55 protein-coding genes, 1 tRNA gene and 2 pseudogenes (2 of these 58 only partly in view) are annotated in these 56095 nt (G+C 59.8%); 29 read left to right on the forward strand and 29 right to left on the reverse strand.

Translation table 11 applies throughout. From position 1 onward, the window contains the following. Together ACFJIU_RS03145 and ACFJIU_RS03150 are read left to right on the forward strand one after the other, a co-directional pair. On the forward strand, window positions 1–1863 hold the 3' portion of the coding sequence (locus ACFJIU_RS03145; protein WP_379067415.1) for a hydantoinase B/oxoprolinase family protein. It extends 33 nt beyond the left edge of the window; 1863 of the gene's 1896 nt are visible here — the last part of the coding sequence; its start codon lies off the left edge, out of view; the stop codon is at window positions 1861–1863. Between the two features lie 19 nt (window positions 1864–1882). Continuing rightward, a complete protein-coding gene (locus ACFJIU_RS03150) occupies window positions 1883–2419 on the forward strand; it encodes an SRPBCC family protein (protein ID WP_379067416.1) in 537 nt (178 codons plus the stop codon). A 61-nt stretch (window positions 2420–2480) separates the two neighbouring features. On the opposite strand, the gene ACFJIU_RS03155 is transcribed toward ACFJIU_RS03150, so the two are convergent. Next, entirely contained in the window at window positions 2481–4016 is a 1536-nt protein-coding gene (locus ACFJIU_RS03155; RefSeq protein WP_379067418.1) for a malonyl-CoA synthase, read from the reverse strand. A 49-nt stretch (window positions 4017–4065) separates the two neighbouring features. Continuing rightward, on the reverse strand, window positions 4066–5385 hold the full coding sequence (locus tag ACFJIU_RS03160; RefSeq protein WP_379067420.1) for a malonyl-CoA decarboxylase: 1320 nt from the start codon (window positions 5383–5385) through the stop codon (window positions 4066–4068). 138 nt (window positions 5386–5523) lie between these two features. On the opposite strand from ACFJIU_RS03160, the gene ACFJIU_RS03165 reads away from it, so the two are divergent. Continuing rightward, on the forward strand, window positions 5524–6321 hold the full coding sequence (locus tag ACFJIU_RS03165; RefSeq protein WP_379067421.1) for a creatininase family protein: 798 nt from the start codon (window positions 5524–5526) through the stop codon (window positions 6319–6321). Between the two features lie 3 nt (window positions 6322–6324). Here ACFJIU_RS03165 and ACFJIU_RS03170 read toward each other — a convergent pair whose 3' ends face one another. Beyond that, window positions 6325–7167 (reverse strand): IclR family transcriptional regulator, encoded by an 843-nt coding sequence (locus ACFJIU_RS03170; RefSeq protein WP_379067423.1) that lies wholly within the window; start codon window positions 7165–7167, stop codon window positions 6325–6327. Window positions 7168–7273: 106 nt separating this feature from the next. Here ACFJIU_RS03170 and ACFJIU_RS03175 point away from each other — a divergent pair, with 106 nt between their 5' ends. From ACFJIU_RS03175 to ACFJIU_RS03225, 11 genes are all read left to right on the forward strand, one after another. Continuing rightward, window positions 7274–8683: an amidase gene (locus ACFJIU_RS03175; RefSeq protein ID WP_379067425.1), complete on the forward strand. Its 1410-nt coding sequence runs from the start codon at window positions 7274–7276 to the stop codon at window positions 8681–8683. A 29-nt stretch (window positions 8684–8712) separates the two neighbouring features. Next, window positions 8713–9606, forward strand: coding sequence for a DMT family transporter (locus ACFJIU_RS03180; protein ID WP_379067427.1), 894 nt, complete (start codon window positions 8713–8715; stop codon window positions 9604–9606). A 195-nt stretch (window positions 9607–9801) separates the two neighbouring features. Next, a complete protein-coding gene (locus tag ACFJIU_RS03185; protein ID WP_379067429.1) occupies window positions 9802–10653 on the forward strand; it encodes an FAD binding domain-containing protein in 852 nt (283 codons plus the stop codon). Between the two features lie 8 nt (window positions 10654–10661). Continuing rightward, the gene (locus tag ACFJIU_RS03190) at window positions 10662–11183 is read left to right on the forward strand and encodes a (2Fe-2S)-binding protein (protein WP_379067431.1); all 522 of its coding nucleotides are present in this window, start codon (window positions 10662–10664) and stop codon (window positions 11181–11183) included. Then, window positions 11111–13585 carry an aerobic carbon-monoxide dehydrogenase large subunit gene (gene cutA, locus ACFJIU_RS03195; RefSeq protein ID WP_379067433.1) on the forward strand — a complete coding sequence of 825 codons (2475 nt, stop codon included), beginning with the start codon at window positions 11111–11113 and terminating at the stop codon, window positions 13583–13585. The genes ACFJIU_RS03190 and cutA overlap by 73 nt, the downstream gene beginning before the upstream one ends. A gap of 237 nt (window positions 13586–13822) precedes the next feature. Continuing rightward, a complete protein-coding gene (locus ACFJIU_RS03200; protein WP_379067434.1) occupies window positions 13823–14911 on the forward strand; it encodes a BMP family ABC transporter substrate-binding protein in 1089 nt (362 codons plus the stop codon). 38 nt (window positions 14912–14949) lie between these two features. Then, window positions 14950–16437 carry an ABC transporter ATP-binding protein gene (locus tag ACFJIU_RS03205; RefSeq protein WP_379067436.1) on the forward strand — a complete coding sequence of 496 codons (1488 nt, stop codon included), beginning with the start codon at window positions 14950–14952 and terminating at the stop codon, window positions 16435–16437. Between the two features lie 22 nt (window positions 16438–16459). Beyond that, a complete protein-coding gene (locus tag ACFJIU_RS03210) occupies window positions 16460–17551 on the forward strand; it encodes an ABC transporter permease (RefSeq protein WP_379067438.1) in 1092 nt (363 codons plus the stop codon). Window positions 17552–17555: 4 nt separating this feature from the next. Then, window positions 17556–18485, forward strand: coding sequence for an ABC transporter permease (locus ACFJIU_RS03215; RefSeq protein ID WP_379067440.1), 930 nt, complete (start codon window positions 17556–17558; stop codon window positions 18483–18485). A 47-nt stretch (window positions 18486–18532) separates the two neighbouring features. Further along, complete coding sequence (locus ACFJIU_RS03220; RefSeq protein WP_379067442.1) at window positions 18533–18853, forward strand: DUF3592 domain-containing protein; 321 nt, start codon at window positions 18533–18535, stop codon at window positions 18851–18853. A 302-nt stretch (window positions 18854–19155) separates the two neighbouring features. Further along, entirely contained in the window at window positions 19156–19893 is a 738-nt protein-coding gene (locus tag ACFJIU_RS03225; RefSeq protein WP_379067444.1) for a helix-turn-helix domain-containing protein, read from the forward strand. Between the two features lie 104 nt (window positions 19894–19997). On the opposite strand, the gene ACFJIU_RS03230 is transcribed toward ACFJIU_RS03225, so the two are convergent. The 6 genes from ACFJIU_RS03230 to ACFJIU_RS03255 all read right to left on the reverse strand — a co-directional run bounded on the left by ACFJIU_RS03230 (window position 19998) and on the right by ACFJIU_RS03255 (window position 26609). Then, on the reverse strand, window positions 19998–20729 hold the full coding sequence (locus ACFJIU_RS03230) for a FadR/GntR family transcriptional regulator (protein ID WP_379067446.1): 732 nt from the start codon (window positions 20727–20729) through the stop codon (window positions 19998–20000). 31 nt (window positions 20730–20760) lie between these two features. Continuing rightward, window positions 20761–21669 (reverse strand): dihydrodipicolinate synthase family protein, encoded by a 909-nt coding sequence (locus tag ACFJIU_RS03235; RefSeq protein ID WP_379067448.1) that lies wholly within the window; start codon window positions 21667–21669, stop codon window positions 20761–20763. Between the two features lie 8 nt (window positions 21670–21677). Continuing rightward, complete coding sequence (gene araD, locus ACFJIU_RS03240) at window positions 21678–23390, reverse strand: L-arabinonate dehydratase (RefSeq protein ID WP_379067450.1); 1713 nt, start codon at window positions 23388–23390, stop codon at window positions 21678–21680. Window positions 23391–23427: 37 nt separating this feature from the next. After that, window positions 23428–24234 carry a carbohydrate ABC transporter permease gene (locus tag ACFJIU_RS03245; RefSeq protein WP_379067452.1) on the reverse strand — a complete coding sequence of 269 codons (807 nt, stop codon included), beginning with the start codon at window positions 24232–24234 and terminating at the stop codon, window positions 23428–23430. A 14-nt stretch (window positions 24235–24248) separates the two neighbouring features. Further along, window positions 24249–25127: a carbohydrate ABC transporter permease gene (locus ACFJIU_RS03250; RefSeq protein ID WP_379067454.1), complete on the reverse strand. Its 879-nt coding sequence runs from the start codon at window positions 25125–25127 to the stop codon at window positions 24249–24251. Between the two features lie 84 nt (window positions 25128–25211). After that, the gene (locus ACFJIU_RS03255) at window positions 25212–26609 is read right to left on the reverse strand and encodes an extracellular solute-binding protein (RefSeq protein WP_379067456.1); all 1398 of its coding nucleotides are present in this window, start codon (window positions 26607–26609) and stop codon (window positions 25212–25214) included. 110 nt (window positions 26610–26719) lie between these two features. On the opposite strand from ACFJIU_RS03255, the gene ACFJIU_RS03260 reads away from it, so the two are divergent. Together ACFJIU_RS03260 and ACFJIU_RS03265 are read left to right on the forward strand one after the other, a co-directional pair. Continuing rightward, window positions 26720–27781, forward strand: a complete 1062-nt coding sequence (locus ACFJIU_RS03260) for an ABC transporter ATP-binding protein (protein ID WP_379067458.1) — start codon at window positions 26720–26722, stop codon at window positions 27779–27781. Window positions 27782–27784: 3 nt separating this feature from the next. Further along, window positions 27785–29404: a GMC family oxidoreductase gene (locus ACFJIU_RS03265; RefSeq protein WP_379067460.1), complete on the forward strand. Its 1620-nt coding sequence runs from the start codon at window positions 27785–27787 to the stop codon at window positions 29402–29404. Between the two features lie 25 nt (window positions 29405–29429). Here ACFJIU_RS03265 and dgoD read toward each other — a convergent pair whose 3' ends face one another. Next, window positions 29430–30578 carry a galactonate dehydratase gene (dgoD, locus tag ACFJIU_RS03270; protein ID WP_379067462.1) on the reverse strand — a complete coding sequence of 383 codons (1149 nt, stop codon included), beginning with the start codon at window positions 30576–30578 and terminating at the stop codon, window positions 29430–29432. 15 nt (window positions 30579–30593) lie between these two features. Next, window positions 30594–31343, reverse strand: coding sequence for a FadR/GntR family transcriptional regulator (locus ACFJIU_RS03275; RefSeq protein WP_379072943.1), 750 nt, complete (start codon window positions 31341–31343; stop codon window positions 30594–30596). Window positions 31344–31529: 186 nt separating this feature from the next. On the opposite strand from ACFJIU_RS03275, the gene ACFJIU_RS03280 reads away from it, so the two are divergent. From ACFJIU_RS03280 to ACFJIU_RS03295, 4 genes are all read left to right on the forward strand, one after another. After that, window positions 31530–32522 (forward strand): arabinose ABC transporter substrate-binding protein, encoded by a 993-nt coding sequence (locus ACFJIU_RS03280; RefSeq protein WP_379067464.1) that lies wholly within the window; start codon window positions 31530–31532, stop codon window positions 32520–32522. Between the two features lie 62 nt (window positions 32523–32584). Then, complete coding sequence (araG, locus tag ACFJIU_RS03285) at window positions 32585–34096, forward strand: L-arabinose ABC transporter ATP-binding protein AraG (RefSeq protein ID WP_379067466.1); 1512 nt, start codon at window positions 32585–32587, stop codon at window positions 34094–34096. An 11-nt stretch (window positions 34097–34107) separates the two neighbouring features. Beyond that, the gene (gene araH / locus ACFJIU_RS03290) at window positions 34108–35058 is read left to right on the forward strand and encodes an L-arabinose ABC transporter permease AraH (RefSeq protein ID WP_379067468.1); all 951 of its coding nucleotides are present in this window, start codon (window positions 34108–34110) and stop codon (window positions 35056–35058) included. 86 nt (window positions 35059–35144) lie between these two features. Next, window positions 35145–35927, forward strand: a complete 783-nt coding sequence (locus tag ACFJIU_RS03295) for an SDR family oxidoreductase (RefSeq protein ID WP_379067470.1) — start codon at window positions 35145–35147, stop codon at window positions 35925–35927. A 5-nt stretch (window positions 35928–35932) separates the two neighbouring features. Here ACFJIU_RS03295 and ACFJIU_RS03300 read toward each other — a convergent pair. Beyond that, window positions 35933–36096: pseudogene (locus ACFJIU_RS03300) on the reverse strand (Rrf2 family transcriptional regulator); the annotation flags it as partial. A 101-nt stretch (window positions 36097–36197) separates the two neighbouring features. Further along, window positions 36198–36274, reverse strand: a tRNA-Met gene (locus ACFJIU_RS03305). Between the two features lie 385 nt (window positions 36275–36659). On the opposite strand from ACFJIU_RS03305, the gene ACFJIU_RS03310 reads away from it, so the two are divergent. Further along, the gene (locus tag ACFJIU_RS03310; RefSeq protein WP_379067472.1) at window positions 36660–37625 is read left to right on the forward strand and encodes a Gfo/Idh/MocA family protein; all 966 of its coding nucleotides are present in this window, start codon (window positions 36660–36662) and stop codon (window positions 37623–37625) included. A gap of 63 nt (window positions 37626–37688) precedes the next feature. On the opposite strand, the gene mnmA is transcribed toward ACFJIU_RS03310, so the two are convergent. Further along, window positions 37689–38879 carry a tRNA 2-thiouridine(34) synthase MnmA gene (gene mnmA / locus ACFJIU_RS03315; protein ID WP_379072944.1) on the reverse strand — a complete coding sequence of 397 codons (1191 nt, stop codon included), beginning with the start codon at window positions 38877–38879 and terminating at the stop codon, window positions 37689–37691. Between the two features lie 325 nt (window positions 38880–39204). Between mnmA and ACFJIU_RS03320 the strand changes: the two genes are divergently transcribed. After that, on the forward strand, window positions 39205–39480 hold the full coding sequence (locus tag ACFJIU_RS03320) for a DUF1153 domain-containing protein (RefSeq protein WP_013529904.1): 276 nt from the start codon (window positions 39205–39207) through the stop codon (window positions 39478–39480). A gap of 62 nt (window positions 39481–39542) precedes the next feature. On the opposite strand, the gene ACFJIU_RS03325 is transcribed toward ACFJIU_RS03320, so the two are convergent. Further along, on the reverse strand, window positions 39543–40469 hold the full coding sequence (locus ACFJIU_RS03325; protein ID WP_379067474.1) for an NADP-dependent oxidoreductase: 927 nt from the start codon (window positions 40467–40469) through the stop codon (window positions 39543–39545). Between the two features lie 86 nt (window positions 40470–40555). Here ACFJIU_RS03325 and ACFJIU_RS03330 point away from each other — a divergent pair, with 86 nt between their 5' ends. Next, window positions 40556–40954 carry a winged helix-turn-helix transcriptional regulator gene (locus tag ACFJIU_RS03330; protein WP_379067475.1) on the forward strand — a complete coding sequence of 133 codons (399 nt, stop codon included), beginning with the start codon at window positions 40556–40558 and terminating at the stop codon, window positions 40952–40954. Window positions 40955–41016: 62 nt separating this feature from the next. Here ACFJIU_RS03330 and ACFJIU_RS03335 read toward each other — a convergent pair whose 3' ends face one another. Next, window positions 41017–41394, reverse strand: a complete 378-nt coding sequence (locus ACFJIU_RS03335) for a flagellar export protein FliJ (RefSeq protein ID WP_129413727.1) — start codon at window positions 41392–41394, stop codon at window positions 41017–41019. A 442-nt stretch (window positions 41395–41836) separates the two neighbouring features. Between ACFJIU_RS03335 and ctrA the strand changes: the two genes are divergently transcribed. Further along, a complete protein-coding gene (gene ctrA / locus ACFJIU_RS03340; protein WP_054311454.1) occupies window positions 41837–42532 on the forward strand; it encodes a response regulator transcription factor CtrA in 696 nt (231 codons plus the stop codon). 6 nt (window positions 42533–42538) lie between these two features. On the opposite strand, the gene ACFJIU_RS03345 is transcribed toward ctrA, so the two are convergent. Next, window positions 42539–42982 (reverse strand): PleD family two-component system response regulator, encoded by a 444-nt coding sequence (locus ACFJIU_RS03345; RefSeq protein WP_379067478.1) that lies wholly within the window; start codon window positions 42980–42982, stop codon window positions 42539–42541. A gap of 175 nt (window positions 42983–43157) precedes the next feature. Next, window positions 43158–43787 (reverse strand): histidine phosphotransferase ChpT, encoded by a 630-nt coding sequence (chpT, locus tag ACFJIU_RS03350; protein WP_379067480.1) that lies wholly within the window; start codon window positions 43785–43787, stop codon window positions 43158–43160. Between the two features lie 319 nt (window positions 43788–44106). Here chpT and ACFJIU_RS03355 point away from each other — a divergent pair, with 319 nt between their 5' ends. The 3 genes from ACFJIU_RS03355 to ACFJIU_RS03365 all read left to right on the forward strand — a co-directional run bounded on the left by ACFJIU_RS03355 (window position 44107) and on the right by ACFJIU_RS03365 (window position 46071). Continuing rightward, window positions 44107–44688, forward strand: a complete 582-nt coding sequence (locus ACFJIU_RS03355; RefSeq protein ID WP_379067482.1) for a DUF1134 domain-containing protein — start codon at window positions 44107–44109, stop codon at window positions 44686–44688. A gap of 145 nt (window positions 44689–44833) precedes the next feature. Beyond that, window positions 44834–45370, forward strand: coding sequence for a hypothetical protein (locus ACFJIU_RS03360; protein WP_379067484.1), 537 nt, complete (start codon window positions 44834–44836; stop codon window positions 45368–45370). Further along, window positions 45340–46071, forward strand: a complete 732-nt coding sequence (locus ACFJIU_RS03365) for a hypothetical protein (RefSeq protein ID WP_379067486.1) — start codon at window positions 45340–45342, stop codon at window positions 46069–46071. The genes ACFJIU_RS03360 and ACFJIU_RS03365 overlap by 31 nt, the downstream gene beginning before the upstream one ends. 46 nt (window positions 46072–46117) lie before the next feature. Here ACFJIU_RS03365 and ACFJIU_RS03370 read toward each other — a convergent pair whose 3' ends face one another. The 6 genes from ACFJIU_RS03370 to ACFJIU_RS03395 form a co-directional block, all read right to left on the reverse strand. Then, window positions 46118–46921, reverse strand: coding sequence for a TrmH family RNA methyltransferase (locus ACFJIU_RS03370; protein WP_379067488.1), 804 nt, complete (start codon window positions 46919–46921; stop codon window positions 46118–46120). Between the two features lie 185 nt (window positions 46922–47106). Beyond that, window positions 47107–47445, reverse strand: coding sequence for an ArsR/SmtB family transcription factor (locus ACFJIU_RS03375; protein ID WP_379072945.1), 339 nt, complete (start codon window positions 47443–47445; stop codon window positions 47107–47109). Window positions 47446–47583: 138 nt separating this feature from the next. Then, on the reverse strand, window positions 47584–48381 hold the full coding sequence (locus ACFJIU_RS03380) for a HugZ family protein (protein WP_379067490.1): 798 nt from the start codon (window positions 48379–48381) through the stop codon (window positions 47584–47586). A gap of 24 nt (window positions 48382–48405) precedes the next feature. Next, on the reverse strand, window positions 48406–49578 hold the full coding sequence (locus tag ACFJIU_RS03385) for a CaiB/BaiF CoA transferase family protein (RefSeq protein ID WP_379067492.1): 1173 nt from the start codon (window positions 49576–49578) through the stop codon (window positions 48406–48408). 3 nt (window positions 49579–49581) lie between these two features. Continuing rightward, the gene (locus ACFJIU_RS03390; RefSeq protein ID WP_379067494.1) at window positions 49582–50343 is read right to left on the reverse strand and encodes a 3-hydroxyacyl-CoA dehydrogenase; all 762 of its coding nucleotides are present in this window, start codon (window positions 50341–50343) and stop codon (window positions 49582–49584) included. Between the two features lie 87 nt (window positions 50344–50430). Continuing rightward, window positions 50431–50955 (reverse strand): GNAT family N-acetyltransferase, encoded by a 525-nt coding sequence (locus ACFJIU_RS03395; protein WP_379067496.1) that lies wholly within the window; start codon window positions 50953–50955, stop codon window positions 50431–50433. A 271-nt stretch (window positions 50956–51226) separates the two neighbouring features. On the opposite strand from ACFJIU_RS03395, the gene ACFJIU_RS03400 reads away from it, so the two are divergent. Then, window positions 51227–52216 (forward strand): glutathione S-transferase family protein, encoded by a 990-nt coding sequence (locus ACFJIU_RS03400; RefSeq protein WP_379067498.1) that lies wholly within the window; start codon window positions 51227–51229, stop codon window positions 52214–52216. A 1-nt stretch (window position 52217) separates the two neighbouring features. Here ACFJIU_RS03400 and ACFJIU_RS03405 read toward each other — a convergent pair whose 3' ends face one another. Next, on the reverse strand, window positions 52218–52718 hold the full coding sequence (locus ACFJIU_RS03405) for an NUDIX domain-containing protein (protein WP_379067500.1): 501 nt from the start codon (window positions 52716–52718) through the stop codon (window positions 52218–52220). Window positions 52719–52770: 52 nt separating this feature from the next. Here ACFJIU_RS03405 and ACFJIU_RS03410 point away from each other — a divergent pair, with 52 nt between their 5' ends. Next, the gene (locus tag ACFJIU_RS03410; protein ID WP_379067502.1) at window positions 52771–53691 is read left to right on the forward strand and encodes a metallophosphoesterase family protein; all 921 of its coding nucleotides are present in this window, start codon (window positions 52771–52773) and stop codon (window positions 53689–53691) included. Here ACFJIU_RS03410 and ACFJIU_RS03415 read toward each other — a convergent pair. The 4 genes and pseudogenes from ACFJIU_RS03415 to ACFJIU_RS03430 form a co-directional block, all read right to left on the reverse strand. After that, a pseudogene (locus ACFJIU_RS03415) lies at window positions 53681–54299 on the reverse strand (hypothetical protein). The gene ACFJIU_RS03410 and the pseudogene ACFJIU_RS03415 sit on opposite strands and share 11 nt — an antisense overlap. A 111-nt stretch (window positions 54300–54410) precedes the next feature. Then, window positions 54411–55196: an alpha/beta fold hydrolase gene (locus ACFJIU_RS03420; protein WP_379067504.1), complete on the reverse strand. Its 786-nt coding sequence runs from the start codon at window positions 55194–55196 to the stop codon at window positions 54411–54413. Further along, window positions 55196–56089 carry a tetratricopeptide repeat protein gene (locus ACFJIU_RS03425; RefSeq protein ID WP_379067506.1) on the reverse strand — a complete coding sequence of 298 codons (894 nt, stop codon included), beginning with the start codon at window positions 56087–56089 and terminating at the stop codon, window positions 55196–55198. Before ACFJIU_RS03425 ends, ACFJIU_RS03420 begins: the two co-directional genes overlap by 1 nt. Beyond that, on the reverse strand, window positions 56016–56095 hold the final stretch of the coding sequence (locus ACFJIU_RS03430; protein WP_379067508.1) for a tetratricopeptide repeat protein. The gene runs 1963 nt beyond the window's last position; 80 of the gene's 2043 nt are visible here — the last part of the coding sequence; the start codon falls outside the window, past its right edge — the gene reads right to left on this strand; the stop codon is at window positions 56016–56018. The genes ACFJIU_RS03425 and ACFJIU_RS03430 overlap by 74 nt, the downstream gene beginning before the upstream one ends.

A 56095-nucleotide genomic window follows, 5' to 3' on the forward strand; every position in this document is an offset into this window, starting at 1 on the left:
CCGATCGAACTTGAAGTGATCCACGGCACGATCCGGGCCGCCGAACTGGAAATCGAAGCGGCTGTCGAGCGAACCGCACGCTCGCCAATGATCCGAGACCAGCACGACTACCGCGTTGCTTTGTTCGATGCAAAGGGGCGCAAGCTCACCGGTCGTTCCTATTCGGCAATCGTGGAGCCGGTGTTCGAATATTTCGGGGCGGACAACATTTTCCCGGGCGATGTCTTCTTCTGGAATGATCCGTACAATTCCTGCGGCGGTATCGGTCACGTGCCGGACCTGTGCACCACGGTCCCGATCTTCCAGGGCGAGCGGCTGATCGGCTTCAGCCAGGTATTCGGACATCACGACGATATCGGCGGTTCGGTGCCTGGCAGTCTTCCGGTCCATGCCACGGATAGCTGGATGGAAGGAGTGCTCATTCCTCCGATCAAGCTTTACGAGCGCGGCAAGCTAAACGAAGCGGCATTCAAGATCATTGTTCGCAACTCGCGCCTTTCGGAGCATCTTGCCGGTGACCTCGATGCCGAGATCGGTGCCGCGAAGCTGGGATCCAGGCGCATCATCGCCTTGGCGGATCGTTATGGCGTTGACACCCTGGAAGCTGCCTTCGATCAGATCTTGTTGAACACTGCGGAGATTTTCCGCCGCGAGATCCTGCCGCGCATCAAGGATGGCGAGTATCATTTCGAAGATTACATCGAGGCGGATGGTGTCGACGCGCAACGGCTCCACGCCCTCCGTGTCAAGATGATCAAGACGCCCGAGAAGATCGTTCTCGATTTCAACGGCACGGACCCAGAGGCCAATGGGCCCATCAACTGGTCGCTTGACGAGATGGAAGGCCGTTACTTTCGCAAATGGCTCGCGCCCACCTTGCGGTCGCTGGCGGCTTCGCCGGAGCGTGCTGCCGAGATCGATTCCAACGAAGGCGTGCTTGACATCATTGAAGTTATCTTCCCGCCAAAAGGGACCTTGATCACCCCCACCTTCGGTAAGCCCACCGGCATGCGCTTCTTCCTGATGCTGCGTACGCTTGGTGCGTTCGCGGCCTGCCTGTCCAAAGCAACGGATGGCAAAATGCCGGCCGATCACGAAACGATCCGCATTTGGGGGGTCACCGGCGGCAATCGCCAGGAGGATTTCTACCTGTTTCGCGAGGTGCTCGGCGGGGGTAGTCCCGGCCGCCCCTGGGCGGATGGTTCGGATGTGGTGCACATCGTTCCGAATTCGAAGAACCTCCCTGCCGAATTCTCGGAAACACGTTATCCGATCCTGGTGGAGCAACTCGGCCTCAAGCAAGGTTCGGGTGGGCCCGGCTATCATCGTGGCGGCTTCGGCTACGACAAGCGTATCCGGATGCTTGGCGACTGCCGGTTGATCTCCAATGCGGATCGATCCCTCCTTGGATGCTACGGCGTTAACGGTGGCAAGGCCGGTGCGAACTACGAAGTCAAGGTCACCGACCCTGTCGGCCAGGAGATCGGGCATCCGGGCATGTGCGATACCGTGCATGTCAAGGCGGGTTCCACGATCAACATCGTCACCACGGGTGGCGGTGGCTGGGGCGATCCACTTGCCCGACCGGTGGCCAAGGTGATCGAAGACGTGCAGTGTGGCTTGGTGTCGCCCGAGTCAGCGTTGGAAGACTACGGCGTCGTTTTGACCAAGACCGGGCGCAAATGGTCGGTCAACGAACAGGAAACGGCGGACAACCGGTCAAAGATCGCCAAGAAGCGTGGCGTGCCGGGCATGTTCGACAGAGGCAGGTATTTCGAGGAGCTTCGCAAGTCAGGCCGCGTGAACCGTCCGGAGGGCTGGCCCGATCCGGATTTGGGCTGGAGCGCCAGACCCGTCGCTTGAGGAACGAGGGGAGGAGATCATGAAAATCACACAATCCTTCGAGGTTGCAAGGCCGCTATCGGCTGTGTGGAACCTGTTTCAGGATATCGGCACCGTGGCATCGTGCATGCCGGGCGCTGAGCTTACCGAGGACAAGGGCGACGGCCTCTACGGGGGACGCGTTGGCATCAAACTGGGGCCCTTCGGCGCTTCGTTCGAGGGAGAGGCGCGGGTTTCGGCCGATCCCTCATCCCACTCAGGGCGCGCGGAGGGACGAGGAGTCGACAAGAAAGGTGGCAGCCGCTCCAAACTGGAGATGGACTACCGTCTGCAGGAGACGCCCACGGGCACGCGCGTCGACATCGACGCGGACATCCAGCTCGCGGGGCCTATCGCGCAGTTTGGCCGCGTCGGTATCATAACGGAAACGGCAAATGTGCTTATCAAGCAATTTGCCGGCAATGTTGAAGCGCTGCTGTCGCCGGATGGATCGGTTCAGGCCGCGCAATCCAATGGCCAGATCAGCGCCATCAAGGTTGCCGGTATGGTCATGAAATCCTACCTGAAAAGAAACTGACAGGCTGCCAGGTTCAGTCAACTAGCGCGCCGCCGGACGATCAACCTGGCGGCGCGTTCTTCTATTTGTAGAGCTCCGCGTAGGTCTGCCGCATCAGCGCCTTTTGCACCTTGCCCATTGCGTTTCGCGACAGATCGTCGACGAAGATGATTTTCTTTGGCAACTTGAACTTCGCAAGGCGCGACTGGAGGCGGGACATGATCGCTTCCTCCGTCACGCCAACATCCGCCCGAACGACGATCGCAGTCACGCCTTCGCCGAAATCCTTATGGGGCAACCCGATGACAGCGGACTCCTTGACGCCTTCAATCTGATCTATCTCGGCTTCCACTTCCTTTGGATAAACATTGAAGCCGCCGGTAATGATGAGATCTTTCCCGCGCCCGACGATTGCGACATAGCCCCGGTCGTCGATCCTGCCGAGATCGCCGGTGATGAAGAAGCCGTCGGCCTTTAGTTCCTCGGCCGTCTTCTGGGGCATTCGCCAATATCCCTTAAAGACATTCGGCCCGCGCACTTCGATCATGCCAACCTTGCCGGTCGCCAGCTGGTTACCCTTGGATGGATCTGTCACGCGAATGTCGATGCCAGGCAATGGTTTGCCGACTGTCCCTGCGATCCGGTCGCCATCATAGGGGTTTGACGTATTCATATTGGTTTCGGTCATGCCATAGCGTTCGAGAATCGCGTGTCCTGTTCTCGCCGCGAATTCGGCATGCGTTTCGGCAAGAAGCGGTGCCGATCCAGATATGAACAGGCGCATATGGGCCATCGCCTGCCGCGTCAGGCCCGGCTGGGCAAGGAGCCGCGTGTAGAAGGTCGGCACCCCCATCATCGTTGTTGCCTGCTGCAACAGGCGCAACGCTTCATCGGCATCGAAGCGGGATTGAAACAGCATCGTCCCCCCACAAAGCAACAGCGTGTTCGATGCCGTGAAAAGACCATGCGTGTGATAGACGGGCAGGGCATGGTAGAGCGTATCCATGCTGGTGAAGCGCCAGGCGTCAACCAGGGTCAGGGCATTCGATGCCAGATTTCCATGTGTAAGTATGGCACCTTTGGATCTTCCTGTGGTGCCCGATGTGTACAGGATGGCAATGAGATCATCCCACGAGGTGGGGATATCGATGAAGCCGCCGTCCTCGACATGGGCTGCTTCGGCCAAGGTCCCGTCGCCGCCGACGCCGAGCGTCAGCAGCCTTGCACCGTGGCGCGTGGCGAGTTCTTCCAGGGTGCCGACTTGGTTTGGCGTAGACACCAGTATTTTCGGTTCGGCATCGCCGATGAAATAATCGAGCTCGGCGCTTGTGTATGCGGTGTTAAGCGGTAACAGCGCGGCGCCTGCCCGTGCGCAGGCGAGGAATAAAGCGAGCACCTCGGGACTTTTATCGATCTGGGCTGCTACCCGGTCTCCCTTGCCGACGCCGTGACGCACCAAAACCTGCGCGATCTGGCCCGACAGCTTCCAGAGGGCAGCAAAAGTGAAATCACGCCCGTCGCCATTTCGGACGAACACTTTGTCGAGGCCGGCAATACGACTGCTGACCAATTCGGGGAAGGAGTGAACAGTCTCGTCTTCTCGATAACGCCATACCATGCCGTCGTGCCCTATCAGTTCTGGCTTGATGATTTCGACCGTGTCCAGGCTATCGCGCCGCGAGCAGGCGCTGGACCGGGCGGGAACACACCATGCTTCCCCGGTTCGCATATGCCTCGTGGTTGTCTTCGATCGTGTTGAGGTCGTAGAGATAGTTCACCATCACGCCGAATGACTGCTGTTGTCCCCGTTCCGAATGGTCGGCGTTGACATTGATCTGTTCGAGGCGCGCGCCATTCCCGAGATGGAAACGCGCGACCGGGTCGAGGGGTCTGCCGGCGTCGTCGCGCGCCTGCACCAGATATTCGGCGGCAGCGCCGGCGAGCCATGTCGACAATGCCCCATCGCTGTCCTCTTCAGCCCAGTTCGGCTTAGCGAGCGTCTGGATCCGTGCTGCAGTCTGTTTGTCGCCGCCTGAGCGGCCATGCAGCCATCTGGAAAAGCCCGGCAACGGCGACAGCGTGACAAAAGTCTTCAGATTTGGGAGTTCGCGCAGCAGGTCTTCCACCACCTGCTTGATCAGGAAGTTGCCGAAAGAGATGCCTTTGAGGCCGGCCTGCGTGTTGGAAATCGAATAGAAGACAGCACTATCGGCGGCGGTCGGCGAGATGGAGTTGGCCCTGTCGCGCAACAGACCATCGATCTGGTTGGGGATGCCTTCGGCCAGCGCGACTTCTACAAAGATCAATGGTTCATCGGGCATCTGCGGGTGAAAGAAGGCGAAGCAACGACGATCCTGCGGCTGGAGCCTCCGCCGCAAGTCATCCCAGCCCTTGATCTCGTGGACAGCTTCATAGCGTATGATTTTTTCCAGCGTGGCTGCCGGTGACGACCAGTCGATGGGGCTCATCAATAGGAACCCGCGGTTGAACCAGGAGCTCAGCAAATGAACGAAATCCTGGTCGACGACACCGAGCTCGGGCTGTTGCTTCAGGAAGGTAAGAAGCTCCGCGCGCATGGAAACCAATGCCGCGGTGCCGCGCGGCGCGAGGTTGATCCGTCGCATCAATTCCTGACGTCGTGGCTCCGAGGCGATCGCCAGCCGAGCGGCTGATTCAGGGGAACGAGTTCGCTGCCAGTCCTCCACAGCGGCGTCCAGTTTCCTTTCATCCGGGCCGAATTGTCTGGCCATGATCGTGAACCACTGAAGCCTGCGTTCGGCATCGAGCGTGTTCCAGATCTCCACAAGCTTGGCGGCGAGCGCGACGCCCGATGCTTCGCCTCGATTGGACAGAAGCTTGTCGGCGACCTGCTCGATTCTTGCTCCCGTCGCTTCCGCCATGGGGCGCCGGAATAGTGCGCGACCATGCTCGGCGATGGCGCGGTAGTAGTCGGCAATTTGAACGCCGCGATAGTCGAACATGCGCATGGATAACCCCGACACGATGTCGTTTCCCTTGGCCGATTTCATATCAAAGACGGTTGCTATGCCGAAGAACTAATGCTTCAATAGTAGATACGATATCCATATAATGAATATGACAGAGTCAAGGAGGAGGCGCAAGTCATGAGTGTCCAGGCATCGTCCGAGCATCGGATGTCCCATATGACGCAGATGGAAGTCGCTGAAGCGATTGCGGCGAAGAAGGCTGTTATCTTGCCCACGGGGGCTACCGAGGCCCACGGGCCGCATATGCCGACTGATACCGACACGCATCAGGCGGATCACATCGCCTGGCTGCTCGCACAGAGGCTCGACGCCCTCGTTGCGCCGCCAGTCGCCTATGGGATATCGAAGACTTTCGAGTTCTTCCCCGGAACGATCTCGCTCAGCATCCCCACCTACCAGACGATGCTTTTTGAAATCGGCGCCGCATTGATACGGCAGGGGTTCGAACACCTGATTATCCTCAATGGAAATCGCCCGAACGGCACCGCTAACGATGCGGTTGCGCGCCATATCGTCGACGAGTTGGACGCGGCGCATGAATTTAAGGTTTCAGCGGTCAGCTATTGGGAGCCCGCGGCGGAGAAGATCAATGCGCAACGCAAATCGGTTGTCGGCGGCATGGGGCATGGTTGCGAGTTCGAAGCTTCGTTTCAGCTCGCGACGCGTCCCGGACTGGTCAAGATGGAGCGACTGAAGGGTGCTCATTATGGGCCGGTGGGCTGGGATCTCGTCGCCCCGACAAACCCGACGCGCACCTACGGACGTCGTCCACGGCCGCAGGCCGGCCACGCCGCGATCTTCGGCGATCCAACCATGGCGTCCGCGGAGGCCGGCACGGTGTTCATCGAAACGGTCGTTGCCGCGCTCGCGGAAACCTTCAAGAAATTGCAGGGATCATACGAAGATCGCAGGTGACGATTATTGGCCAGGGCGCCAGCCGAGATCGATGCTGATGGACTGTGAAGCCTGCAGAAGCTTGTCGGTCAGATCCTCGCGTCGCGCTGTGTTCTTGGCAAGCGCCTTGCGGAATACGAAGCACAGGGTGGAGATGACGGTTCCGTCCGCATCCCTGATCGGCGCAGCCAAGGATCCGGTGAAAGGCTGCACGTCAGCCACTGTCAGCGAAAAACCGTCATGGCGTATGGTCTCGAGGATATCCCGAAGCTGGGCCGGGTCCGTGATGGTGTCCGGTGTCAGCCGTTCAAGATCGCGACCAAGATATTCGTCGATGAATGAGGGGCTCTCATGGGCCAGGAGGACCTGGCCTTTCGAGCCGCAATGGAGCGGAAAATGATAGCCGTAGTGGGCCTTGGTGATGTCTTCATCGACCCGCTGATGCGAATAGATCGCTACGGACTGGTAGCCGATGCGTTCCACAATCTGCATGGCAATGCCTTCTTCGCCTTCAAGGCGCGCCAGATAGGGCATCGCGGTGCGCAATACGCGGTGGTTGGCAAGATAGGCGGAGCCCAAAAACCACATGCGCGGCCCGATTTCATATCGATTGCTGGCTGGATCGCGGCGCAGGAAACGGGCCTGCTCAAGCTGGACGATCGTGCGGTGAACGGTCGCCCAAGGCAAGTTGAGTTGCCGCGTGACATCCACGACACGTCCAGGCGAAGAGGCCAGCAGTTCCAGGACAGCAAACGAGCGCGCCATACCGCGCAGAGCATCTTCCGAGCCATCGGTGGTTTCGTCGCCACCCTTTGCCCCGGCCGATTTCGTTGCGGCTTGGTTGCCAGCTTTTCCAGTGGTTTTCAAAGCGTCGGATCCTGCACAAGAACTCGCTCATTGATAGGCGAGAAGTCGTGTCCACTCAATGGACAGAATATTGAGCAGGTGGTGAAACTCACAAATGGAGGCCCTCTTGGCCGATGATCCATGGAGTTGGGCGGCCACGACGGCCGTTGCACGTCTGTCGAAGGGCGAAATTTCTGCGAGCGAGCTCCTCTCCAGCGTCAGGGCACGCGTCGATGCCGTCAACTGTCAGGTGAATGCACTGCCAACAACATGCTTCGACCGTGCGGAGGCGAAGGCGGCCGAGCTTCAAAACAAAGCGCTGGGGAAACGGGGGAGATTCAAGGGGCTCCCTTGGCCGATAAAGGATTCCGCCGCCGTGGATGGTGTACGAACCACATATGGTTCCACGGCCTTCTCCGACCACATTCCTCGCTACTCGGATTATCTGGTAGAAGCGATCGAAGCCGAAGATGGTGTGGTTTTTGCTAAGTCGAATACACCGGAATTTGAAGCTGGCGCGAACACGTTCAATGACGTTTTCGGTCGTACCCTCAACCCCTTCGACCTCAAGCGCTCGGCTGGCGGTTCGTCCGGCGGAGCGGCGGTGGCAGTCGCGACAGGCATGGCATTTGTCGCGCAAGGTTCCGACTTCGCATGTTCCCTGCGTTATCCTGCGGCATTCTGCAATGTGGTTGGGCTGCGCCCAAGTCCAGGCCTTATTCCAATGGGTCCCACACCGCTACCGTTCCAAACCTTGTCGGTGGCCGGACCGTTAGCACGCAATGTCGCCGATGTGGGGCTGGCAATGGACGGCATGGCGAGGTTCGATCTGCGTGATCCGCTGTCGCGGATATCGTCGCCGACATATTTGCGGGCGGCTCAGGCTCCGCAACGACCATCGCGGGTGGCCTTCAGTATGGATCTGGGCCTTTCACCGGTTGACAGGGTTGTGCGCAAAGTGGTCCTCGCTGCAGTACAGCGACTGGCTTGTGAAGGGCTGCGGATCGAGCAGGCAGAACCCGATTTGCTTGCCAGCCATAGCGCTTTCAAAACCTTGCGGGCATTCCAGTTTGCGGCATTGCACAGGGATACATTCGACAAACACCGTGCCAGGCTGAAGCCGGAGGTTGTTTGGAACATCGAGGAGGGGCTGGAGCTCGACGCGGCAACTCTTGCGGGGGCAGAGGCGGAACGAAGCATCCTGCGTGGTTGCATGATCCAATTTCTCACCGAGCATGAGTTTCTGATCACCCCGACCGCACCCGTTGAACCGTTCCCGGTCGAGGAGCGCTATGTGTCTTCGATCGACGGCTGCGAGCTTCCGACTTATCTGGATTGGCTGGCACTCGGTTACGCCGTCACGATCTGTGGCTGTCCAGCGATATCCATTCCGTGCGGGTTGAGCGAAAACGGTCTACCAATTGGCATTCAGCTGATTGGCAGACCCTATGGGGAACGCGACCTGCTCTCCGCCGCCGCCTGGTGCGAGGCGGTCCTTGGTTGCGCGCTTGCGACGCCGGTGGAGCCCTCGCTATGAGAACGGTCGCTGGGGCTCGTCTTGAGCCGGTGCTGCTCCTGTTTGCCGCAGGTCTATGCATAGGCTCCATCTTCCCGCTCGGTAAGTTGGCGACAGCGCAGGGGGTGGCCCCGCTTGTCTATGTCGGGGCCGCAGCGTTCGGCGCCACCCTTGTTCTGATGCTGGTGTCGGCAGTCGCGGGCCATTGTCTGAGACCGACTGCGGCGACAATCCGCTATGCATTGGTAGCTGGCCAACTGACATTCGCGATCCCATGGTCGGCAGTGGTTTGGACAATTGCTCATCTCGGTTCGGGTATTCCGGCAATCATCCAGTCGACCGCGCCCATTTTCACGCTGATGCTGGTGTATGTGCTGCGTCTGGAGCGGCCGAATCCAGTTCGGTTGATCGGTCTGGCGCTTGGCCTCGCCGGGGCTCTGATCATTCTTCTGTCACGCTCAAGCGGTGCGATGCAGCCGGCATCTGCTGTCTGGTATGGTGCAGCACTCATAGCACCCATAGTGTTGGCTATCGGCAATGTCTTTCGAACAACCAATTGGCCGTCGGGCCAGACCCCGCTCGTGCTGGCCGCTTGGTCGTTGCTTGCCGCGACGCTCGGGATCGCCTTGTGTTCCCTGGCCCTGATTGGCGCCGGCGCTTTCACATGGTCGGGCGGCATCACCATGGAAGCCTTCATCATCATGGCTGGCCAAGGCATCGCCACAGGTCTGGGCTATGCATTCTTCTTCCGGTTGCAGCAGGTGGGTGGTCCCGTTTTCGTGAGCCAGTTGAGCTATGTAAACACCGCAGTGGGGCTAGGCTTTGCCGTGGCGCTCTTTTCGGAACAGTTGTCGCGCTGGAGTTGGCTGGCACTCGGCCTGATCGTCATCGGCGTCCTGCTCGTGAACAGAACGGTCGGCGCAGGTACAGCGCGACGCAAATGAGTTCCCCGACAAGTTTGTGAGGAAACACGTTGACATTTCGTCATATCGCTATTTAGGATGCCGTATCCAGATTTCGGATACGGTATTCATTCTGAACCGTATTGGGCGCTGGACAAGAATGAGCTGGCGATAAGAGCCGGCCTGGGAACGAAGACATAGCTGCGCTTGTGTTGCTTCACAGGCACGGGAGGGTGGATGAAGCCTGCCGTTTTCGAGTACTGCGCACCGCGATCGCTTGAGCGCGCCATCGATGCGTTGGTGGAAACTACGGGCGCCATGGTGTTGGCCGGCGGCCAGTCCCTGGTTCCAGCGATGAACATGCGTCTCGCGAGTCCCGCACGTCTCATCGACATTCAGCATGTCGAGGGACTGAAGGGCATCGACATCCAGGCGGGGCAAATCATCGTCAAAGCCATGACACGGCATCGCGAACTCGAACTGAATGATGCTGTCTGCAATGCCAATCCGCTTATCCGCGAGGCGATGGCCCACGTCGCCCATGTGCCGATCAGAAACCGCGGCACGACAGTAGGCAGTATCTGTCATGCCGACGCAGCCGCGGAGATGCCGATGGTTCTTCTCGCCACGGACGGGACGGTAACTGCCGCTGGGCCGTCCGGGGTGCGCGAAATACCTGCGGCCGACTTCTTTCAGTTTCATATGACGACGACCCGGCAAGCCGACGAAATTATCGTGGACGCGCGTTTCTCCTCATTGCCGGAAGGGGCCGGCTGGGCCTTCGAGGAATTCACGCGCCGTCACGGCGACTATGCGATTGCTGCCGTTGCCGCGATCGTTGACCGCGTTGGCAACCGGGTTTCACTGGCTGCGTGTGGGATCGGCTCCCGGCCCGTAAGGTTACACGCAGCAGAGATGCTTCTCGTCGAGGGGAACTATTCGGAAGCCGCCATCACCGCTGCCGCGGAGAGCGTAAAAGATGAAGTGACGGCACCCGACGACATGCATGCAACCAACGCGTACCGGCGCGATCTTCTTGCCGCGCTGGTGCGGCGGGCGGTTCGCAGGGCGATCTCGCGGGCTCGGTGAGGAAAACAATGCGCAAACCGCTCAGGATTTCAGCGACGTCGTCCGACCCTAAGGTGCCTGTATCTCTCGTTGTCAATGGCCAGGCCGTGTCCGCCGCGGTCAGCGTTCGGATGCTGCTATCGGACTTCCTGCGTCACGAGTTGGGTCTCACCGGGACGCATGTTGGGTGCGAACACGGCGTGTGTGGCGCTTGTACAGTGATCATAGACGGTGTGGCTGGTCGTTCCTGCCTGACTTTTGCCGTGCAAGCGCAGGGTTGCGAGATCCGGACCATCGAGTCGGTCGCCGAGGAAGATGGTGCCCTTCATCCACTGCAGCAGGCGTTTCGCGACTGTCACGCGCTGCAATGCGGTTACTGCACCCCCGGCATGATCATGAACATCCTCAACAATCTCGAATCCGACCGTCCGATGGATCTCTCTGAAGAGGGTATTCGAGACATGCTTTCCGGCAATCTGTGTCGGTGCACCGGATATCAGAATATCGTTTCTGCGGTGCGGCAGGCCGCTGCCGCAATGGGCAAGAGCTGAGGAGCGCGATCATGTCTACGAGATCGTTCGGCGCTCGCGTGCAGAGGAACATTGATCCAATACTGCTGCGGGGCGAGGGGGCCTTTGTCGACGACATCCCGCTTTCCAACCCGCTGCACGCAGCTTTCGTCCGAAGCCCGTTCGCGCGGGCCAAAGTTGGCAAGATCGATACCTCGGCGGCGCTTGAATATCCCGGCGTAATGGCAGTCTACACGTGCGACAATATCGGGGATCTGGATGTCGAGCTGCCCCTTCTTATTCCTCACCCCAGCATTCAGGACGGGCGTACGCAGCGTCCCTTGGCACGTGGCGACGTCTACCATGTCGGTCAGACCGTAGCGATGATCGTCGCGGTCGATCGCTATACCGCCGAAGACGCCGCGGCGCTCGTCGATGTTGACTACGAGCCGCTGGATGTCGAGATCGATCTCGAGAGGTCTATTCTCGATGGCGCTCCGCTCGTTCATCCCACCCATGCGAACAATATCGCGGCGCACTTCGTCCAGGTGAGTGGCAAGCCCGACATCGCGTTTGCCGAGGCCGAACATGTCACCAAGCTGAGAGTTCGGGTGGAGCGTTCGACGTCGGCCTCCATGGAGGGCAGAGCGGTGGCTGCGGTCTTTGATCGCGTTACCGGAGAACTGACGGTATGGGACGGAACCCAGGCGCCAATCTCGGTTAGGGGCGGTCTGGCATCAATTCTCAAGCTTGATGAAGACAAGGTGCGCGTGATTGCACCGAACGTTGGCGGAGGCTTCGGACAGAAGATTCTCTTCTTCTATCCGGACGAGTTGCTGGTGCCTTATGCCGCCATGCAGTTGGGACATCCCGTCAAGTTCATCGAGGACCGGCGCGAGACCTTCATCGGCTCGACTCAGGAGCGGACGCAGATCCACGAGATCGAGCTCTATGCCAAGAAAGATGGCGAGGTTATCGCCTTGCGTGACAGCTTTCTGCACGATACCGGCGCGTTTATTCCTTACGGCATCGCTGTCGCGCAGGTAGCCTCTACGTCGATCGCAGGACCATATCGCATCCCCAACATCTGGGTGGAATTCAAGGCGGTCTACACACCGACGGTGCCGATTACCCCCTATCGCGGTTGCGGCAGGCCGCATGCCTGTTTCGCGATCGAGCGGGCGATGGATCAGCTTGCCGACGAACTGGGGCTTGATCGTTTTGAGATTCGCCGTCGCAATCTCGTTCGCGATGACGAATTCCCCAAACTACGCGAAGGTCTGTTGTTCGCTGACGGGTTGCCGGTCAGCCTCGACAGCGGGCAATACCACAAGGCGCTCTCGCTGCTCATGGAGCGGCTTGATGTCGCGAATTTCGCCGAGCGACAAAAGGCGGCGGCGGCACGTGGCAAGCAGATCGGCCTCGGCATGGCCTTTTATGTCGAAGGCACGGGGCTCGGACCTTACGAAGGCGGCCACATCAAGATCCATCCGATCACCGGCAAGGTTTACGTCAACACCGGTCTCACCTCCCAGGGGCAAGGGCACGACACGGTGTTCGCGCAGATCGTCGCCGACCAGATCGGGGTCAAGGTCGAAGATGTCATATTAACCGAGGGCGATACCAAAGCCTTCGATTGGGGAGTCGCAACTTTCGCAAGTCGGGCAGCGGTGGTGTCTGGCAACGCCATCCACAAGTCCGCGCTCATTGTTCGCAAGAAGACGCTCGAGGCCGCCGCGAACATGCTCGAGGCCAACATCGAGGATATCGAACTGCGCGACGGTGCTGCCTGGGTTGCTGGCACTGACCGTTCGGTTTCTCTGGCTGCGGTGGCGACGGCTACCAATCCCCTGCGTTACGCCTTTAACGAGGCGGCCAAGGCAGCGACACAGTTTGCTCCAGCAAGCCGTCATGATGGCCCGCCACTAGGCGAGGGCCAGCATCCGGGTCTGGAGGCGACCGACTATTACAGTCCACCATGCTCGACTTGGGCATATGGTGTCCACGGCGCAATCATCGAGGTCGATACGGAACTCTGCTCGGTCAAGGTCGATCAGTATGTCTGCGTCCACGACTGCGGCAACATGATCAACCCGATGATTGTCGAAGGGCAGGTGATGGGCGGTCTCGCGCAAGGCATAGGCGGTGCGATGTACGAACGCATCGAGTACGACGCCGACGGCAACCTCATCAACGCGAACTTTGTAGACTTCCTGATGCCCTACGCCACGGAAGTTCCGCAGGTCGAGATCCTGCATCTCGAGACGCCGACGCCGCTCAATCCACTCGGGGTGAAAGGCGTTGGCGAGGCCGGATGCATTGCCGTCGGCGCGGTCATCGCGTCCGGGGTGGAAGACGCTTTGCGCCCGCTGGGAGCCGGGCGTTTCCATGAGGTGCCGCTTACACCGAGCATGATCCACGCCGCTTTGAATGGAGCAAATTGAATGAAGCCTATCCTCATCGAACGATGAGGCGATGCAATCGATGGAGCAATCCGAGAGGCTGGCTCTGCCGCTGATCTGATGTCGTCGTTGATCAGTGCGGGATGCAGGACCGCCTCTCGGTTGAACCTATTCCTGAAGCCGTGGTGACAGAAGGCTCCGCTGGAACCCACTCACGACGAAGCTGCGGCGACGTTCCGCCGTCAAGGTCAGCAGATAAAACAAAAAGGGGAAGATGTCATGCAATTGGGAAAAGCGACTTCGGTGAGCCTGGCGCTCGTGACCGCCATTTGGACCGTTCAGCCGGCGCACGCAGCATTCAAATTGAATGGTCCGACCAAGATTGCATTGGTCATCTTTTCCCAGAAGAACGATGGCGGTTGGTCGCAGGCGCTGGACGAGGCGCGCCAGCGCATGGAAAAGGAATTGAACGTCAAAATTCCCGTGGTGGAGAATGTTCCCGAGAACGCGACCGCCATCCGGCCGGCTGTCGAACTGCTGATCCAGCGCGGCTTCAATGTCATCATCGGCTCGGCCTTCGGCTATTCCGACACGTTCAAGGAACTGGCCGCCAAATATCCCAATGTGGCGTTTCTTAATCCGGCGGGCACGACAAATGGCCCCAACCTGGAAAGCTTCTACGGCCGCACCTATGAAAGCCAGTATCTATGCGGCATGGCAGCTGCGGGGGCATCCAAGACCGGCAAGCTTGGTTTCGTGGCTGCAAACCCGTTCGGCTTGGTGAACTGGACCGTGAACGCCTATGAACTCGGCGCCAAGCAGATCAATCCCAACGCGACCGTTACCGCGGTCTTCACCGGGGCCTGGAATGATCCGGTCAAGGAGCGTGCGGCCACAGAGGCACTGATCGAGCAGGGTGCGGATGTCATTGGCCAGCATGTGGATACGCCGACGCCACAAGTGGTGGCGCAAGAGAAAGGCGTCTACGCGACGGGGCATCATCGCGATCTCGCCGAGTTTGCGCCGAAGGCGACCATCTGTTCTTCCATGTGGGTGTGGGATCGTTTCCTCATCCCTGAAATCAAGAAAATCGAGGCTGGAACCTGGAATCCGGGGCCATATGGCGCCTTCCTGTCCATCAAGGAAGGCGGCACGGATATCGCCTGTTGCGGAGCGGCCGTTCCCAAGGACGTTGCGGACAAGATCAAGACAGCCCGTCAGGAGATCATCGATGGCAAGCTGCAGGTTTATGCAGGTCCCCTGAAAGATCGTGATGGCAAGGAACGGATCGCAGCAGGCGCGGTGCTGGGTGATGCCGACCTGTGGAACATGGACTGGTATGTAACCGGCGTCTCAAGTCAAAAATAGCCGATTGGACCGTGCAAAGCCAGACGCAGGGTGACCCGATGATTGCGTTGGAATTGTCTAACATCTCCAAGTCTTTTGACGGATTTCAGGCGCTTTCGTCCGCATCCTTGCGACTTGGCCGGGGGGAGGTTCACGCTCTGCTGGGAGAAAATGGGGCGGGAAAATCATCACTGATGAACGTTGCTGCCGGGCTCTATCGGCCCGATAGCGGCAGGGTCAGCGTCTTCGGCCGAGAGGTGACAATCGACGGGCCTGCCGCTGCGCGCCGCCTTGGCATCGGCATGGTTCACCAGCATTATAAACTGGTAAAGGCGTTCAGTGCTCTCGAAAACATCCGTCTCGCGATCGGTGATCGCAACGATGCGGAGTTGTCGTGCAGAATACGTGATCGCGCGGCCTCGCTGGGCTTTGAGATCGATCTGGACCAGCCGGTCGGTGCATTGTCGGTTGCCGAGCAGCAACGTGTCGAAATTTTCAAGGTGCTGCTTGGCGGAGCGCAAATCGTCATCCTCGACGAACCAAGTGCCGTTCTGACAGATAGAGAAGCTGCGGCGCTTCTCGACACGATGCGCCAAATTGCTGCGCAGGGTACTGCGGTTGTTTTGGTCACGCACAAACTGGCAGAGGTCAAACGCTACGCCGACTTCGTGACCGTCATGCGCGGCGGCAGGACGATCACGACAGCCGACCCGCAGGTTCATTCGGTCGACGAATTGACGGCAATGGTGGTTGGTCAACTCGAAGTGGAAGCCTATCACCCGACCGTTGTGGCAGGAGATCCCATTCTCAAACTGTCGGGCGTAAGTGCCAGTCGATCCGACGGTCATCAGGCCTTGTCCGACGGCAGTTTGACGCTGCGCAGAGGTGAAATTTACGGCATCGCCGGTGTTGGCGGCAACGGTCAGGCCGAGCTGGGCGAGGTCTTGATGGGGGTGTTGAAGCCGACCGCTGGCACCATCGAACTTGACGGTGAAGGTGACGTCACCGGCGACGGGGCGGGCAAGCGCCGTGAACGAGGTTTTGCAACCATCCCCGCAGATCGCCAGTCCTACGGGCTGGCTGGGGAACTTTCCATAGTCGACAATTATTGCATACAGGCAGTGAGGTCGGGCAGGCTTGGCGGATGGATGCGCGTCGACAAAAGTGGCGCACAAAAACAGGCGCGTGTCGCTGTCGAGACCTTTGACGTACAGGGCGTACGCAGCCTGCGCCAAAAAGTATCCCTGCTCTCCGGCGGCAATGCCCAGAAACTTGTGATTTCGCGCGAGTTCGAGACGAAGCCCCGTATCGTGGTTGCTGCCAGTCCCAGCCGTGGCCTGGATGCCCGGGCAACAAGCGAAGTTCACCGTAGGTTGCGCGAGGCGAGAGATGCCGGCGCGGGGGTTCTGCTCATCAGCGAGGATCTCGACGAGATACTGCTGCTGTCGGACCGCGTCGGGGTGATCAATTCCGGACGCATAGTCAGGGAGTTTCCAGCGCCGGCGAACCGCCAGGCTATCGGGGCTGCGATGGTTGGCCATGACTGAAATTGGACACGAGCGAGCCCGGATGGCGATCGGCACCGAACGACAAACCAAGCATCGTTTTTTTGTGCTCCCGGCAATCGAGGTCCGGCAATATGCATCGCTAGGCCTTCAAGCTCGCGTACTTGGATTGGGCCTGCTCGCAGGCCTCATCGTCGCCACGCTGATCTTGGTGGCGTCGGGTATCAGCCTCTTCGATCTCGCCAACGAGTTCGTCGTTTCCATTTTCACCAATCTCACAAGTCTCGCGGCCGTGCTGACGCAAACGGCACCGCTGATGATCGCGGGACTGGCTGCAACGGTCGCGTTCAGGGTTCGGTTCTGGAACATCGGCATCGAGGGCCAGATGATTGCTGGCGCTATCCTGGCGACGGGCGTTGCGATCTTTGATATCGGCCCGCCCTCAACACGCATTTGGCTCATGATGCTGGCCGCTGCAATCGGTGGCATGGCTTGGATCGTATTGCCCGCTTTTCTGCGGCTGCGGCTTGGTGTGAACGAAATCATCTCGACGCTGCTGTTGAACTATGTTGCGTTCAACCTTCTGCTGCATCTCCTCTACGGTCCCTGGAAAGATCCAAAGAGCGGATTTCCGAATTCGGCGGAATTCGATCTCGTCGAGCGGATACCTCTCATCGGTTGGCAGACGCTGAGCTACAGCCTGTTGCTGGCACTCTTGCTGGCCGGCCTTTGCTGGTGGCTCTTCAACGTCAGTCGCTTCGGCTTCTATACCGCCTTTGTGCATGCCAACGCCAAAATGGCCGCGGCGATGGGGCTTTCGGTCGTCGGCATAGTGGGGGCTGGAGCCCTTCTTTCAGGCGCGCTCGCTGGAATGACAGGATTTGTCATCAGTGCGGGCGTCGAATACCGCATGACGCAGGGTTTCTTCCTTGGTTACGGATTTTCTGGAATTCTGATCGCCTTTCTGGGACGAAACAGTCCGCTTGGGACTGCGTTGGTGTCCGTTTTCGTGGCGATACTGTTCGTTGCGGGACAAAGCCTGCAAGTTTTCTACCAGATCCCGGGATCGATGGTGCAACTGATCCAGGCGGTGATCGTGATCACCGTCGCGTCAGCGGAGTTTTTTGTTCGTTATCGTCTGCGCTGGCCGAGGTGAAGACATGGACTTCGTGCTGAATTGGCTGGTCAACGTTCCGGTCTTCGCAATACCCTTCGCGCTGGCGGCCCTTGGCCTCATCGTTACCGAAAAGTCAGGTGTGCTTTCGCTTGGCGCGGAAGGTTTCATGCTGATGGGAGCAATGGCGGCGGCAGGAGCCACCTTGCTGACCGGAAATCCCTATCTCGGTTTGCTGGCTTCCGCTGTCGCGGCATCGCTACTTTCGCTGGTCTTTGCGATGATGACGATGACTTTCAGGGTCAACCAGGTCATAGCCGGCCTGGCGATCGTCTTTCTTTCCCAAGGTCTGACGGGGCTGCTTGCCGTGAAGTTTGGCTGGACCAATCAGCCTGTCTCCGGGCTTGGAAAGCTCGATTTCGGCCCGTTGGCCCACATTCCGGTGGTAGGCAGGTTGTTTTTCCAGCACGACCTCATCGTCTACCTCGTGGTGCCGATCTTCGCCGCAGTCGTCTATGTTCTCTCCCGAACCATGATCGGCCTGCGGCTTCGGGCCGTGGGAGACGGACCTGATGCGGCGGATGCCGCAGGCGTCAATGTCACGGCGTATCGCTGCGGTGCGATCTTGGCTGGCGCCATGCTGATGGGGCTCGCCGGCGGATATCTTTCAGTGGGAGTTGCGAAAATCTGGGTGGACGGCATGTCCGGCGGACGCGGCTGGATAGCGATCGCACTTGTCGTATTTGCGCGGTGGCAACCCTGGCGGGTGCTTCTTGGAGCTCTCCTGTTCGGAGGAATCGAAGCCCTCATCCCCCGCATCGCGGCGGTGGGAATCCATGCTCCACAGTACTTCCTGTTGATGACACCCTACCTCGCAACCCTGGCAGTCATGGTGTGGTCGTCTCTCAAAGCCAAAAACACCTTCGACCAACCCGGTGCGTTGGGGCAGCCATATTTGAGGGAGGAGCGTCGGTAACATCCCGCGATAATCTGAAGTGAAGAGCGCATATCTGGAGATCCAAAATGAGCCTTGAGGAAATGACGCTGGTGTTTTTCGCCACCACTGGAATTGTGGTTGTTATGAGCCTGGTATCCTATCAGATTTCACACTTGCAGCGCCTATCTCAATCATGGCCTTCGATCCCGGCACGTGTGGTTGAGTTGCGTCTCATTGGCGAATGGAGCCCAGAGTACCAGGTCAAAGTCGCATACGTTCGAGCTGGCGCAAAACACGAAGTCTGGGCCAAAAATCCCAATGCTGTCGAAACATCCCGCCTCGGTGTCGGTGGTTTAGTCGGGATCAAATTCAATCCTGCCTCGCCACGGGCTTGCGTCCTTGGATAGGATTTACCGCGCGTCCCGGAAAGCGCAGTTTTGGGGGGCAACGCGGTCTGCGACGAGAGCTATGCAAGGGGACAATTGGTCTCCTAGCGCAGAACGATCGAGCGATAGTTAACTTCGCTGCCGAACACGACCTGCTTGGGGATACGCTGCCCCGCGGATGGGTCCCGTTGCGGCGCGTCAACGGTCGGGGCCTCCATGTGGCTTGTGCCCCCGCAGCTTCATCTCCGTCATAGCGTTTGGCAGCGTGCTTACAGGTTACGAAGACTTGTTCAGTTTTTGATCATCGAAGACCAGGAAAGAAGATGTCCCCCGCGCAGCGCGACGAAACACCCTTAGCCGGTGAAGTTGCGATCCCCTTCGGTTTCCGCAAGGGCGAGACGGCCGATCGCGAGCAGAACATTCGAACGGATCCGAAACTTCGGCGCGATTTGTTACATCACGCAATTGGTCGTGCCGTGCGAGACCATCGAAGGCGGCAGGAACTCAGCAAGCAGGAACTCGCCACCACGGCGGGAGTATCGATCGGAATGCTCTCGCGCATCGAAAATGCGACTGTTTCGCCATCCTTGCAAACGTTACGCGCGCTCGCTGCTGCACTTGCTATGCCGTTGTCAGGCTTTTTCGAAAGCTATGATGAAAACCCCGGAGTGCTCTTCTCGAAAGGGCTACCTGATGGCAATCAAAACTTCGCGACATTCTGTCAAAGCGAACGTGCACACGCAGCGGAAGCGATGTTGGTTGAGCTGGCCGATCCTTTGGATGAGTTTTTCACACTCTCTCAAAAAGGAGTGCGGTTCATCTATGCCCTGGAAGGTGGCTTCACCTGCAGGCTTGGTCGGCGGCGGTTTCGATTGACACCGGGCGACAGCTTGACCTGTACTTCAGAAGTGCACCAAAAAATCGTTGGAGCAACGACATTGCCCATTCGATTCCTGATGGTCACTTTCCATCCGCAAAGTCCGGTTCGAGCGCATCCAACCTCTGCATTTGACCTGTCCTTCTCAGCAAACCGGCGGGGAGATCGTCTTTCGAAGCTGTGATTGGCAGGCACAACATGAATTGGCGGACTGCTTATCTCGTGTACCGTCAATGCATGTCTGTTTTCGCAGCTGTTGTTTCCGCGACGGGCACGTCTCGGAGATACTCAAGTTTGGTCTTTTGCCATTTGTCCGAAGTTCCGCTCATAGGTATCGGAAATTAGCTTTTCAGCCGCCTTGGTCGCTTTGACGGGATCTCGCTGCTCGATAGCTTTCACGATTGCCTCGTGCATGCCGAGCGCATGGCCCATACCACCGAATCTGGTGAAGGTCTTCGGGACACTGATCGTCAGTGCCGCACGGATGACTGAACCGACAGGCGTGAGGAATCGGTTGTGCGCAGCCTGGATGATACCCAGGTGGAAGGTGATGTCGGCTTCGATGGCAAGTTTGGGATTGGAATGATCCTGCGCCATTGTCGCTAGTGCCGCGCGAAGTTGGGCAAGGTCGCTCTCGGTAGCGCGCCTCGACGCCAATCCGGCGGCGAGCGGTTCGATCGCCGATCTGATTTCGAACAGTTCTTCGGCCAGCGCCTTTTCGTTCTGTTCGCCATGCCATGACATGACCGTGGGATCGAGCGTGTTCCAGAATTCCTGTGCACGAACGCTGGTGCCGATGCGCTGCTTGGCCTCGATGAACCCCTTGCTGGTCAGGATCGTGAGCGCTTCGCGCAGCGTCGTGCGGCTGACCTGGAGCTGGTCCAGCAGGTCTGTTTCCTTGGGCAACTTGTCGCCCGGTCGCAATTCTCCGCGCAAAATGCTGCGTCCCATGCGGGCGGCAATCTGCGCCGGCAAACCTCGCCCGGAAGCCGGAACAGGTTCCATCATGTCGCTCGCCAATGCCATGTCGGCTGTCCCCTTCCGTTACCCGCTATCCACCTGGCAGCGGGCCGAGTTGTGCCGCGAAACGCTCCACCATCTCAAGCCCGATCTTGTCGGGACGAAGGGCTGGGGCCCGATCGTGGATCGGGATGCCGGCACGAGCACCGAACAGGCGCTTGCCATAGCAGATGAGGTTCTCGATGCCTTGCATGACAAAAACCGCCGCCGGCAACATCGCTCGATACTGTGTCTCCGCATTGTCCTCGTCGCCGCTACGAAAGGCTTCATATGCACGCACTGCGTAGTCGATGCAGTCCGGGGCAAGGATCATGCCCCGGCAGCCGGCGCGGAAATTGTCGGTCAACTCCAGTCCGCCCCGGCCGTTGAACACCGGGACGCGGCCCTCTGTGCGCGAGATCAGGCTGGCTATGTCGACGACTGGCCCTTCGCCCTTGACCAGACTGATGTTGGGGTGCTGCCTCACGAGGTCGCGGATTTCGTCAGCGGTCAGTCCGCGTCCGAAGAAAGCCGGGGCATTTTGAATGGCCACCGGTAGATCGGTTGCTTGTGCGACGCGTCCAAAGAAGCGGATGTATTCGGCCGCACCATAGTTGCCCACCGGCGGCGGCTGGAGGATGACCCAATCCGCGCCGACGCCTTCGGCATGGCGGATCTGGGCGATCTGCTCGCCAACCGAGGCGCCGAAGATGGTGAAGGCGAGCGGCACTCTTGCGCCGGTGTCCTCTGCGACCCAGTCCATCAATGTACGGCGTTCCGCCTCCGTGAGTTTCGAGACTTCCGTGGCGAGCCCCAGCGCCGCCATGCCGTGTGCCCCGGCCCCAAGGCAAAGTTCCACCTGCCTGCTTATCGCGGTTCGGTCCAACCGCTCCTCGCCATCGAACAACGCGTAGACGATGGCATGAATGCCTTGGAAATTGTCGGCATCGAGTTTGCGCATCTGGTGCCTCAATGGCTTTCGCGTGGGACGGCGTGACCGCGACAACCAACCAGGAAATCGAGATCCGCGCCGCGATCCGCCTGCAAGACGTGCTCGACATAAAGACCCTGATAGCCACTCGACATGGCGGGAATGGGTGCTTCCCATTCCGCGCGCCGCCGCTGCAGTTCTTCGTCCGAAACGTCGAGGTGAAGCCTGCGTGCTTCCACGTCAAGCTCGATGACGTCACCACTTTGTACCAGCGCCAAGGGCCCCCCGATGGCTGCTTCCGGCGTTGTATGCAGCACCACCGTGCCAAAGGCGGTGCCGGACATGCGCGCATCCGAGATGCGCACCATGTCGCGTACGCCTTTTTGCAGAAGCTTCCGTGGCAATGCCATATTTCCGACTTCGGCCATGCCCGGATAGCCTTTCGGGCCGCAATTCTTCAGCACCATGATGCAGCTCTCGTCGATGTCGAGTGTCGGGTCGTCGATGGTGGCCTTGTAGTGGTCGATGTCTTCGAACACGACTGCCCGACCCCGGTGTCGCATCAGTTCCGGCGAAGCAGCGGAAGGCTTGATGATCGCCCCATCGGGAGCCAGGTTGCCACGCAGAACAGCGATTCCACCATGTTGTGTCAGGGCTTGATGCTTCGGCCGGATGACCTGGGGGTTATAGTTCTTCGCCTCGGTGAGCTCATCGCGCAAAGTTCTGCCGGTTATCGTCAGCGCGTCGACATGAAGGAGATCGGCAATCTCTTTCATCACGGCGGGGACGCCGCCGGCGTAGCAGAAATCCTCCATCAGGAAGCGTCCCGAAGGCATAAGATCGACGATGGTTGGCACGTCGCGGCCCAGTCTGTCCCAATCGTCAAGCGTGACGTCCACGCCGACACGTCCGGCGATTGCAAGAAGATGAACGACGGCATTGGTCGAGCCGCCGATAGCGCCGTTGACCCGGATCGCGTTCTCGAAGGCTTTCTTCGTCAGGACCTGCGACAGTTGCAAATCCTCCTCCACCATTTCGACGATGCGGCGGCCACTCATCCGCGCCAGCCGGGCTCGATGGGCATCCACGGCGGGGTAGGCGGCGTTGCCTGGCAAGGCTATGCCGAGTGCTTCGACAATCGAGGCCATGGTCGAGGCCGTGCCCATGGTCATGCAGTGACCGGGGGAGCGCGACATCGCACTTTCGGCCTGGGCAAACTCGCGCTCGCTCATGATGCCGGCGCGCACGTCTTCGGAAAACTTCCACACATCCGTGCCAGAACCGATCTCCCGACCGCGGAAGCGACCGTTGAGCATCGGCCCTCCGGAGACGACGATGGAGGGCAGGTCGCAGGAGGCAGCACCCATGATGAGGGACGGCGTGGTCTTGTCGCAGCCGGCCATCAGCACCACCCCATCCATCGGATTGCCGCGGATCGCCTCCTCGACGTCCATGGAGGCGAGATTGCGGAACAGCATGGCGGTTGGGCGCAGGTTGGATTCCCCGCAGGAGAACACGGGAAACTCCAACGGCAGGCCGCCCGCTTCGAGCACGCCTGCCTTGATGTGTTCGACAAGCCCGCGGAAATGCGCGTTGCAAGGGGTGAATTCGGAGAAGGTATTGCAGATCCCGATCACGGGCCGGCCGTCGAACGCATCGTCTGGCAGGCCATTGTTCTTCATCCAGCTGCGATGGATGAAAGCATCCTTGCCAAGGCCTCCAAACCAATGCTGCGAGCGCAGTTTCGTCATTTTGCGAACTCCAATCTTGTCTGCATGCGATCGGAGCTCACTTGACGGCCCCCATGGTCAGGCCGCGGATCAGCTGTTTCTGGAAGACCAGAACGAACACCAGTACGGGAACCAGCAACACGATCGAAGCGGCGGACAATTCGCCCCAGCGGACCTGCTGGTAGCCGACGAAGGCATAAAGACCCAGAGGCACTGTCCGAACGTCGTTGCCGCCGAGAACCAGTGCAAAGAGGAACTCGTTCCAGGAAAACAGGAATGCCAGGATCGCCACGGCAGCAATTCCGGGGAGGACGACGGGAAGGCAGATATGGGAGAAGGCCTGGAAATATGTCGCGCCGTCGACGGCTGCCGCCTCCTCCAGTTCATCTGGCAGGTCCTCGAAGAAACCCTTCATCAGCCAGACGACGATGGAAAGGTTGATCGCCACATGAGCGACTATGAGGCCGGCATGCGTGCCGATAAGCCCCGTCTTCACATACATCACGAAGAATGGGATCAGCACCGCGACCGGCGGCGTCATGCGGGTGGTCAGGATCCAGAAGCCATAGTCGGCGTTGGCGCGAAACCGATACCGTGCCAGCACATAGGCTGCCGGAAGCCCGATCAGCAAGGCAAGTGCCGTCGAGACGAGCGCTACGATGGCGCTGTTGGCAAAGTATGTCCAGATTGCAGGATCGGACAGAACCGTGATGTAGTTGTCGAGGATCGGAGCGAACAGGAATTTGGGCCGCCGCGCCATGGCATCGACTTCTGTCTTCAGGGACATCATCGCCAGCCAGTAGATGGGGAACAGGCACCAAAGGGCGAAGGCCGACAACACCAGGCGGCGCGCGAAAGGTGTCAAGGAACGCGTCGCTTTCATAACGCTGCCCTCGGCACGAACATACGCATGCGACGGAGGAAAACCTGCGCGGCAACGATGGTTATGGCCAGCATGACGATCGCGATGGCGGCGGCATAACCCATGGAGAGAAACTCGATGCCCTGTTTGTACGCCAGCAGGTTCAGCGTCCTGGTTGCAACGCCCGGCCCCCCGCCCGTCAGCACGAAGATGATGTCGAAGGTCTTGAAGGCGTCGATGGCGCGAAAGACGATGGCGACGCCGAGATAGGGGAGAAGCGCCGGCAGGGTATGATGGAAGAACACCTGGGTCTCGGTCGCGCCATCGATCCTGGCGGCCTGCAGAGGTTCTTCGTCCATCGCCGCGAGCCCGCCTGCCGCGATCAGCAGCATGAACGGCGCCCATTGCCAGGTATCGACGATCAACAGCGATGTCATCGCCATCGCCGGCGTGCCGAGCCAGTCCTGAGCCGGCAGGCCAGTTAGCTTCAGCAGATAGTTGAACACGCCCAGCGACGGGTTGAACATCATGCGGAACGTGAAGACGGCGGCAACGGGGGTGATGGCCATGGGCAGAAGATAGATCGCCCGCAGCAGAGGAACGGCTCTGGTTTCGTGATGCAGGAACGTGGCTATCGCTACGCCGAGCGTGAGCTGGATGGCGACTGCAAGCACGGTGAACAATGCCGTTGCGCGCAATGCCGTCCAGAATTCTTCCGCCTGCAGGAGTTTGAAATAGTTCTGTAACCCGGCAAACGCCAGCGAATCCGGTGTCACCAGCGAATAGTTGCTGAGGCTCATGGCGACGGACGCGATGAAGGGAAAGATGGTGAGGCCGAGCAGCAGCACTGTCGTCGGCGTCAGCATGAGGATGATGAAACGCGTACGCGCGCCCATTTCTAGATCACGTCCTGTTTTGGCAGTTGCGCCATGTCACAGGCGCAACTCGTCTCAATCGATTTCTCGCGCCAGTTGTTGGCCTCATAGTCCCAGCGCCTGGCGAACCTTGCCGTCGGCATCGCCAAAGGCTTTGGCGGCATCCTTGCTGCCGGTCACGACCTCGTTGACGGCGATGCCGACGGCATCGAGAATTTCAGGAGCTTTCGGGTGGAACCAGGCGGCCTTGAACAAATCGCCGTCGGCGGCCTGCAGGTTCTTCAATGCGGCATCTGCGGCTTGAGCGCCGAAGCGGTCACGAAAAGCCGATGTCTGCCAGGCTGAGCTGCGCGGTGTTGCCAGACCCGCAGCCGCGGTCAGGGTCGATGTGGGCTTCGACGTTGCCCACATGAGGAACAGCCAGGCCGCATCCTTGTTGGCGGATTTCGCGTTGATGCCGGCCATCCAGTGCCACATGTTCGGTTTGGCGGCTTTGCCGGCAGGGGCCGGCAAGACGCCGAACAGCGTGTTTCCGGAGACGGTGCTTTTCGACTTGTCTTCGATATCGGTGGCGAAGTTCGAGGAATCGCAGCCGATCGCCACGGCACCCTGCATGAAGTCGTTCAGGCATTCCATCCAATGGTAGCTGGCGATGCCGACCGGTCCTGCTTCGCGGAGCAGTTTGCCATACATCTCGAGTCCGGCGATCGATTCAGGCATCGTGAGGCCGGACTTGCCGTCCTTTGTCACATAGGCGCCGCCATAGGAGAAAACGAAACCCGCCAGCGTCCAGGGCGCCGCGTCGCCCGTCGGCTTTGCCCGCATGGCTATGCCTGCCACATCTTCACTTTTCAACGTGACAGCAAGCTTGAGCAGATCGTCCATCGAGGCGGGTGCGGCAAGAGCTTTCGCATCCAGCATGGACTTGTTCATGAACAGGGTTTGCGCCTCGGCGGTGATGGCGAGGCCGTAGGACGCGTCGTCACTCCATTTTTCGAAGCTGCGGGCTGACGAGAAGATGTCTGGCTCATCGTACCAGGCCGCATCGAAGAGGGAGGCATCGCCTCTGAATGCATCGAGAGGCTGCAGCCATTTCGCCGAGATGGCCTGGCCAAGGGCCCAGATCATGAAGACGTCTGGTGTGCCGCTGCCGCCGCCCAGCTTCACCGGCATGGAGGCAGCGAATTCCGTTTCCGATTGTTTCTCGACTTTGACTTCGATCCCGGTCAGTTGCGTGAAGAGCGGGATCAGGGGCACGATCGCATGCATCCAAACATGCTCCAGGCCACCCAACACGATCGTCTGGCCTTTGTATTTCTGCCAGTCCACCTTCGCGCCAGCATAGAGCTTGAGCAGTTCGGCGGTGTTTTCCTGGGCATGGACCGGAAGCCCCGAGCGTAGAGCGATCACACCGCCCGCGGCCAATATCGAACTCGCGCGCAGGAACGAGCGACGGTCCACCGCGAGGTGCAGTCCTCCCGTCGGCATTTTCATCTTGTCCATCACATCCTCCCAGTGGGCCGGCGCCATGCCGACAACAAGATCAACTCATGTCTTGAATACTCATATTATCGGAGTTATTAATGGTCAAGACGGAATGAAGGAGAGGACATTTGGTCGACGTCGAACTGTCCAATGTGGGAAAAAGCTGGGGCGCGGTGCAGGTCATCCGCCATCTCGATCTTCACGTGAAGGACGAGGAATTCCTTGTGTTGCTCGGTCCCTCCGGCTGCGGAAAGACCACGACCATGCGCATGATCGCGGGTCTTGAGGATGTGACCTCTGGTGACATCCGCATTGGTGGCCAGTCAGTCGTGGGCAAGCTGGCGCGTGAGCGCGACATTGCCATGGTGTTCCAGAATTATGGGCTCTATCCGCATATGAGCGTGGCCGACAACATCGGCTATCCGCTGCGGCTGCGCAAAATCCGGCCCGATGAGCGCCAGGAGCGCGTCAGGTCGGCCGCGCGCAGGGTCCATCTCGAGGAACTGCTCGAGCGTAAGCCGCGTGCCTTGTCTGGCGGGCAGCGCCAGCGCGTCGCACTGGCGCGCGCGATCGTGCGCACCCCGCGTCTGTTCATGCTCGATGAGCCGCTGTCCAATCTCGATGCGAAGCTGCGTGTTTCGATGCGCGCGGAACTCAAGCATCTGCATCACGAAATGAGAACGACGACGATTTACGTCACGCATGACCAGATCGAGGCGATGACGCTGGCAACACGCGTCGCCGTCATGCAGGGTGGCCGCATCGTCCAGCTCGATACGCCTGAAAACATCTACAACGATCCTTCGGAATTGTTCGTCGCCGCATTCATCGGTTCACCACCGATGAACCTGCTGCGCGGAACGATGTCGGATGGAAAATTCCGCAGTGCAGGATTCGAAATAGTCGCGCTGCCGGCATCGGTTGGTGGAGATGTCACGATGGGCATTCGCCCGGACGATGTTGCGCTCGTCGGCAGTTCGGATGGCGCCGACATGGTTGCAACGGTATTCGCGACCGAATTCTTTGGCCAGAATACCCTGGTTTCGATCAAGGCGGGCGACAGTCTCTTCTGTGCGGTGGCTGACGCCAATCGGAAAGTGAAGATCGGCGAGACGGTCTTCCTGACGCTGGGACGCGACCGGATCTTTTTCTTCGACACTGCAGATGGAAAGCGGCTGCGTCCGAGTTGAGCCATGGCCATGAAGCGCTACGACTACATCATCGTCGGTGGTGGCAGTTCCGGCTGCGTCGCGGCCTGGCGCCTGGTGGAAGAATTCGGTGCCAGCGTGCTGCTTCTGGAGGCCGGGATACGGCGCATGAGCCCACTGATGCACATGCCTGCCGGCTACATGAAGTATCTGGGGCGCGACACCTATCTCGACATGTACCATATGGTACCGCAACCGCAACTCGATGGAAGAAGCACGATCGTACCGCAAGCGAGGGTTCTCGGCGGCGGCTCTTCAGTGAACGCCATGGTATACATGCGCGGACAGGCGGCCGACTACGACAACTGGGCTGACATGCTGGGCACGGGCCACGACTGGTCGTGGGCCGACATGCTCAATCATTTCAAGGCGCTCGAAAACAACGACCATCTCGGCGCTCCCGCTCACGGCAATTCCGGTCCGCTCAGCGTATCGGCACCGTTCCATCACTGCGCGATGACGGACGCTTTTGTCGCCGCGGTTCAGAATGCCGGTGAGCCTTTCACCCCCGATTTCAACGGCGGCCGGCAGCGTGGTGTCGGATACATGCAGTCGACGATCGGACCGGATCGTCGCCGCTGCAGCGCAGCGGATGCTTTTCTGTCGCGTGTTCTGCAAGATTCCAAGTTGGAGGTGCGCACGCAAATCAGGGTCGACCGTGTGCTTGTCGAAGCCGGGAGGGCAACGGGTGTCGAGTTCCGTCGCGATGGTCAGGTCGAACGCGTTCATGCCGATCGCGGCGTCATCATGGCTGCTGGTGCATTCAACACGCCAAAGCTGTTGATGCTGTCAGGGGTCGGCGCGGCCGATCATCTGCGCTCGCTTGAAATCAAGCCAATCTGTGACCTGCCCGGTGTCGGAAGAAACCTGCAGGACCATTGCGAGGTACCCCTCATCTTCAGGAGCAACGGCCGCTACGGCTATTTCGGCGAAGATCGTGGCTGGCCGATGATCCGCAACGGACTGCAGTATCTGTTGTTCGGTTCCGGCCCGGTCGCGTCGATCGGTGTCGAAGCCTGCGCCTTCGTCAATCCCGACGATGCTGAAGCCGATGCAACACTCAAGATCTACTGCGTTCCAACTGTCTACGTCGATCGCGATATCTCCGGCGTCGAGCCTTGCGATGGCCTGACAATGACCTGTTGTCTCCTGCGACCGCATTCGCGCGGGACCGTCACGTTGCGCTCGAACAAACCAGACGCCATGCCGCTAATCGATGGTGGTTTCCTGCGCGATCCCCGCGACATGGAAACGATGATCAAGGGGTTGAGGGTGGCGCGGTCCTTTGCACGCCAGGAGCCGTTGACCGGCCTGCTAGAGCAAGAAATCGTTCCGGGTAGCGGGGCCGCCGAAGATCCGCTTTTGCGTGCCCATGCCAAACGAATGGTCAAGACAAATTACCATCCGGTCGGAACCTGCCGGATGGGAGCCGAGGACGATTCCTCGGCAGTCGTCGACCCGGCGTCCATGGCTGTCCATGGGGTGAGGGGACTGTACGCGATTGATTGCTCGGTGATGCCGACAATCGTCAGTGGAAACACCAATGCGCCGGCCATGGCGATCGCTCACAAGGCTGCCGGCCTGATCCACGAGGCTCGGGTCTAGCGCCTGTCGAGAAGCGCTCCGCTCATCACCACTCGGCGAAGGATCCATCGGCATGGCGCCAGACCGGATTGCGCCAGCGATGGCCTTCCCGGGCGCGTTCCCTGACATAGTCCTCATCGATTTCGACGCCCAGTCCGGGGCCATCGGGAATGGCGACGAAGCCTTTGTCGTAGCGAAAGACGTCCTTGTTCTTGGCGTAGTCGAGCAGGTCGTTGGCCTTGTTGTAATGGATGCCGAGGCTCTGTTCCTGGATGAAGCAGTTGTAGCTCACCGCGTCGAGTTGCAGGCAGGCGGCCAGCGCAATCGGCCCAAGCGGACAATGCGGAGCCACCGCGATATCGTAGGCTTCGGCCATGGCGGCGATCTTGCGGCATTCAGTGATGCCGCCTGCGTGTGACAGGTCCGGCTGGATGATGTCTACGGCGCCTTCCTCGAACACATGCTTGAAGTCCCAGCGACTGTAGAGGCGCTCGCCGAGTGCGATCGGGGCAGACGACATGGCGGCGATTTCTTTCAGAGCCTCGCGGTTCTCGCTCAACACGGGCTCTTCGATGAACATCAGCCGATAGGGCTCCAATTCCCTGACAAGTGCCTTGGCCATGGGTCGATGCACGCGACCATGGAAATCGACAGCGATGCCGACATGCGGCCCGACGGCTTCGCGCACCGTCGCCACGCGTTCAACCGCGGCGTCGATGCGGTCGTGGCTGTCGACGATCTGCAATTCTTCCGTGCCGTTCATCTTGAGTGCGGTGAACCCACTGGAGACGACCTGTCTGGCGCCATCCGCGACCTCCGAAGGCCGGTCGCCGCCTATCCAGGAATAGACCTTGATGCTGTCGCGGCAGCGCCCGCCCAGGAGCTCATGCACCGGCACACCGAGTGCCTTGCCTTTGATGTCCCAGAGCGCCTGGTCGATGCCGGCGATGGCGCTCATCAGGATGGGGCCGCCGCGATAGAAACCGCCGCGATGCATCACGGACCAATGATCCTCGATCAGGCGTGGATCCTTGCCAACGAGATAGTCCGCCAGCTCCTTCACGGCGGCTTCGACAGTAAGCGCGCGCCCCTCGACGACTGGCTCACCCCAGCCACTGATGCCTTCGTCGGTTTCGATCTTCAGGAACAGCCAGCGCGGTGGCACGATATAGGTGGTGAGGGTGGTGATCTTCATCTTGTCGGGTCCGGATCAGCTGTTCTTGATTTGCTTGGCGCTCACCAGGTCGCGGGCCGCGAGATCGAGGATGTGGTCGGCCGCCTTCCTCGCCGCGTCACCGTCGCGTAGCCGCAGCGCCTCCACCACTTCGCGGTGGGCTTCCACCGCCTCGGCGCGTCGATCAAGCGAGATCACGGCGGTGGCCTCGAGTGAAAACCTCAGCGCCGTGTCGATCATCCCGCCGATCTGCCTGAAGATGGGATTGTGGCTTGCCCGATAGAGGATCTGGTGAAAGGCGATGTCCGATCGCGAGAACTTGACGATGTCCTCGGCTGCGTTTGCCATTCCGTCCCACGCCATCTCCAGGTCAGCTATTTCACGCAAGGTCGCTCGCGTCGCGGCAAGTTCCGCCACAAGCGGCTCGATCGCCCGACGTGTTTCGAGAATGGCGTCGAACAGCTTGTCGTCCAGCGCATGCGGCGCGTGCCAGGCAAGCACCTGGGAATCAATGATGTTCCAGTTGTCCTCGTCACAGACGATCGTGCCCACGCGGGGACGGCTCAGCACCAGTCCCTTAGCGGCCAAAACCTTCAAAGCCTCGCGTATCACGGTTCTGCTGACGCCGTGTTCGGCACCCAGGTCGTTTTCGGTCGGCAGGAAGCTGCCTTGCTTGTAGCGGCCCGAAAATATGTCAGACGCGATCACGCGTGTGATGTCCGTCATGACACGGGGGCGCAGCATCTTTGATTTTTTGTCCGACAATCCCTGCGACGCGTCAGCCATGTGTTCCTCCCTCGCGGGCGATCTCCTGATTCCCTGGCCGAGACTACTGGGGACAGCGGCTATCGCAATCTTCCCAACTCCCATTCTGTTACCCCATTTATCATACCAAGGCAATTGACTGGTATGATAAAATGAAATACTGATCCGGGAGGGCTCGCAGCCCAAGTCGCGTTCTGGGAGGAAACCATGCGATTTCTGAAAAAGGCGCTCGTCGCCAGCGCATTTGCCGTTACCGCCATTGTCATGGGTGCGCCGGCCTATGCTGCGGACGTAAAGATCGGTTTCGTCGTCAAACAGCCTGAGGAGCCCTGGTTCCAGGACGAATGGAAATTCGCTGACCAGGCTGCGAAGGAAAAAGGCTTCACGCTGGTGAAGATCGGCGCGGAAGACGGCGAGAAGCTGATGTCTGCGATCGACAATCTGGGCGCGCAAGGTGTCCAGGGCTTTGTTGTCTGTACACCCGACGTCAAGCTGGGGCCTGGCATCGTCGCCAAAGCGGCAGCGAACAATCTCAAGCTGATGACCGTCGATGACCGTCTGGTCGGCGCCGACGGCAAGCCCCTGGAAGACGTGCCGCATATGGGCATCTCGGCCACCAAGATCGGTGAAGCTGTGGGGCAGGCGATCGTCGATGAGATGAAGGCACGTGGCTGGAATGCCGACGAAGTCGGGGCAATCCGCGTTTCCTACGATCAACTGCCAACCGCAGTGGACCGGGTCGAAGGTGCCATTTCGGTTCTGAAAAGTAACGGCTTCAAGACCTCCAATATCTTCGACGCGCCGCAGGCCAAGACCGATACGGAAGCCGCGCTGAATGCCGCGACCGTCGTGCTCAACGCCCATCCGGATATCAAGAAATGGGTCGCCTTCGGTCTCAACGACGAGGCGGCGCTTGGCGCGGTTCGGGCTTCCGAGAGCGTGGGCATTCCGGCTGCCAACGTTATCGGCGTCGGCATCGGCGGGGCGGATTCGGCAATCAACGAATTCAAGAAGCCGCAGCCAACCGGTTTCGTCGGCAGCGTCATCATCTCACCGAAGCGCCATGGCTACGAGACGTCGCTCAACATGTACAGCTGGATCGCCGACAACAAGGATCCGGAAAAGCTGATCCTGACTTCCGGCTCCCTTGCAAAGCGGGACGACTACCAGAAGGTCCGCAAGGATCTTGGTCTCGAATAGGTTCGGGCAGATCAACCTGATGGCGGCGGGCTCCTGTCCGCCGCCGCTCCGGGGCACAGCTGATGTCGTTTCTCGAATTTTCCGAAATCTCCAAATCCTATCCGGGCGTCAAGGCACTCTCGGGGGTGTCGTTCGGCGTCGGGAAGGGTGCGGTACACGGCCTGATGGGAGAAAACGGTGCCGGCAAGTCGACGCTGATCCGCATTCTTTCCGGTGACCAGGCTGCGGATACCGGCGAGGTCAGGATCGATGGCCATGCCCAGCACTATCATTCGACACGCGATGCCTTCCATGCAGGCGTGATTGTCATCCACCAGGAACTGCAACTTGTCCCGGAACTGACGGTCGCGGAAAATCTGTACCTGGGACGTTTCCCGAACAATGGCGGCATAATCCAGACCAACCAGATGTTCGCTGATGTCAGCGGCAAGCTGAAGGCGTCCGGCATCGATATCGATCCCCGGCGCAAGATCAAGACACTCTCCATCGGCGAACGCCAGATGGTCGAAATCGCGAAGGCCGTGATGCTGGATGCGCGGGTAATCGCGCTGGATGAGCCGACATCCTCACTTTCGTCCCGCGAAAGCGAGATCCTTTTCTCGCTGATCGATCGCCTGCGGGCCGAGGGCAAAGTCATCCTCTACATTTCCCATCGCATGGACGAAGTCTTCCGTCTTTGCGACAGCCTGACTGTCCTGCGCGACGGCAAGCTTGCAGCCCATCACCCGCGTCTGGCGGGGGTGACACGCGACCAGGTCGTTGCCGAAATGGTCGGACGCGAGATTTCCAATGTCTGGGGCTGGCGCGGCCGGCCGGTCGGCGAGGTTCGCCTCAAGGTCGACGGGGTCGCGGGCGAAAAGCTGCGGCAGCCGGCCGATTTCGTGGCGCGTTCGGGCGAGGTTCTGGGGTTCTTCGGCCTGATCGGCGCCGGCCGATCCGAGCTGATGCGTCTGGTCTTCGGCGCTGATCCGCGCTGGGCCGGCACAGTTCACGTCGATGGCAAGGCCGTTACGGCCTCCGATCCACATCATGCCATACGCTCGGGTGTCGTGCTCTGTTCGGAAGATCGCAAATATGACGGCATCATCCAGGGCCGTTCGATCGAAGAAAACATCAACATCTCCTCACGGCGTCACAATGCGCGCCTGGGGCTGCTCGACAGGAAGCTGGAAGCGGACACGGCCGAAACGTTCATCCAGAAGCTCAAGATCCGCACACCCTCGCGCAGGCAGGATGTCGTCAATCTGTCCGGCGGCAACCAGCAGAAGGTCATTCTCGCGCGCTGGCTTTCCGAACAGGGGATCGGCACGCTGATCGTCGACGAGCCCACCCGCGGCATCGACGTCGGCGCAAAGTCCGAGATTTATGAGATCCTTTATCGGCTTGCCGAAAGTGGCATGGCGATCGTCGTCATCTCAAGCGAACTGCCCGAGATCATGGGTATCTGTGACCGCATCCACGTCATGTGCGAGGGACGCATAAGGGCTGAATTGACGCGCGACCGTTTCAACGAACGCGAAATACTGGCCGCTGCCTTACCGGACAAGAGCGTGCCGGCAGCGATCGCATCCTGAGGAGCTTGTCCATGCAAACATCGCTCAAGAAGATCCTCCTCGGCGAGCAAGGCTTGGTGGTCATCTTCGTGCTGGCATTCGTGCTGGTTTCACTGCTTGTTCCAAACTTCCTGACGGAACGCAACATGCTGGGCCTGCTGCAATCGGTGGTCACGGTCGGCATCGTCGCCTGCACGATGATGTTCTGTCTGGCGGCGCGGGATTTCGACCTGTCGGTCGGTTCCAACGTGGCATTCGCCGGCATGGTCGCAGTCATGGCCTCGAATGCAACGGGATCCATCCTGCTGGGGCTGCTGGCTGCCCTGGTTTGCGGCGCGATCGTCGGTGCTATCAACGGAGTGGTCATCGCCAAGTTTCGCATCAATGCGCTGATCACCACATTGGCGACCATGCAGATCGTGCGCGGGCTGGCGCTTATCGCATCCGACGGTCGAGCCGTCGGCATCAACGATCCCAATTTCTACCAGCTCGCGCTGTCGAAACTCATGGGTGTGCCGACACCGATCTGGGTACTGGTCCTGCTGTTCGTCGCGTTCGGCTTCGTGCTCAACCGTACTGTTTTCGGAAAGAATACACTGGCTGTAGGTGGCAATCCCGAGGCATCACGGCTCGCTGGCGTCAACGTCGACATGACGCGTATCTGGATATTCACCCTCCAGGGCCTCACCTGTGCAGTAGCTGGAATATTGCTGGCTTCCCGCATCACCTCGGGTCAGCCCAACGCGGCGGTCGGGCTGGAGCTTTCGGTGATTTCCGCATGCGTGCTGGGTGGCGTTTCACTGGCCGGCGGCAGGGCAACCATGTCGGGTGTCATCGTCGGTGTACTCATCATGGGCATTGCCGAAAACGTCATGAACCTGCTCAATATCCCGGCCTTCTACCAATATATCGTACGTGGCGTGATCCTGCTTATCGCCGTTCTGCTCGACAATCTGCGTTCCACTGCGCTTGGACGCCGGTAGGCGCGGGTGGAGACGCCTGTCCTGAAAGCAATCGAATGACGCCTGAGATGTCAGTCACTTCCATGGTCAAGCTGGGATGAACAGGAATGGGTGAGCGGCTCGCTGGCAAACGCATTTTCATTACCGGGGCTGCGCAAGGCATAGGGGAGGCCATTGCGAGGCAGTGCCTGGCGGAAGGCGCGTGCCTTTTCCTCGTCGACCGGGATAGCGACTTGCTTGCTCGCACTGTCGATACCTTCGGAACACCGCCTGACGCATTGGGTTTTGCTGCTGCTGACATCACCGATGCTCGCGCCATCGAAGCCGCCGTGGCCGAAGCCGCGGAAACCATCGGTCCCGTGAACGCGCTGATCAACAATGCCGGCGTCAATGTCTTTCACGCGCCGCTCGAAACCAGTGACGCCGAGTGGGATCGCTGTTTCGATATCAACCTTAAGGGAGCATGGAATTGTTGCCGGGCAATCTTGCCTGGCATGATCGCAAATGGCGGAGGCGCCGTTCTCAATATAGCCTCCACCCATGCGTTCACCATTATCCCGCACACGTTTCCCTATCCTCTCGCAAAGCATGCGCTGCTTGGCATGACCAAGGCGCTGGCGCTCGAATATGCGGCCCAAGCCGTGCGCGTAAATGCTTTGGCCCCAGGTTATGTCGAGACACAAAAGGCGATCGAGTACTGGAATTCGTTTCCCAATCCTGAGGCCGCCCAGGCAAGGACGCTTGCCATGCATCCAGGCAGGCGCATTGCGACGCCGGGCGAAATCGCCAAGGCAGCCGTTTTCATGATTTCCGACGAATGCCCGTTCATGAACGCTGCGTGCCTGGTCGTGGATGGCGGGCTCAGCATGCTGCAGCATCCGGCTGAATAATTTCAGCCGAGCGCGGTATGCACATCTAAAAGGCTGATGCGGCTGAGGAGGCGAGCGAGGGGCCACCCTCCACCATGCCCTTTGCCAGAATGCACGTACCTGCATTCCTGAGGCCCGCCATGGTGCGCCGGAACACCGCGGGGTTCGTACCTATGCTGCGCGCCAGGATTTCAGACGTAACAGGTTAGCTCGAATTGCAAGGCAAATTGGCGCTCCGGATGGAAGCTCCAGAGGTCTACCCAAACATGCGAACAACTGCGTCGGGTACGATGGTAGCGGGAGAGGGACTTGAACCCCCGACCCCAGGATTATGATTCCCGTGCTCTAACCAACTGAGCTACCCCGCCATCAGGGAGGCACCAATCCATGGAAGCCACTTCTAGAAGTGGGCCAAAAGGTCGGCGCCAAGGTCGCGCGGATATAAGGGGGTGGTGGTAATCCTGTCAAGCACGGAGACAGGGCAGAAATCAGAGAAACTCACATATGTTCGCGAGGTTCTGCCGGACGGTCGGGGCAGAGGCAATGCAGGGTGTTTCTGGGGGCGGCCGGCATTGGGGCGCGGTTGGCGCCAACGACCCCGACCCAGCCGATGATTGAACGGCCGGCTCATCGAAAAATGGTGCATCGGCAATCGGCCAGCCCAACAGGCGAAGGTGACGGGGTTGAGTTCGGCGAAGGGCACCGCTATGTCTCAACCACGATTTTTGCGCGAAATGCTTGAGTTCCTATTTGATGAAACCGCGTATAGCAGTCCTCGGATGCGGGTACTGGGGCAGCAACCATATCCGGACGCTGAAAGGGCTGGGCGCACTCCATGCGGTTTCAGATGCCAATCTTGCGCGCGCTGAAGGTTTTGCCAGCGAACAGGACTGCCTTGCCATCGCGCCGGACGACCTCTTCAAGCGCGAGGATGTCGACGCCATCGTCATGGCACTGCCGCCGCAATTCCATGCCGATCTCTCGATCCGTGCCGTCGAGAGCGGCAAGGATGTGCTGGTCGAGAAGCCGATCGCGCTGACAGTCCCGGATGCCGAGCGCTCGGTTCAGGCGGCAAAGGACAATCACCGCGTTTTCATGGTTGGTCACGTTCTTCGTTTCCATCCCGCCTTCGAGAAGCTGAAGGCACTGGTCGACGCCGGCGAGCTTGGCGAAATCCGCTACATCCATTCGCATCGTCTCGGTCTCGGCAAGTTCCACACCGAGAACGATGCGTTATGGGATCTGGCGCCGCACGACCTTTCGATGATCCTGGCTCTTACAGGCACCGAGCCGCTGGAAGTACGGGGCGAAGGGGCGGCACTGCTCGACCATCTCAGCGATTTCGCGCATCTGCATATGCGCTTCCCGAACAATCTTAGAAGCCATCTCTTTGCTTCGCGGCTCAACCCCTATCGCGAACGTCGGCTGACGGTGGTCGGCGACAAGGCGATGGCGGTCTTCGACGACGTCGAACCCTGGGAAAAGAAGCTTGCGGTCTACCATCACGCCGTTTGGCAAGACAGCGGCCAGTGGGCCGCCACCAGCAACGAGCCGACCTATGTCGCGGTCGAGCAGGGAATGCCGTTGACCCGCGAGCTGCAGCACTTTCTCGAGTGCATTGAAACACGCGCCGAGCCACGTACGGACGGGGAAGAAGCGATCAGGGTGCTGCGCATCCTGACCGCGGGCACGGTCACCCACGGCCGCATCGCCGGCTGACACTTAAGGCAGGATCGCTGGTCGGGCGCGCGGTTGCGCGCTCCAGGTCATTCGAAATCGGTATTACTCCGCGGCGATAGCCGAAGACTTTCCGGTCAGGCGGCTCAGCATGGCTTCCGCCTCTGCGCCGCGTTCCGACCGCTCTATGAAGCCGCCGCCGAAGACCCGGGCCTCGTTGCCATCGTCGGAATAGAGCACGCAGGCCTGACCCGGCGCGATGCCGGACTCGCCGTCCACCAGCTCGACCCAGGTGCGGCCGTCGCGATGATGCAGAACGGCAGGCCGTGGCGGGCGTGTCGAGCGCACCTTGGCGAACAGTTCAAGGCCGCCGGGCGGAATGGCCGCAAGGGCGCCGTCGCCCAGCCAGTTCATGGAGCGCAGGTAAATCTTGTGCGTTTCCAGCGCCTCGCGCGGCCCGACGATGACCCTCGAACGGTCAGCGTCGAGGTGAACGACATAAAGCGGTTCACCGGAGGCGACACCGATGCCACGGCGCTGGCCGATGGTGTAGCGCAGGATCCCGTCATGCCTGCCAAGCACCCGGCCGTCGATGTGTACGATGTCGCCCGGATTGGCGGCTGTCGGCTTCAACTTGGCGATGACGTCGGAATATTTGCCCTGCGGCACGAAGCAGATGTCCTGACTGTCCTGCTTGGCGGCCACAACGAGGCCCATCTGTTCAGCCATGGCCCGCACTTCCGGCTTGGGCAAACCGCCAAGCGGAAAGCGCAGATAGTCGATCTGTGCCTGGGTGGTGGCAAACAGGAAGTAGCTCTGGTCACGATCGGCATCGACCGGGCGGTACAGGGCACGATGGGCGCCGTTGGCCCCTGAACGGATATAATGGCCGGTCGCCAGAGCGTCGGCGCCCAGATCCTGGGCCGTTGCCAGAAGGTCGGCGAACTTGACGGTCTGATTGCAAGACACGCACGGGATCGGTGTCTCGCCGGCGACGTAGCTTTCGGCGAACGGGTTGATCACAGCCTTGCGGAAGCGTTCCTCGTAATCGAGCACGTAGTGAGGGATGCCAAGGGTTTCCGAAACCCGGCGCGCGTCCTCGATATCCTGGCCAGCGCAGCAAGAGCCTGCGCGATGGGTGGCTGCGCCATGATCGTAGAGCTGCAGGGTAACGCCGACGACATCATAGCCTTCGCGTTTGAGGAGGCCGGCAACGACCGAGGAATCGACGCCGCCAGACATGGCAACGACGACGCGCGTGTCTTCTGGGCGTCCGGGAAGGTCCAGGCTGTTCATCATGTCAATTCCGAATTCAGGCCGCAAACAAGCGGCCCAGACTATATAGGGCATAGGTCACGCAGGCGCCAGCATAAGCAGGCGTGCCAGCCGTTGCTTTGATTTCCGACATTTGCTCGGGCCCCTGATCCCTTCAGGATGCGGATATCGGCCAGGATCCGGCATGTTTTGGCGCAATGTCGGGCAATTGTCTCAAAAGCTTACGGAAAGCCTAACGTGACGTTCACGAACATTACTTATCCATGAGCAACCGCTTAGGCAATTTTTAAAGCTGTGGCGGTACTGTGGCAGGGATTGGTTCTGTGAGTTTTCAGTAGAGAGTACGATGACCGATCTGGTTAGACCGCGAGTCAAATATGTTATAGGGCCTGACGGCAGCCCTCTTACGATTGCCGATCTGCCGCCGACGAACACCCGCCGTTGGGTAATTCGACGCAAGGCGGAGGTGGTTGCTGCGGTGCGGGGCGGATTGCTCAGCCTCGATGAAGCCTGTCAGCGCTACAAACTCACGACGGAAGAATTTCTTTCCTGGCAGGCCTCCATCGACGAATATGGCCTGGCTGGGCTGCGCACGACGCGTATTCAGCAATATCGGCACTGACGGGTCTGGTTTCGACAATGAAAAAGGCGCGGATTCCGCGCCTTTTCGTTTGATGCCGCGCTTCATATCCTGAGCGCTATCTTTCCCGTGGGCTTGGTCGCCAGAAATGCATGAGCCTCCCCGGCCTGTTCCAGCGGGAATGTCCTGGAGACATGGACGATGAGTTTTCCCGCATCGATGAGTTTGGCCAGCTCGCCCAGACCTGCCTGATCCGGAACAACTGAAATATGCTCATGGCGGATGCCGCGTGTCCTGGCTTCGGCCTTGGCCTTGTCGGAAATGGCGAGCAGTGAAACCAGCGTACCGCCGTCCTTCAAGACCTTGAGCGCTTGCTCCGCGTTTTCGCCGCCGATCGGCTCCAGGACGGTGTCGATGGCCGACACCACATCGGAAAAACGCCTCGCCGTGTAGTCGACGACTTCGTCGGCGCCGAGACGGCGAACAAAATCGAGCTTTGACGAACTCGTCGTCGCCACGACATAGGCACCGCGCGCCTTGGCGATCTGAACAGCAAGGTGTCCGACGCCGCCGGCGGCGGCTTGAACGAGGACTCGCTGACCGGCCCCGATTTGCGCCGCTCCGACCAATCCCTGCCATGCGGTCAATCCGGCGAGGGGCAGGGCGCCGGCATGAATATGGTCGATCGCCTTGGGTTTCAGGACGAGCTCATTGGCTGGGGCCGCGACGAACTCGGCGTAGGCCGCGGCTTCCCTGGGAAACAGCGGCATACCGAAGACTTCGTCTCCGACCGCAAAACCGGTCGCGTCCGGACCAAGCTTCTCGACGACGCCGGCGATATCCCAGCCGACTGTGAAAGGTGGTTCGCCGAGCAGCGGATAGGCCCCGCTGCGGACGGCAGTATCCACCGGGTTGATGCCTGCCGCATGAACCCGCACGAGTACCTCTCCTTTGGTTGGCTCCGGGGTAGGGTGATCTCCGATGGTCAATACTTCAGGCCCGCCGACGCTGGTCTGGACAATGGCACGCATGGGTGTCTCCCGTTTCGAATGACACTATAGAAAAGATAGTATCTATCCATTGTCCAGTACGTACCATTTTGATATATAGGTACCTCATGTATAGCGATGATTGCGAACCCTATGGTTATGACGCGTTCCGGCGGACCTGCCCGTCGCATGCCGTACTGGAGATGCTGTCGAGCAAATGGGTCTATCTGACGGTGGGTGCGTTGCGGCGTGGCCGCATGCGTCATGGTGAGCTGGCTCGGAAGATGGAAGGCATCACGCCCAAGATGCTGACCCAGACGCTGCGTACGCTGGAACGCGATGGGCTGGTTCGACGGGAGATTTTCCCGGTCATTCCACCGCGGGTGGAATATGAGCTGACCGCGCTGGGGCATGACCTTGCCGGTCTGCTCGACCAGATTCGTTCCTGGTCCGAAGTGCATGTGCCCGATATCAGACGCGCGCGCCTCGCGGCGGAGGAAATCAGCGCGCAAGCCCCGGCCCGCTAATACAGCAGAGGCTGGCCTGTGAAGTCGGCCTGAGGTGAAGGAAGTTTTGCGGAGAGCTCGGGCTAGCCGATCATTGCACTCCGACCGCCGGTTTCCGGCTCACGTACCCGCGAATCACGTGATTCCAGCAGTTCCGCTTTCGCCAATTCGGCTTCGGCTTCATTAAGCAGTGCTTCAGCCGCGCTGCGCTGCTGAGCGAGGTCCGCCTGCGAGTTGCGGAGATTGTCGCGCCGCAGTCGCGCGGCCTTGGCGAAGGTCGGATAGGCGAAGTGGTTGATGTCGGTGATGCCGGCTTTCTTTTCTTCGGCGGTGATCTGGAACTCCAGTTCTCCGGCCATGCGCTCGAATTCGGCGATCATCATGTCCAGCTGCAGAAGCTGCCGGCGTTTCTCATTCACCTGAAATTGCTTCAGTCGAACGAGGTTCTCGCGTGACTTCATGATTCGGTACTCCTGCCAACGCATACTTGCACTATCGCCCCGCTGGCCTTGCGAGGCTTCCGTGTTGCCCGTGTTCCCCCCGATTTTCGGAACTCTATGGAAAACAAAGTCCTAAGATTTTTTCCGAACGGTAACCATTCGTTTACGGGCATTGTTAATCATACGGGTCAGGGCTTAAGGCCGGGTAAAAATTTCGACCCGGCCGCGGGACGTAAGAGATGAGTCCGTTGAGTCGGTTACGGTGCTTTCTTAATGTGCCGAATCAAAATTTGACGTGATGAATCGTCTTTGGATTCAAGTGTGTGTGGAAAGAGGTTAAAATTTCTGGTATCGCTTCGAACGCGAAATTAGGATTTGTTAACCATTCAGTGGCAGCTTCGGCTCAGGCAATCACTGCTCCGGTCCCGGACGGGTCAGGTTCGGCAGCAGAAAGGGGAATAAAATGCGCGTTCTGCTGATAGAAGACGACAGTGCAACCGCCCAGAGCATCGAACTGATGCTCAAATCCGAGAGTTTCAACGTCTACACCACCGATCTCGGTGAGGAGGGCGTCGATCTCGGCAAGCTTTACGACTACGACATCATTCTCCTGGATCTGAACCTCCCGGATATGTCGGGCTACGAAGTGCTGCGCACGCTGCGCCTCTCCAAGGTCAAGACGCCGATCCTGATCCTGTCAGGCATGGCCGGCATCGAGGACAAGGTGCGCGGTCTCGGTTTCGGCGCCGATGACTATATGACCAAGCCGTTCCACAAGGACGAACTGGTTGCCCGCATCCACGCCATCGTGCGCCGTTCCAAGGGCCATGCCCAGTCGGTCATCGCGACCGGCGAACTGATCGTCAATCTCGACGCCAAAACCGTGGAAGTCAGCGGCCAGCGCGTACATCTGACGGGCAAGGAATATCAGATGCTGGAGCTGCTCTCGCTGCGCAAGGGCACCACGCTGACCAAGGAAATGTTCCTCAACCACCTTTATGGTGGCATGGACGAGCCGGAGTTGAAGATCATCGACGTCTTCATCTGCAAGCTGCGCAAGAAGCTCGACGCGGCCTCCGGTGGTCAGAACTATATCGAAACCGTATGGGGGCGCGGCTATGTGCTGCGCGAACCCGAAGAGATCCGCGAAAGCGCCTGATCGAAGCTACAATCGAACATCAAAGGACCCGGCCTGTGCCGGGTTTTTTGTTGTTGGAGCCGGCGCCCGGGCGCGTGTCGTGTCACGGCTTGCCTGCAGCGCGCGAAAACGATCCAGCAGCTGGACACGGTTGAAGGGCTTCAGCAGGTAACCGTGTGCGCCGGCGCGTTTGGCACGCATGATGGTGCCAAGATCGAGCTCGACCAGAAGAGCGACGATCTGTGGAGCGATAGGGCTGCCGAGCGAACGGATATGGCCGATGAATTCGGTGAGTTGCATGTCCGGCAGCGTCACATCAAAAACAATGATGTCCGGCATTTCCGCGGCGCAGAGGTCGATTGCCTCCCTGCCGGCCGTGGCCTCTATGACCAGCATGCTTTCGCTGGTCAGGATGCGTTTGGCGACCTTGCGGATCACGCTTGACTTGTCGACGAACATGCAGCGTTTCATGCCGATCCCTCTTTCCCGCCTCAAGTGCGGGTCCTGCCCTTCGCCGCAATATTAGCGAAGGGCGTTTAAAAAGCGGAAAAGGCAATGCATAAAATTTGCACCAGACGTCCCGTCTCATGCAAATAAGGCCCCGTCAGGGAACAAAATCCGGCGATGCGCGCCGTCTCGCCAGTGATTAGGTGGCCAGGAGAACGATCTCATCTGCAGTGGCGCGGATCGTAATCGTCATGCCGGCATCCCGCGCCAGCAGCAGCGTGTAATAGGGCTGTACCGAATGGGCGTCGATCGGCTCTTCAGGCTTGCCGCCAGAGTGAAGTTCGAGAAATTTCGGTGGAACACGCAGCATCGGACCGCTTGCGGCAAGGGTGAAACGTGGTTCGGTTTCCAGCTCTTCCAGTGTTATGGAGAGCCTCCCGCCTCGTGGAATGGCTGCATTGGCGATCAGGACCAGGTTCAGCAGCAACTTGACCTTGTTCTTCGGCAGCAGGGCGCGGCCGCCTGTCCATGTCAGTTCCGGTTTTTCATTCTTCAGATAGGCAACCGTGACTGCCTCTGCGTCACCTGTATCGATGAGCATGCCAGCGGAACCGGCAGCACCATAGGCTATCCGTGCGAACTGCAGCCGGGCCGACGCATTGCGGGCGCTCTGGCGAATAAGGTTCATGGCATCCTCATCGGCGCCACCTTCGTCCAGCAGTTCCAGGCCGTTGTTGATCGCGCCGACCGGCGAGATGATGTCGTGGCAGACCTTGCTGCAAAGCAGTGCGGCGAGCTCGGAGGGGGTAAGGGTGAAAAGGTCAGCCATGGAAACCTCGAAAAGATGCAATAGTGCCCGGACATTCGTCCATCGCACCGACCGCGCGAATCACGCTCTTCCCAGTTCCGTCTGGATATACGGCGCGTTCGGGTGGAGCAACCAATCCGGGATCGTCCCTGGGCGCATCGCGCCGACCGGTCGGAAGAAAACATGCCGACCAGCCTTCGAACCGCCATCATCATGTGAGAGCTTAATGGTTGAAAAAGAATTACGGCATAGTTTGCCAAGGGATGGCACCGGAAGCGGCCGATTGAGAGTCGCGGGTGCGAGGCGTCGGCGAAGGTGCTCCCAGACGGAGATTGGAAGCATGCATTCCCGATTTCGCGATTGGCGCATTCCCCGCGCTCTCGCCCTGACATTCGCCCTGTTGGGCTTTTTCACCCTTTCGCTCCAGGCTTCGTACGCCCAGCAATACACGTCCCAGGAAATCGTCGACTCAGGCCACAAGTTCTTCGGTGAAACCTCAGGCGGGCTTGCCACTGTCGTCGAGAAAATCTTCTCCACCTACGGTTTGCCCAATGGCTACGTGCTGGGGGAGGAAGGCTCGGGCGCTTTCGTAGGCGGTCTCACCTATGGCGAAGGCAAACTCTACACCAAGAATGCCGGCGACCACAAAGTCTACTGGCAGGGCCCGTCCCTGGGCTGGGATTTCGGCGGGCAGGGGTCTCGGGTCATGGTGCTGGTCTATAATCTCGACGATGTCAGCAACCTTTACAATCGCTTTGCCGGTGTCGCAGGCTCTGCCTACGTCATCGCGGGCCTTGGCTTCAATGTTCTCAAGTCGGGCAACGTGCTTCTTGTGCCGATCCGCACCGGCGTCGGCGCCAGGCTTGGCGTTAACCTGGGTTACCTGAAGCTCACGCAGCAGCCGACCTGGAACCCTTTCTGATCCAGCCAGGTGACATTGATCTGCGGGTTGTGAAAGAACTCTCCAATCCGCAGAAATACGCATGCGAATACTGGATTTTGCCTGTCAGACCATGCAAAGTTTCGTCTGCTTGGCACAAGTGGCCGAACTCAACGGATAGACCATCTTGGTTCAGTCGATCCTCTTCTTCCTCCTCGGTTTCCTCTGTGCGGGATTTTTGGTCGTCCTGATCGCGCCTGCCGCCTGGCGACGGGCGGTTGCCCTGACGAAAAAGCGAATTCAGGCGGCAATGCCGCTCACCGCCACGGAAATCACCGCGGACAAAGATCGCTTGCGTGCCGAGTTTGCGGTGACGGCACGCCGCCTGGAGATGGACGCCAAGACCTCGAAAGAGATGGCCAACGATCGTTTCGTCGAGGTCAATCGCGTTCGCGAAGAGCTGAAGCTGGCGGCGAGCGAAGCAGCCCGCAAAGCGGAGACGATCGCAGCGCTGGAGACTGCTGGCACGGAGTTGAAAGCGCAACTGGCGCAGCGCGCGGCTGAAATCGAGCGCATGTCGGAAAAACTCGCCAAATTCGAAGTGGATGCGGCGAAAAAGAAGAGGAGATCGAGAAACTCGATCAGCTCTACGAGGAGGCCAGCTTCTCGTCGTCCAACAGGCAGATCGAACTGGTGGCGCGCGAATCCGAGATCGAGAAACTGAACAACGACATCTCTGTTCTGCGTGCTCAACGCAAGGAAGCGGACAAGCGTCATCAGGATATCGTGACTGAAGGCAAGGCCGCCATCGATGCGCTGGCAAACGAGAAGAAGAAGCTGGCGGACCGGGAACAGAAACTCGAACGTCTTCTCTCGACATTGGCGGACCGCGACGAAACGCTGGAGCGACGTGAGCGAGAACTGGCAAGGCTGAAGGAAGAGATGAAGAAGAAGGGGCTGCAGGCCGAAACTCCTGCAAACGGGCAAGCTACTGCGGTCAATGACGGGCAGCGCCTGCAGGGTGACCGCGCGGCGATGCAGCTTTCTCCCTTGCTGTCGGGCGCTGCCGGCGGCGACACCGAAAAGGCGGTCGCCAAGCTCAACAACGACCGCGAACGGCTGGAGGCCAGGCTGACGACGCTTGTTCGCGAGAACAAGAAGCTGCGAGGGGCCGCTTCCTTCGAGAACGGCCAGCTCGACGGCGGGGCGAGAGAGCTGCGCGAGGGTACGCTTCTGCGTGAGCAGATGCAGGATCTCGCTGCCGAGATCATAACGCTGACCGCTGCGCTGGAGGGGCCGAATTCGGAAGTCGCCAAGGCGCTTGCCGCTCCGGAGGCCAGCGCAAGTGCCGCCAAGGACCGCGCGGCAATCCGCAGCATCGCCGAACGCGTGCGGGCGCTGCAGAAGACCACTTCGCCGGGCTGACCTATCGCACCCGCGACTTCTCGGTCGTGCCGGGGGACGCCGAGGCTTAACGAGCGTTTGCTGAGAAGTGGTGCAAGGCGATGGCCGAGGCCGCCGCGACATTCACGCTGTCGAAGCCTTCAGCCATGTTGATGCGCAACGTTCGCATTCGCGCCAGCAGAGGTGGCGGCAGTCCTTCTCCTTCCGTGCCAAGATAAAGAGCCGTCTTCTTACCGGGTTTGACGCCACGAATATCCGTTGCGCCACTCGGCGAGAGCGCAAAACTCTCGAAGCCGCGGGTCACGAGGTCGGCCGCCAGGACGGCGGGATCCGGAACGGCAGCAAACGGCACCTTCAACGCAGCGCCAACCGAAACCCGGATTGCCTTGCGATAAAGAGGATCGCAGCACGTCGGGTCGATGAACACGGCATCGGCGCCGAATGCAGCTGCGTTGCGGAAGATTGCGCCCAGATTGTCATGATTGGCGATGCCAACGGCGACGACAATCAAAGCCTTTTGCGGAAGCGTGCGGAGGATGTCGTCAATCTGTAACGGTGTGCCCTTTTCTCCTACGGCCAGTATACCGCGGTGAATGGGAAAACCGGCTATGCGATCCATGACCTCGCGACCGGTCACGTAGACAGGCACTCGTACCGGCGCCCTTTCGAAAACTTCCTCGAGACCCGCGAGGCGATTTTCCAGAACGAGCACGGATTCAGCCAGGAAGCGACTGCCGTTCAAAAGCACATTCAGGACAACTTTGCCTTCGGCAATGAAGCGTCCCTGCCTGCCGACGACATCACGCTCGCGAATGTCGAGATATGGAGCGACCCTGGGATCTTCCGGATCATCAATACGAATGGTTTCCATCGGCGCCCGTGACGAGAGTTTACGTCTTCGCCGACAGATCGCAGATAAGACGCTTCGCCGGGGCTATAGCCGGATGAGCCTCATTTCGGAAGCCATTCTCGCTCGCAGCACTTCGCAGCAACTCGGCGCTGCCGGTCCAACCTGCTTTGGTGGACCGCCAATACAACCGGAGCGATCTGTCGTGTTTATTTGCCGGTACCGAGAAATCGCGAATGCTGCTGGGGCTCGGAGCTGCCTCCGAAAATCGAGCCTAAGGTACGGAGCAGCTGGCGAACGGCATCCGAGCGGCAAGAATAATAGATCATCTGCCGGTCGCGGCGCGTCTGGACCAGACCAAAGGCCCGCAGTTTTGCCAGATGCTGCGAAAGAGCAGATTGGCTGAGATCCACCTTTTCGGCGATCGTGCCCACCGTCAGCTCATCATCAATGAGATGATTCATGATGGCGAGCCGCTTTTCGTTTCCCATGAGTGTGAGGAACGCAGCTGCGGTTTCGGTATCGGAGACCTGGTTTTCTGGAAGCATCAGATGCCCACCTTTGTTCATCACGGAAGCCATGGGGGCAATGGCGTTATGATTCACTCATACACTAATTTTATTAAGTGATGCAAGTGTGGATGCAACCTTAAGTCACAACTCTGTGGTTGTTCGTCTGCCGTTTGCTCAAGAGCTGACGGTCTCGTGCGCTGCCGCAGCGCGGCCAGCCTTCGCCATCTCGACCAGTGTCTTGCGCAGATCCTGCTGTGTTTCCAGTGGTTTGGGAAAGAAGACACGCTCCACCCGGTTACCGCTGACCAGATCCATTCCATCTGCGTCGAACCCGGCCAGTGTCCAGCCTTCGCCTTCTGCCTTGGCATAGTGGTGGGCATAAACCATCACGGCGTCGAGATGTTCGCTGTTCATGTGATCAAGGGCTGATTGCTCGCTTTCAGCGAGTTCGCCATTTATGGCACCAGTCACAATCAGATCCGAACGATCCAGCAGATAAGCCTTGCCGAAACCGCCGTTGAGCGAGGCGCGTTCGACGTCGAGTCGGAAGAAGGAAAAATCCCCGAGGCCGACGTAAAGCCTGGCTTTGGGATTGCGGTTGAGATAGCGGCGTTCTGCTCGTAACTGCTCGTTCGCCCCCCGCTCCAGTCGGGTGGCACGGCAAACCAGGCTCATGCGCGGATGGGCGAGAGCGTCTCCCTTGCCTGGTTCGCCGACCAGCAGGGAACAGCGTGGATCGGCGAGCAACGCACCCGTGTGGGGGGCGAGCATGGAGATCAGGATCAGCGGCGTGCCATCGATATCGGTTGCGACGCCAACACGGCTGGCAAGCGGCGAACCGGAAGCCGGGTCGATGACGGCAAGCGCGCCGTAGCGGGCGGTGCGAAGCAGAGTTTTAGCCAGCTGGATCGACTGGGCGTCGGTTTCCCGGATGACGTCTTTCGTCGGCTGTTCCACGGCAGTCACCATCATAAGCTGAACATCATGATCCACTTATCAGCCGATGATACCGGCTTTGACAAGGGCTTCGGTCTCGGCTTCCTGAAAACCGAAGCGCGCCAGGATCTGGGCGACCGGGCGTTCGTTTTCGGCAGGCGGTTCGCTTGCCGCGGAGGGGGTCGCCGAAAAACGAGGAGCGGGTGCCGGCCTGGTAAAGCGGCCGACATCAACAAAGGCGCCGCGTGCACGATTGTGCGGATGCTGCCGTGCTTCGGCGAAAGACAATACCGGCGCTACGCAGGCATCGGTCCCGGCAAACAACCGATCCCATTCGTCGCGGGATTTTTCCTGCACCCGGACGGCTATGGCCTGACGCATCCGGGGCCAGAGTTTCTGATCATACTGACCTGCCGCGAGTTGTTGGCCAAGCGGTAGCAGACGAGCGAATTCCGCGAAAAACTGTGGCTCGAGGCATCCAATGGCGATATGGCGACCATCGGCAGTTTCGTAGGTATCGTAAAAAGGGCAACCGGAATCGAGGAGGTTGACGCCTCGCCGATCATTCCAGAGACCGGTGGCCATCGCGGCCTGGATGGGAAGGGTCAGCATCGAAGCTCCCTCGACCATGGCCGCGTCGACAACCTGCCCTTTGCCGCCACGAGAGCGTTGGAACAGCGCCGCAAGCAAGCCTGTCATCAGCATCATGGTTCCGCCACCATAGTCGCCAACCAGGTTGATCGGGGGAACCGGCCTTTCGCCGTCATGGCCGATGGCATGCAGGATGCCTGAGTAGGCGAGATAGGTGATGTCGTGGCCGGCACGGTCGGCAAGGGGACCATCCTGCCCGAAACCCGTCATGCGTCCGTAGATCAGCGCCGGATTGCGCGCCAGGGCCGCGTCAGGCCCAAGACCAAGCCTTTCCATCACCCCCGGCCGAAAACCTTCGATCAGGATATCGGCTTTCGCGGCGAGCCGCAGCACCAGGTCCGTGCACTCAGGGCGTTTCAGGTCCACGACAAGGACATCGCGGCCATGCCGGTCGATATCATATTCGGCCGGCAGCTGCAGGAATTGCCGGCCGGCGTTGCCGCGCTCGATCCGCAGTACCGTCGCTCCCATCTCGGAAAGCATGAGAGCGGCGAGCGGGACAGGACCCAGTCCCGCCATCTCGATCACGGCAAGTCCAGCCAGCGGCCCACGTTTGGTTTCCTGCGGCGGGGCTTCCGCCATGGCCTATTTCGGTGCCATGCGGATGGCACCGTCCAGTCGGATGGTTTCGCCGTTCAACATCTGGTTTTCGACGATGTGCAATGCCAGCGCTGCATATTCAGACGGTTCGCCAAGCCGGGAAGGAAAGGGTACGGCGGCACCGAGCGAGTCCTGAACATCTTGCGGCATGCCGGCCATCATCGGGGTCTTGAAGATGCCTGGGGCGATCGTGCAGACGCGGATGCCCGAGCGGGCAAGGTCGCGAGCCACGGGCAATGTCATGCCGACAACGCCGCCTTTGGAGGCGGAGTAGGCGGCTTGCCCGATCTGTCCGTCGAAAGCCGCGACCGAGGCGGTGTTGATGATGACACCGCGTTCGCCGCCGGCCAGAGGTTCGAGCTTGGCGGCGCGGTCTGCAACCAGCCGGATCATGTTGAAGCTGCCGATCAGGTTGACCTCGATCACCCTGCGATACTGATCGAGAGGATGCGGACCATCCTTGCCAACCGTCTTCACACCGATCGCTATGCCGGCGCAATTCACCAGGATGCGTGGCTCTCCAAGCGACTTTGCAACCTCGGCCACCGCCGCTGCTCCGTTCTCGGCACTGGAGACATCGCACTTGACCGCGATGCCGCCGATGTCTGCCGCCACCTTGTCGGCGCGGTCGATGCCGACATCGAAAAGGGCGACCTTGGCACCTTTGGCCGCAAGCGCGCGCGCGGTCGCCTCACCAAGGCCTGAGCCGCCCCCGGTCACGATTGCGATATGGCCGTGTGGGTTCATGCGCTGTTCTCCTTGCTTGTCGGGATATGCTAGGGGGGCGCAGCAAACGCTGCAACAGGCAAGGCATCAGGTGGTGGTGACCTGGCGTTACGCTGGTTCGCCGACACCGACCTGGTCGGCGTGATGAACCATGCCTGTCAGTCTGGCCGCGGCGCCCGGTTCGATTTCATGCGCCAGAAGACGGTCGAGGTCGACCGGCCTTGGCATGGCGATCTGTCCGCGCGGGATCCGCTTGAAGCCAAGCGGGCCGTAATAAGGCTCATCGCCAACCAGGATGACGCAGGGCGAACCAACCTGTGCGGCGGCTTCCAGCGCCATGGCCACCAGCTTGCGACCGATGCCGAGGTTCTTGAATGCCGGTCGCACGGCAAGGGGGCCAAGAAGCATTGCCTTGCCGGAGCCTGCCTTGATCCGGGTCATGCGCACCGATGCAATCACCGTGCCGCCATTCATGGCGACGAAGGAAAGATCGCGTTCGTGAGGGCCGCCTTCGCGAATCTTGTAGGCCGCACGGGCAAAACGTCCGGGCCCGAAAGCTTCTTCGTTGATCAATTCGATTTCGGGGTCGTGCGCCGGGGTTTCCGGCAGGTAGGTCACGTCGGCAAGGCTCATGGTCTTTGCGTTCCGGTATGCAAGGAAAGGTTGCTGCAAGCGGCAGCGTTCGCCAGTCAGCGCTTCAAGCGCGGGCGATCTTTCGTCGTCGGTCGAACCGGATTCCTGCAAAATCGAACATGCGGATTGTCCGCTAGCATCAAATTTTCAGGATCGCAATCGGTGTTTTGAGCGGCGTTGCGCCAGCGTTTGACAGTGTGTTCAGCCAAAACGCATTCCCCAGGTCCGGCATGCCCCCTAGATTGCAGTCGCAAGACAGGAGGAATGGTCGATGGGATTGCTGGTCGATGGCAAATGGCAGGATCGCTGGTACGATACCAACAGCAGCGGCGGCAGGTTCGAACGCTCCCAATCGCAATGGCGCGACTGGATAACCGTCGACGGCATGCCGGCGGAAGGTCGCTCGCGGGGGTTCAAAGCAGAGCCTGATCGCTATCACCTCTATGTTTCACTCGCCTGTCCCTGGGCGCATCGCACGCTCATCTTCAGGGTGCTCAAGAAGCTCGAAACGGTGATCACCGTCTCGGTGGTCCATCATCTGATGCTCGAAAACGGCTGGACCTTCCAGACCGAAGACGGTGCGACTGGCGACACCCTCTATGGTCTCGACTTCCTGCATCAGATCTATACGAGGGCTGATCCGACCTATTCAGGCCGGGTTACCGTGCCGGTGCTGTGGGACAAGAAGGAACAGACAATCGTCTCCAACGAGTCTTCCGAGATCATCCGGATGTTGAACTCGGCATTCGACGAATGGGGAGATGCGGCGGCAGACTTCTATCCGCCTGCATTGCGGACCGAGATCGAGGCGGTCAACGGGCAGGTCTACGGCGCTGTGAACAACGGCGTCTACAAGGCGGGTTTCGCGACCAACCAGGCTGCCTATGAAGAGGCTTTCGGAGAGCTGTTTGCGGCGCTCGACGGTCTGGAGGCGAGATTGTCGCGCCAGCGATATCTTGTCGGCGATCACATCACCGAAGCGGACTGGCGTCTCTTCACCACACTCGTTCGTTTCGATCCGGTCTATGTCGGCCACTTCAAATGCAACCTGCGCCGCATTGCCGACTATCCGAACCTGTCGAACTACCTGCGCGATCTCTACCAGGTCCCGGGCGTGGCGCAGACCGTCGACATGCGGCACATCAAGGCGCACTACTACGCCAGTCATCGGAACATCAATCCGACCGGCATCATTCCGCTCGGACCTCAATTTGATCACCTGGCCCCACACGACCGCACCCGGTTGAGAAAGGCCGCCTGATCTACCAGTAGGGGGAAACCGCCGTATCCTGGAATGTCTCGGCAATACGCCTGAGCGTCGCTGGCGTGGTGCCTTCCGGCAGCTGGTCGAGCGGGAAGAAGCCTGCCTCGGCGATCTCATGATCAGGCCGCTTCGGCTCGGTCTGGTGAAAAGCTTCGATAAGATAGAACCCGACATGGTCACGCGGGCTCGCCGTCCTGTTGAAGTGGATCGACTTCAGTGCCAGTGGTGCCGAGATCGCGATATTGCCTTCTTCCTCGAGTTCCCGGACGAGCGCTTCTCCCATGGTCTCTCCCTTCTCTACGCCGCCTCCCGGCAACTGCCAGCCCGGGACATAGGTGTGGCGGATGAGAAAGATCGCATTGCGATCGCGGTCGTGAACCAGGCCGCGCACGCCAAGGGTCATTGGTCGCTTCAGCACGAACAAGGTGTGGAAGAGTTTCGCTCTGAGGCGGGGCCAGCCAGTCTGACGGAAGGATTGTTCGGGATCGGTGCCGGTCATTTCAGGTGAACCACAGGTGGATTGCGGGCGATCGGTCGCTTATGAAGGTTTCATGTTCAGGCTTGCGCATCTCTCCGACGCCCATCTCGGTCCGTTGCCCGGTGTATCGTATCGCGATCTCGCCTCCAAGCGCGTGCTGGGCTATGTCAACTGGCAACGCAACCGCCGCCGTACCATGCACGATGCCGTCATCGACACGCTGGTGGCGGATCTCAAGGCAAATGGTGCCGACCACATTGCCGTGACCGGCGATCTGGTCAACCTGGCGCTCGACAGCGAAATCGAAATGGCCCGCTTGTGGCTGGAAATGCTCGGATCGCCAGGCGACGTTTCCGTGGTTCCCGGCAATCACGACGCCTATGTACCCGGCGCCTTCGACAAGGCTTGCCGTGCATGGGCGCCGTGGATGAGCGGTGACGGCGCCAACATCCACGTCGATCGCCACAGTTTTCCCTATCTGAGACGTCGCGGTGACATAGCACTGATCGGCGTATCGACCGCGCGTGCGACCGCACCTTTCATGGCGAACGGCTTCTTCGAAGAAAAGCAGGCTGAGCGTCTGGCGCAGCTTCTGGACCAAACCGGCAAGCAGGGCCTCTGCAGGGTGATCCTCATCCATCATCCGCCAATCCGCGGAGCGGTGGCCCAAACCAAGCGGCTTCTCGGCATCCGCCGGTTTCAGAACATCGTCAAGCGGCATGGCGCCGAACTGGTGCTGCACGGCCATTCGCATGATCCGACACTGTTCTGGGTCGGGCGGGGCCAGCGGTTGCCGGTTGTGGGCGTTGCCGCTGCGGGGCAGGGGCCGGGAGGACGGCACCCTGCTGCGCAATACAATCTGATCGAGATCGAGAAAACCGCGAATGGCTGGCGCATCGGATTGACACGTCGCGGCATCACCGGACCCACGCTCGTGATCGCCGATCTTCAGACGCTGGAGCTTGGTGTCGAACCGGAAAGATCTACGGTCTGAGGGTCTCGATCAATGGCAGCAGGCGGTCCCAAAACAGCGCGGCCGAGACTGCGAGGCCCGCGAGCACGCCGACCAGCACAAGGCCAAGCCAGCCAAGGATCGTGCGCCCATGTGTCCGGGCTTCTGCCTTGGGTTCGGCCTCTGTTTCCGGACCGGCTTGAGGCGTTGGCCGTTCCATCGGTTCGATGCCGCCTTCCATAAGGCGCTGCCGTTCGACCAGACGCTCGGCGACATAGCGGGTGACCGTCGCCAACGACTTTCATATCCTGGGATTCGGCCAGAACGACACGGCCTAGACGCGTATCCTTGACGAAACGATAGGTTCGACGATCGCGACCCATCGCGACATGGCTGACGGCGTCAATCCACAGTCGCGGCTGCAGTCCCGAAGACAGCGCGAAATCGAAAAAATCGATATCGGAGGGCACATCCGCAAAGACCGGCGACAGCTCCGACGCCAGCAGCTCCAGGCGCATGCGATGGGCTTCGCGCATGTCGACGACGACGTCGTCGCGGTCGGCCAGCGCGTTCTTAACGTCGCGAACGGCTTCCGACAGCTTGCTGCGTGCCTGATTGATCGGGGTAACGGTCTCGCCTGCTTCCGGCATTGCCTTGCCTCGCGGTTTGGTAAACCACCGGTTAACACGAACCGGGACGGATTTCATCCATCGCGATTGTGTCGGAATGATCTCGGAGACGAATTGAGCGACTGGCTTTTATCAGGGGGATGTCGAGACCGGTTCATTCGCCTGATTGCGCAAGATGCCGCGTAACAATTCGACGACAAGTCCCGGGGCCTCATCGATCAGCATATGTCCGGCGACGGGCACGAGGTGCAGGTCGAAATGGGCAGGCAGGTTGTCGGCCTGGCTGACGGGCAAGATGGTGTCCAAAACGCCCCAGACGACGGCGACTGGCATGGCAAGACCCGCGACCAGCTCTGACGGGATGACCCCTTGCCGCCCGCCACGCGTGATGGCCATGACGATCTCGGCAAGCTTCTCCATCTGGCCCGACCGGCTGCGTATGGCCATTTCGTCGGCAACGGCTCGTTCTGAAACGAGGTGTCCCGGGCCTGACATGGCGGCAAGGCACGCCCGGATTTCATCAGTCTGAGCAGCCCTGGCAAATCGGCGCAGCAGTGTCGCGTCGATCTCCTCGCCATAGCCTCCTGGCGCCAGCAGCGTCAGCGAGGCGATACGCTCGGGAGCTGAAAGCGCGATCAGGGTCGCGACAGCCCCACCCATCGAATGACCGACCAGATGGATGTGGTTGGCGTCGCGTTCCACCAGGTCAGCAAGAACGGCTTCAGCCATCCGCTTGGGCGAGCGCGCTCCCTCGGCCTCCAGTGAAGCGCCATGGCCGGGCAAGTCATAGGCGAGGATCCGCGCCTCGTGGACAAATTGAGATGCGATCTCTGCCCAGACGTGATGGGAACCACCGAAGCCGTGCAGGAGCACAACTGTCGGTCCGGTTCCTTGTTCATGGGTGAAGAGGTAAGCCATCAAGTCGCGCCACTCAGTCCCGCCGTTCGAAGGGCTCCGATGAATTTTTCTACCATATCGCTCGGATAGTTGCGCTTGAGAAGGGTTGCGCGCGGGTTGGCGACATATGTCGGGAAGTTGGCTTCCAGCAGATCGATGATGTCCTTGACCAGGCGCTGATTGCCGCTCTCGGATGCGACGATCAATCGGCCCGTCAGGAACAGCGGATTGGGAGCGACGGTTGCAAGAGGAGCAACGGCCCTGGCTGCCAGCGCCTTGTCGCCCTGCATGTAGGCACTTGCAAAGAGACCATAGTCCCACCATGCGGCGTGAGCACCGTTTGCGGCTTCGATCGCCTGGCTCATCACGGTGACGCCCCGCGCATAGTCGCCGCTGAAGGTCAATGCATAGGCGTAGGAGGCGATCGTCTGGGGGTCGTAAGGGTTCGTGTCGTACGCCTTGGATGTCCACTGGAGAGTGTCTGTCCAAATACCCAGCCGATTGGAGATATAGGCCTTGGCATTGTAGGCGCGGGGGCTTGAAGGGTCTGCCTGTACGGCGCGCTGCGCGAATTCCGCAGCCTTTTCCAGCGAGGCGTCGGCGGGGTAGGCATAGCGCCAGATCAATCCGGTCGTCGTCAAAGTCGACAGGCTCGAATAGACCAGTGATGACTTGGCATCGCCGCCGGCCAGCGTCTCGAAACAACGGTAGGCCTTTTCATGGACCTTGGCGTTGGCCTCGAGTTCGAACGCGTTTTCCTGGATCAGGCAGTCAACGAGGCCCTTGGCCAAACCGCTTCGCGCCAGGGACGTATAGATGGCGCCGGATACTGGCGCCGTATCACCCAGGATTTTCCCGACCTGGGGGCCAACTTGTGCTGGTGTGGTGTCGAATTCCGTCAAATTGCGGGACAAGACAAC

Source organism: Mesorhizobium sp. UC74_2, assembly GCF_042701485.1.
Taxonomy (GTDB): domain Bacteria; phylum Pseudomonadota; class Alphaproteobacteria; order Rhizobiales; family Rhizobiaceae; genus Mesorhizobium.

Coding starts and splice junctions, on each gene's coding strand:
- ACFJIU_RS03200 (WP_379067434.1), top strand. CDS start 13,823: ATGCAATTGGGAAAAGCGACTTCGGTGAGCCTGGCGCTCGTGACCGCC.
- ACFJIU_RS03345 (WP_379067478.1), bottom strand. CDS start 42,982: ATGAAACGCTGCATGTTCGTCGACAAGTCAAGCGTGATCCGCAAGGTC.
- ACFJIU_RS03385 (WP_379067492.1), bottom strand. CDS start 49,578: ATGGCGGAAGCCCCGCCGCAGGAAACCAAACGTGGGCCGCTGGCTGGA.
- ACFJIU_RS03330 (WP_379067475.1), top strand. CDS start 40,556: ATGTATAGCGATGATTGCGAACCCTATGGTTATGACGCGTTCCGGCGG.
- ACFJIU_RS03410 (WP_379067502.1), top strand. CDS start 52,771: ATGTTCAGGCTTGCGCATCTCTCCGACGCCCATCTCGGTCCGTTGCCC.
- ACFJIU_RS03160 (WP_379067420.1), bottom strand. CDS start 5,385: ATGCGCATGTTCGACTATCGCGGCGTTCAAATTGCCGACTACTACCGC.
- ACFJIU_RS03400 (WP_379067498.1), top strand. CDS start 51,227: ATGGGATTGCTGGTCGATGGCAAATGGCAGGATCGCTGGTACGATACC.
- ACFJIU_RS03275 (WP_379072943.1), bottom strand. CDS start 31,343: ATGGCTGACGCGTCGCAGGGATTGTCGGACAAAAAATCAAAGATGCTG.
- ACFJIU_RS03190 (WP_379067431.1), top strand. CDS start 10,662: ATGCGCAAACCGCTCAGGATTTCAGCGACGTCGTCCGACCCTAAGGTG.
- ACFJIU_RS03155 (WP_379067418.1), bottom strand. CDS start 4,016: ATGGTATGGCGTTATCGAGAAGACGAGACTGTTCACTCCTTCCCCGAA.
- ACFJIU_RS03280 (WP_379067464.1), top strand. CDS start 31,530: ATGCGATTTCTGAAAAAGGCGCTCGTCGCCAGCGCATTTGCCGTTACC.
- chpT (WP_379067480.1), bottom strand. CDS start 43,787: ATGGCTGACCTTTTCACCCTTACCCCCTCCGAGCTCGCCGCACTGCTT.
- ACFJIU_RS03150 (WP_379067416.1), top strand. CDS start 1,883: ATGAAAATCACACAATCCTTCGAGGTTGCAAGGCCGCTATCGGCTGTG.
- ACFJIU_RS03255 (WP_379067456.1), bottom strand. CDS start 26,609: ATGGACAAGATGAAAATGCCGACGGGAGGACTGCACCTCGCGGTGGAC.
- ACFJIU_RS03375 (WP_379072945.1), bottom strand. CDS start 47,445: ATGCTTCCAGAAAACCAGGTCTCCGATACCGAAACCGCAGCTGCGTTC.
- mnmA (WP_379072944.1), bottom strand. CDS start 38,879: ATGAACAGCCTGGACCTTCCCGGACGCCCAGAAGACACGCGCGTCGTC.
- ACFJIU_RS03325 (WP_379067474.1), bottom strand. CDS start 40,469: ATGCGTGCCATTGTCCAGACCAGCGTCGGCGGGCCTGAAGTATTGACC.
- ACFJIU_RS03320 (WP_013529904.1), top strand. CDS start 39,205: ATGACCGATCTGGTTAGACCGCGAGTCAAATATGTTATAGGGCCTGAC.
- ACFJIU_RS03220 (WP_379067442.1), top strand. CDS start 18,533: ATGAGCCTTGAGGAAATGACGCTGGTGTTTTTCGCCACCACTGGAATT.
- araD (WP_379067450.1), bottom strand. CDS start 23,390: ATGACGAAACTGCGCTCGCAGCATTGGTTTGGAGGCCTTGGCAAGGAT.
- araG (WP_379067466.1), top strand. CDS start 32,585: ATGTCGTTTCTCGAATTTTCCGAAATCTCCAAATCCTATCCGGGCGTC.
- ACFJIU_RS03165 (WP_379067421.1), top strand. CDS start 5,524: ATGAGTGTCCAGGCATCGTCCGAGCATCGGATGTCCCATATGACGCAG.
- ACFJIU_RS03335 (WP_129413727.1), bottom strand. CDS start 41,394: ATGAAGTCACGCGAGAACCTCGTTCGACTGAAGCAATTTCAGGTGAAT.
- ACFJIU_RS03225 (WP_379067444.1), top strand. CDS start 19,156: ATGTCCCCCGCGCAGCGCGACGAAACACCCTTAGCCGGTGAAGTTGCG.
- ACFJIU_RS03310 (WP_379067472.1), top strand. CDS start 36,660: ATGAAACCGCGTATAGCAGTCCTCGGATGCGGGTACTGGGGCAGCAAC.
- ACFJIU_RS03370 (WP_379067488.1), bottom strand. CDS start 46,921: ATGGAAACCATTCGTATTGATGATCCGGAAGATCCCAGGGTCGCTCCA.
- ACFJIU_RS03420 (WP_379067504.1), bottom strand. CDS start 55,196: ATGGCTTACCTCTTCACCCATGAACAAGGAACCGGACCGACAGTTGTG.
- ACFJIU_RS03395 (WP_379067496.1), bottom strand. CDS start 50,955: ATGAGCCTTGCCGACGTGACCTACCTGCCGGAAACCCCGGCGCACGAC.
- ACFJIU_RS03250 (WP_379067454.1), bottom strand. CDS start 25,127: ATGGGCGCGCGTACGCGTTTCATCATCCTCATGCTGACGCCGACGACA.
- dgoD (WP_379067462.1), bottom strand. CDS start 30,578: ATGAAGATCACCACCCTCACCACCTATATCGTGCCACCGCGCTGGCTG.
- ACFJIU_RS03210 (WP_379067438.1), top strand. CDS start 16,460: ATGGCGATCGGCACCGAACGACAAACCAAGCATCGTTTTTTTGTGCTC.
- ACFJIU_RS03405 (WP_379067500.1), bottom strand. CDS start 52,718: ATGACCGGCACCGATCCCGAACAATCCTTCCGTCAGACTGGCTGGCCC.
- ctrA (WP_054311454.1), top strand. CDS start 41,837: ATGCGCGTTCTGCTGATAGAAGACGACAGTGCAACCGCCCAGAGCATC.
- araH (WP_379067468.1), top strand. CDS start 34,108: ATGCAAACATCGCTCAAGAAGATCCTCCTCGGCGAGCAAGGCTTGGTG.
- ACFJIU_RS03380 (WP_379067490.1), bottom strand. CDS start 48,381: ATGATGGTGACTGCCGTGGAACAGCCGACGAAAGACGTCATCCGGGAA.
- ACFJIU_RS03215 (WP_379067440.1), top strand. CDS start 17,556: ATGGACTTCGTGCTGAATTGGCTGGTCAACGTTCCGGTCTTCGCAATA.
- ACFJIU_RS03295 (WP_379067470.1), top strand. CDS start 35,145: ATGGGTGAGCGGCTCGCTGGCAAACGCATTTTCATTACCGGGGCTGCG.
- ACFJIU_RS03235 (WP_379067448.1), bottom strand. CDS start 21,669: ATGCGCAAACTCGATGCCGACAATTTCCAAGGCATTCATGCCATCGTC.
- ACFJIU_RS03265 (WP_379067460.1), top strand. CDS start 27,785: ATGGCCATGAAGCGCTACGACTACATCATCGTCGGTGGTGGCAGTTCC.
- ACFJIU_RS03185 (WP_379067429.1), top strand. CDS start 9,802: ATGAAGCCTGCCGTTTTCGAGTACTGCGCACCGCGATCGCTTGAGCGC.
- ACFJIU_RS03205 (WP_379067436.1), top strand. CDS start 14,950: ATGATTGCGTTGGAATTGTCTAACATCTCCAAGTCTTTTGACGGATTT.
- ACFJIU_RS03390 (WP_379067494.1), bottom strand. CDS start 50,343: ATGAACCCACACGGCCATATCGCAATCGTGACCGGGGGCGGCTCAGGC.
- ACFJIU_RS03355 (WP_379067482.1), top strand. CDS start 44,107: ATGCATTCCCGATTTCGCGATTGGCGCATTCCCCGCGCTCTCGCCCTG.